At 70.8% G+C, this 57,261-nt stretch carries 47 protein-coding genes and 1 tRNA gene (2 of these 48 only partly in view); 30 read left to right on the top strand and 18 right to left on the bottom strand.

Annotated features, from left to right (window positions below):
- Positions 1–694 carry the start of a bifunctional [glutamate--ammonia ligase]-adenylyl-L-tyrosine phosphorylase/[glutamate--ammonia-ligase] adenylyltransferase gene (gene glnE / locus M0L44_RS16370; RefSeq protein WP_252770879.1) on the bottom strand. Its footprint begins 2,045 nt before the window's first position, so only the first 694 of its 2,739 coding nucleotides appear in the window; its start codon is at positions 692–694; the stop codon falls past the left edge of the window.
- Positions 695–803: 109 nt separating this feature from the next.
- Here glnE and M0L44_RS16365 point away from each other — a divergent pair, with 109 nt between their 5' ends.
- Complete coding sequence (locus tag M0L44_RS16365; RefSeq protein WP_354004136.1) at positions 804–4,916, top strand: YhdP family protein; 4,113 nt, start codon at positions 804–806, stop codon at positions 4,914–4,916.
- A 47-nt stretch (positions 4,917–4,963) separates the two neighbouring features.
- On the top strand, positions 4,964–5,770 hold the full coding sequence (locus M0L44_RS16360; RefSeq protein ID WP_252770877.1) for a carbon-nitrogen hydrolase family protein: 807 nt from the start codon (positions 4,964–4,966) through the stop codon (positions 5,768–5,770).
- Positions 5,771–5,804: 34 nt separating this feature from the next.
- Here the strand turns inward: M0L44_RS16360 and ocd are convergent, their stop codons facing one another.
- Positions 5,805–6,878, bottom strand: coding sequence for an ornithine cyclodeaminase (ocd, locus tag M0L44_RS16355; RefSeq protein WP_252770876.1), 1,074 nt, complete (start codon positions 6,876–6,878; stop codon positions 5,805–5,807).
- A gap of 132 nt (positions 6,879–7,010) precedes the next feature.
- Between ocd and M0L44_RS16350 the strand changes: the two genes are divergently transcribed.
- Positions 7,011–7,433, top strand: coding sequence for an Lrp/AsnC family transcriptional regulator (locus M0L44_RS16350; RefSeq protein WP_022978770.1), 423 nt, complete (start codon positions 7,011–7,013; stop codon positions 7,431–7,433).
- A gap of 66 nt (positions 7,434–7,499) precedes the next feature.
- Positions 7,500–9,083: an amidase gene (locus tag M0L44_RS16345; RefSeq protein ID WP_252770875.1), complete on the top strand. Its 1,584-nt coding sequence runs from the start codon at positions 7,500–7,502 to the stop codon at positions 9,081–9,083.
- Here M0L44_RS16345 and M0L44_RS16340 read toward each other — a convergent pair.
- The 5 genes from M0L44_RS16340 to M0L44_RS16320 all read right to left on the bottom strand — a co-directional run bounded on the left by M0L44_RS16340 (position 9,058) and on the right by M0L44_RS16320 (position 13,910).
- Positions 9,058–10,071, bottom strand: coding sequence for an AEC family transporter (locus tag M0L44_RS16340; protein WP_252770874.1), 1,014 nt, complete (start codon positions 10,069–10,071; stop codon positions 9,058–9,060). The genes M0L44_RS16345 and M0L44_RS16340 overlap by 26 nt on opposite strands.
- A gap of 76 nt (positions 10,072–10,147) precedes the next feature.
- Entirely contained in the window at positions 10,148–11,566 is a 1,419-nt protein-coding gene (locus tag M0L44_RS16335; protein ID WP_252770873.1) for a sensor histidine kinase, read from the bottom strand.
- Positions 11,563–12,234: a response regulator gene (locus M0L44_RS16330; RefSeq protein ID WP_252770872.1), complete on the bottom strand. Its 672-nt coding sequence runs from the start codon at positions 12,232–12,234 to the stop codon at positions 11,563–11,565. The genes M0L44_RS16335 and M0L44_RS16330 overlap by 4 nt, the downstream gene beginning before the upstream one ends.
- 75 nt (positions 12,235–12,309) lie before the next feature.
- Positions 12,310–13,137 carry an HDOD domain-containing protein gene (locus M0L44_RS16325; RefSeq protein ID WP_252770871.1) on the bottom strand — a complete coding sequence of 276 codons (828 nt, stop codon included), beginning with the start codon at positions 13,135–13,137 and terminating at the stop codon, positions 12,310–12,312.
- A 152-nt stretch (positions 13,138–13,289) separates the two neighbouring features.
- The gene (locus M0L44_RS16320; RefSeq protein ID WP_252770870.1) at positions 13,290–13,910 is read right to left on the bottom strand and encodes a chalcone isomerase family protein; all 621 of its coding nucleotides are present in this window, start codon (positions 13,908–13,910) and stop codon (positions 13,290–13,292) included.
- Between the two features lie 136 nt (positions 13,911–14,046).
- On the opposite strand from M0L44_RS16320, the gene M0L44_RS16315 reads away from it, so the two are divergent.
- Complete coding sequence (locus M0L44_RS16315) at positions 14,047–15,054, top strand: SphA family protein (RefSeq protein ID WP_252770869.1); 1,008 nt, start codon at positions 14,047–14,049, stop codon at positions 15,052–15,054.
- 142 nt (positions 15,055–15,196) lie between these two features.
- Positions 15,197–16,456: an SMI1/KNR4 family protein gene (locus M0L44_RS16310; protein ID WP_252770868.1), complete on the top strand. Its 1,260-nt coding sequence runs from the start codon at positions 15,197–15,199 to the stop codon at positions 16,454–16,456.
- 27 nt (positions 16,457–16,483) lie between these two features.
- Here M0L44_RS16310 and M0L44_RS16305 read toward each other — a convergent pair whose 3' ends face one another.
- Positions 16,484–17,719, bottom strand: coding sequence for an FAD-dependent monooxygenase (locus M0L44_RS16305; protein WP_252770867.1), 1,236 nt, complete (start codon positions 17,717–17,719; stop codon positions 16,484–16,486).
- 96 nt (positions 17,720–17,815) lie between these two features.
- Between M0L44_RS16305 and M0L44_RS16300 the strand changes: the two genes are divergently transcribed.
- The 8 genes from M0L44_RS16300 to M0L44_RS16265 all read left to right on the top strand — a co-directional run bounded on the left by M0L44_RS16300 (position 17,816) and on the right by M0L44_RS16265 (position 27,714).
- Entirely contained in the window at positions 17,816–18,844 is a 1,029-nt protein-coding gene (locus M0L44_RS16300; protein WP_252770866.1) for an SPFH domain-containing protein, read from the top strand.
- A gap of 19 nt (positions 18,845–18,863) precedes the next feature.
- Positions 18,864–20,483: a DUF4178 domain-containing protein gene (locus M0L44_RS16295; protein ID WP_252770865.1), complete on the top strand. Its 1,620-nt coding sequence runs from the start codon at positions 18,864–18,866 to the stop codon at positions 20,481–20,483.
- 34 nt (positions 20,484–20,517) lie between these two features.
- On the top strand, positions 20,518–20,745 hold the full coding sequence (locus M0L44_RS16290) for a DUF350 domain-containing protein (protein ID WP_435526433.1): 228 nt from the start codon (positions 20,518–20,520) through the stop codon (positions 20,743–20,745).
- Positions 20,742–22,349 carry a polyamine aminopropyltransferase gene (locus M0L44_RS16285; RefSeq protein ID WP_252770864.1) on the top strand — a complete coding sequence of 536 codons (1,608 nt, stop codon included), beginning with the start codon at positions 20,742–20,744 and terminating at the stop codon, positions 22,347–22,349. Before M0L44_RS16290 ends, M0L44_RS16285 begins: the two co-directional genes overlap by 4 nt.
- Before the next feature lie 13 nt (positions 22,350–22,362).
- Positions 22,363–23,991 carry an NAD(P)-binding protein gene (locus M0L44_RS16280; protein ID WP_252770863.1) on the top strand — a complete coding sequence of 543 codons (1,629 nt, stop codon included), beginning with the start codon at positions 22,363–22,365 and terminating at the stop codon, positions 23,989–23,991.
- A 107-nt stretch (positions 23,992–24,098) separates the two neighbouring features.
- Positions 24,099–25,202, top strand: a complete 1,104-nt coding sequence (locus M0L44_RS16275) for an ABC transporter substrate-binding protein (protein WP_252770862.1) — start codon at positions 24,099–24,101, stop codon at positions 25,200–25,202.
- Positions 25,199–26,947: a diguanylate cyclase domain-containing protein gene (locus M0L44_RS16270; protein ID WP_252770861.1), complete on the top strand. Its 1,749-nt coding sequence runs from the start codon at positions 25,199–25,201 to the stop codon at positions 26,945–26,947. The genes M0L44_RS16275 and M0L44_RS16270 overlap by 4 nt, the downstream gene beginning before the upstream one ends.
- 44 nt (positions 26,948–26,991) lie before the next feature.
- Positions 26,992–27,714: a hypothetical protein gene (locus tag M0L44_RS16265; RefSeq protein WP_252770860.1), complete on the top strand. Its 723-nt coding sequence runs from the start codon at positions 26,992–26,994 to the stop codon at positions 27,712–27,714.
- 27 nt (positions 27,715–27,741) lie between these two features.
- Here M0L44_RS16265 and murU read toward each other — a convergent pair whose 3' ends face one another.
- Entirely contained in the window at positions 27,742–28,461 is a 720-nt protein-coding gene (gene murU / locus M0L44_RS16260; RefSeq protein WP_252770859.1) for an N-acetylmuramate alpha-1-phosphate uridylyltransferase MurU, read from the bottom strand.
- Positions 28,458–28,847: an adenosylmethionine decarboxylase gene (speD, locus tag M0L44_RS16255; protein ID WP_252770858.1), complete on the bottom strand. Its 390-nt coding sequence runs from the start codon at positions 28,845–28,847 to the stop codon at positions 28,458–28,460. The genes murU and speD overlap by 4 nt, the downstream gene beginning before the upstream one ends.
- 113 nt (positions 28,848–28,960) lie before the next feature.
- Here speD and tkt point away from each other — a divergent pair, with 113 nt between their 5' ends.
- From tkt to M0L44_RS16235, 4 genes are all read left to right on the top strand, one after another.
- The gene (gene tkt, locus M0L44_RS16250) at positions 28,961–31,018 is read left to right on the top strand and encodes a transketolase (RefSeq protein ID WP_252770857.1); all 2,058 of its coding nucleotides are present in this window, start codon (positions 28,961–28,963) and stop codon (positions 31,016–31,018) included.
- 55 nt (positions 31,019–31,073) lie between these two features.
- Positions 31,074–32,075 carry a type I glyceraldehyde-3-phosphate dehydrogenase gene (gap, locus tag M0L44_RS16245; protein WP_252770856.1) on the top strand — a complete coding sequence of 334 codons (1,002 nt, stop codon included), beginning with the start codon at positions 31,074–31,076 and terminating at the stop codon, positions 32,073–32,075.
- A gap of 193 nt (positions 32,076–32,268) precedes the next feature.
- The gene (locus M0L44_RS16240) at positions 32,269–34,218 is read left to right on the top strand and encodes a S8 family peptidase (RefSeq protein ID WP_252770855.1); all 1,950 of its coding nucleotides are present in this window, start codon (positions 32,269–32,271) and stop codon (positions 34,216–34,218) included.
- A 117-nt stretch (positions 34,219–34,335) separates the two neighbouring features.
- Positions 34,336–36,258 (top strand): S8 family serine peptidase, encoded by a 1,923-nt coding sequence (locus M0L44_RS16235; protein WP_252770854.1) that lies wholly within the window; start codon positions 34,336–34,338, stop codon positions 36,256–36,258.
- Here the strand turns inward: M0L44_RS16235 and M0L44_RS16230 are convergent.
- Genes M0L44_RS16230 through M0L44_RS16220 form a run of 3 tightly spaced genes read right to left on the bottom strand, consistent with a single transcriptional unit; the run spans position 36,182 to position 38,255 of the window.
- Complete coding sequence (locus M0L44_RS16230; RefSeq protein WP_252770853.1) at positions 36,182–36,865, bottom strand: hypothetical protein; 684 nt, start codon at positions 36,863–36,865, stop codon at positions 36,182–36,184. The two genes, M0L44_RS16235 and M0L44_RS16230, sit on opposite strands and share 77 nt — an antisense overlap.
- Position 36,866: 1 nt before the next feature.
- The gene (locus tag M0L44_RS16225) at positions 36,867–37,730 is read right to left on the bottom strand and encodes a biotin--[acetyl-CoA-carboxylase] ligase (protein ID WP_252770852.1); all 864 of its coding nucleotides are present in this window, start codon (positions 37,728–37,730) and stop codon (positions 36,867–36,869) included.
- Between the two features lie 9 nt (positions 37,731–37,739).
- The gene (locus tag M0L44_RS16220; RefSeq protein WP_252770851.1) at positions 37,740–38,255 is read right to left on the bottom strand and encodes an SET domain-containing protein; all 516 of its coding nucleotides are present in this window, start codon (positions 38,253–38,255) and stop codon (positions 37,740–37,742) included.
- A 99-nt stretch (positions 38,256–38,354) separates the two neighbouring features.
- Between M0L44_RS16220 and M0L44_RS16215 the strand changes: the two genes are divergently transcribed.
- Positions 38,355–40,949: a DNA topoisomerase III gene (locus tag M0L44_RS16215; protein ID WP_252770850.1), complete on the top strand. Its 2,595-nt coding sequence runs from the start codon at positions 38,355–38,357 to the stop codon at positions 40,947–40,949.
- A gap of 104 nt (positions 40,950–41,053) precedes the next feature.
- Here the strand turns inward: M0L44_RS16215 and M0L44_RS16210 are convergent, their stop codons facing one another.
- A complete protein-coding gene (locus M0L44_RS16210; protein ID WP_252770849.1) occupies positions 41,054–43,012 on the bottom strand; it encodes a PhoX family protein in 1,959 nt (652 codons plus the stop codon).
- Positions 43,013–43,238: 226 nt separating this feature from the next.
- Between M0L44_RS16210 and M0L44_RS16205 the strand changes: the two genes are divergently transcribed.
- The 3 genes from M0L44_RS16205 to M0L44_RS16195 are packed head-to-tail and all read left to right on the top strand — an operon-like array spanning position 43,239 to position 46,170.
- Positions 43,239–44,246 carry an AEC family transporter gene (locus M0L44_RS16205; protein WP_252770848.1) on the top strand — a complete coding sequence of 336 codons (1,008 nt, stop codon included), beginning with the start codon at positions 43,239–43,241 and terminating at the stop codon, positions 44,244–44,246.
- A gap of 35 nt (positions 44,247–44,281) precedes the next feature.
- On the top strand, positions 44,282–45,535 hold the full coding sequence (locus tag M0L44_RS16200) for a glutamate-5-semialdehyde dehydrogenase (RefSeq protein WP_435526437.1): 1,254 nt from the start codon (positions 44,282–44,284) through the stop codon (positions 45,533–45,535).
- 17 nt (positions 45,536–45,552) lie between these two features.
- The gene (locus tag M0L44_RS16195; RefSeq protein ID WP_252770846.1) at positions 45,553–46,170 is read left to right on the top strand and encodes a GNAT family N-acetyltransferase; all 618 of its coding nucleotides are present in this window, start codon (positions 45,553–45,555) and stop codon (positions 46,168–46,170) included.
- Between the two features lie 11 nt (positions 46,171–46,181).
- On the opposite strand, the gene M0L44_RS16190 is transcribed toward M0L44_RS16195, so the two are convergent.
- On the bottom strand, positions 46,182–47,114 hold the full coding sequence (locus M0L44_RS16190) for a LysR family transcriptional regulator (protein WP_252770845.1): 933 nt from the start codon (positions 47,112–47,114) through the stop codon (positions 46,182–46,184).
- A 112-nt stretch (positions 47,115–47,226) separates the two neighbouring features.
- Between M0L44_RS16190 and M0L44_RS16185 the strand changes: the two genes are divergently transcribed.
- From M0L44_RS16185 to M0L44_RS16175, 3 genes are read left to right on the top strand one after another with little or no spacing between them, the layout of a single operon-like run.
- Positions 47,227–48,246 carry a Rieske 2Fe-2S domain-containing protein gene (locus M0L44_RS16185; RefSeq protein ID WP_252770844.1) on the top strand — a complete coding sequence of 340 codons (1,020 nt, stop codon included), beginning with the start codon at positions 47,227–47,229 and terminating at the stop codon, positions 48,244–48,246.
- A 34-nt stretch (positions 48,247–48,280) separates the two neighbouring features.
- Complete coding sequence (gene queC / locus M0L44_RS16180; protein ID WP_252770843.1) at positions 48,281–49,033, top strand: 7-cyano-7-deazaguanine synthase QueC; 753 nt, start codon at positions 48,281–48,283, stop codon at positions 49,031–49,033.
- Positions 49,033–49,689, top strand: coding sequence for a LemA family protein (locus M0L44_RS16175; RefSeq protein WP_252770842.1), 657 nt, complete (start codon positions 49,033–49,035; stop codon positions 49,687–49,689). Before queC ends, M0L44_RS16175 begins: the two co-directional genes overlap by 1 nt.
- Before the next feature lie 27 nt (positions 49,690–49,716).
- Here M0L44_RS16175 and M0L44_RS16170 read toward each other — a convergent pair whose 3' ends face one another.
- Positions 49,717–50,142: a BLUF domain-containing protein gene (locus M0L44_RS16170; protein WP_252770841.1), complete on the bottom strand. Its 426-nt coding sequence runs from the start codon at positions 50,140–50,142 to the stop codon at positions 49,717–49,719.
- Positions 50,143–50,145: 3 nt separating this feature from the next.
- Positions 50,146–50,874: a GTP cyclohydrolase I gene (gene folE / locus M0L44_RS16165; protein WP_252770840.1), complete on the bottom strand. Its 729-nt coding sequence runs from the start codon at positions 50,872–50,874 to the stop codon at positions 50,146–50,148.
- Positions 50,875–50,979: 105 nt separating this feature from the next.
- On the opposite strand from folE, the gene rsmB reads away from it, so the two are divergent.
- From rsmB to M0L44_RS16140, 5 genes are all read left to right on the top strand, one after another.
- Positions 50,980–52,344: a 16S rRNA (cytosine(967)-C(5))-methyltransferase RsmB gene (gene rsmB / locus M0L44_RS16160; protein ID WP_252770839.1), complete on the top strand. Its 1,365-nt coding sequence runs from the start codon at positions 50,980–50,982 to the stop codon at positions 52,342–52,344.
- Positions 52,345–52,354: 10 nt separating this feature from the next.
- Entirely contained in the window at positions 52,355–52,957 is a 603-nt protein-coding gene (locus M0L44_RS16155; RefSeq protein ID WP_252770976.1) for a DUF4390 domain-containing protein, read from the top strand.
- Between the two features lie 22 nt (positions 52,958–52,979).
- Complete coding sequence (locus M0L44_RS16150) at positions 52,980–55,250, top strand: sensor histidine kinase (protein ID WP_252770838.1); 2,271 nt, start codon at positions 52,980–52,982, stop codon at positions 55,248–55,250.
- Positions 55,251–55,260: 10 nt separating this feature from the next.
- Positions 55,261–55,974: a response regulator gene (locus tag M0L44_RS16145; protein ID WP_252770837.1), complete on the top strand. Its 714-nt coding sequence runs from the start codon at positions 55,261–55,263 to the stop codon at positions 55,972–55,974.
- A gap of 33 nt (positions 55,975–56,007) precedes the next feature.
- Positions 56,008–56,083, top strand: a tRNA-Phe gene (locus M0L44_RS16140).
- A gap of 96 nt (positions 56,084–56,179) precedes the next feature.
- Here the strand turns inward: M0L44_RS16140 and M0L44_RS16135 are convergent.
- On the bottom strand, positions 56,180–57,261 hold the 3' portion of the coding sequence (locus tag M0L44_RS16135; RefSeq protein WP_252770836.1) for an Acg family FMN-binding oxidoreductase. The gene runs 19 nt beyond the window's last position; the window shows 1,082 of its 1,101 coding nt (coding positions 20–1,101); its start codon lies off the right edge, out of view; the stop codon is at positions 56,180–56,182.

Here is a 57,261-nt window from a genome sequence, read left to right as displayed (position 1 = left end):
TCAGCCAGGCGAAGCGCTCCCATTCCCGGCCCTGGACGAAGAAGTACTCCTCCAGCATGGCCAGGCTGACGACCGAGGGCCCGGAGTTGCCATTCGGCCGCAGGGCCAGGTCCACCCGGAAGACGAAACCGTCGTCGGTGACGTCGCCGATCAGGGTGTAGAGCTTCTTGGCCACCAGGGCGAAGTACTCGTGGGCCGAGATGGGCACGGCGCCGTCGGTCTCGCCGTCGTCCTCGTAGACGTAGATCAGGTCGATGTCCGACGAGACATTGAGCTCGCGGGCGCCGAGCTTGCCCATGCCCACGATCCAGAAGTCGATGACCTCGCCCGCTTCGTTGCGCGGCAGGCCGTGGCGTTCGTCCGCCTCGCTGCGGGCGGCGGTCAGGGCGCGCTCCAGCGTGGCCTCGGCCAGGGCGGTCATGGTCCCGGTGACGTGCTCCAGCGGCGCGCGCTGTTCCACGTCCAGCACCACCAGGCGTTCCACCACCAGTTGCCGGGTCACCCGCAGCGCGCTGGGCAGGGGCCGGCCCAGCGCCAGCAACTGATCAATCAGCGCCAGGATGGTGGCGCGGTCCGGCACGCCCGTGGGCAGCAGCGGCAGTTCACAGGCATAGCGGCGGCGGATGCGCTGCACGAACCGGCTGTGGGCCGCTTCGGCGCGGCAAGGGGGCGTCACAGGTTGTAAGGCACTCATCAGACCGCCAGGATCGGTGTGCTAGATTGCTGTTGCGACTGGTGTGCGACCTTGTTGCGGAGCACCTTGTCCAGCAGGATCGGTGCGGCGCACGCCAGACCGTCGATCCATGCCTTTGATGTCCCCCGAAACCGGGCGAGTGCCCCAGCCTCGCCGTCCTGTGCTCGTATCCCTCTCACGCGGTGCCTTCCGTGCGGTGTCGCTGCTGCTGATCAGCGCATGGAGCTTATTGCTTTTGGGATGGCTGACCCTGCACTGGGGGATTCTGCCGCACCTGTCCGACTGGCGCCCCGACATCGAGCAGCGGCTCTCGCGCTCGCTGGGGCTGACCGTGCGGCTGGGCCAACTGCGTGCCGGCTCCTCTCGCTGGGTGCCCACCGTGCAGGCGCGCGACGTGGTGCTGCTGGACCCCCAAGGCCGCGAAGCCCTGCGCCTGCCCCAGGTTGATGCCGCCCTGTCCCTGCGCTCGCTGCTCAGCTGGTCGCTGCGCCTGTCCCAGGTCTATGTCGAGGGCGCACGCCTGGACATCCGGCGCGATGTCCGGGGCCATGTCTTTGTCGGCGGGCTGGATCTCAGCCAGCCGGGCGGGGCCGATGACCACCGGGCGGCCGACTGGTTCTTTGCGCAGCCTGAGTTCGTGATCCGTGGCGGCCAGCTGCGCTGGCTGGACGAGCAGCGTGGGGCCCCCGCGCTGACCCTGGACGGTGTGGACCTGGTGCTGCGCAACAGCCTGCGCCACCACGACCTGCGGCTGGATGCCACGCCGCCGGCCGAATGGGGCGAGCGCTTCAGCCTGCGCGGGCGCTTCACCCAGCCGCTGCTGGCCCGCGCGGGCGACTGGCCGCGCTGGTCGGGCATGCTTTACGCCGACCTGCCGCATGCCGATGTGGACACGCTGCAGCGCTACGCCAACCTGCCTTTCGACCTGAAGACCGGCCGCGGCGCCCTGCGGGCCTGGCTGGATGTGGAGCGCGGAGATTGGCGCGGTGGCGCGGTGGACCTGGCGCTGGACGCCGTGCAGCTGCGGCTGGACCGCACGCTCGAGCCGCTTGCGCTCAGCCGGCTGGAGGGGCGGCTGCAGGTGCAGCGCCAGCGCGACGGCGTGCGCATCAGCGCCCAGGGGCTGGGCTTCGTGACTGAAGACGGCCAGCGCTGGCCGGCCAGCCAGTTCACGTTGGGCTGGCAGCAGGCGCAGGTGATTGGCGCGGCCGGTGGTCCGTCTGCGCCCGAGGCCCCGGTGACGGGGGGCGAATTCCGCGCCGATCGGCTGGACCTGGCCCTGATGGCCCACATCGCCGAGCGACTGCCCCTGCCGGACGGGCTGCGCCAGGGCCTGGCCCACACCCGGCCGGAAGGCCAGGTCCAGGGCCTGGTGGCCAGCTGGAGCGGGCCGCTGGCCCGGCCCGAGCACTACCGCGTGCAGGCCAAGGCCACCGGCCTGTCTCTGCAGCCCGGCGAGGTGGATCCGGCCCATCCGGACGAGCCAGCCCGGCCGGGCTGGCGCGGCGCCGAGCTCACGCTGGATGCCAACGAATCCGGCGGCGAGGGGCAGCTCTCGGTGCGCGATGGCGCGCTGAGCTTCCCCGGCGTCTTCGAGCAGCCCGAGGTGCCGATGGACCGGCTCTCGGCCAAACTGGTCTGGCAGGTCCGACCCCGTTCGGGGCAGGCTCCCGACGTCGAGTTGCTGGTGCGCGAGGCCCGCTACACCAACACCGACCTCCAGGGCGAGCTGCAGGCCCGCTGGCACACCGGGGCCCAGCCCGGGCAGGGCAGTGGCCGGCGCTTTCCGGGCTGGCTGGAGATGACGGGCCGCATCAGCCAAGTGGCCGCACCCCAGGTGGTGCGCTACCTGCCGCTGGGCATCGGCCACGAGGCGCGCGATTACGTGCGCCAGGCGGTGCTGGCCGGCGAGGTCCGCCAGCTGCAATTCCGCACCCGGGGCGACCTCTGGGACTTCCCCTATCCGCAGGCCGGGACCGGCGAGTTCCGCATCGGCGCCCAGCTGCAGGGGGTGACCCTGGCCTATGTGCCGCCCGCGCAGGCCGGGTCCGCGCCCGAGTGGCCGGCCTTCGAGCAGCTGCACGGCGAGCTGCTGTTCGACCGCGCCCGCATGCGCATCCGCAATGCCCAGGCGCGGCTCTACGGGCTCACGCTGCAGGGCGTCAACGGCGAGATCGCCGACCTCATCGCCCATCCCGTGCTGACCATCGCCGGCAATGTGCGCGGCCCCCTGGCCGACGGGCTGCGCTACGTGGCCAGCTCGCCGGTGGACCGCCTGATCGACGGCGCCCTGCACCAGGCCAGCGGCACCGGCGCCATGGACCTGAAGCTGGCCCTCAACATCCCGCTCGAAGACACCGACAAGACCACCGTCAAGGGCCAGCTGGCCCTGAGCGGCAACGATGTGCGCGTGGCCCCCGACATGCCGCTGCTGGCCGGCACGCGGGCCCAGATCCAGTTCAGCGACAGCAGCTTCAGCCTGGCCAGCGGCAGCGCCCGCGTGCTGGGCGGCGAGGCCAGTCTCACCGGCAGCCTGCAGCCGGACGGCAGCCTGCGCTTCCAGAGCCAGGGCGTGGCCACGGCCGAGGGCCTGCGCCAGGCCCCCGAGTTCGGGCCGGTATCCCGCCTGGCCCAGCGCCTGAGCGGGCAGGCGTCCTACAAGCTGGACCTGACGGTGCGCCGGGGCCAGACCGAGATGCTGCTGACCAGCCCGCTCACCGGCCTGGCCAGCGAGCTGCCGGCGCCACTGGGCAAGAGCGCCGATGCTGCCCTGCCGCTGCGCTACCAGACGCGGCTGGCCGAGCCGGTGGCCGGCCAGCCCGAGCGCGACACCCTGCGCGTGGAGCTGGGCAACCTGGCGGTGGCCGAATACCAGCGCGATCTCTCGGGCACGCAGGCCCAGGTGCTCAAGGGGGCGCTGGCCATCGGGGCGCCGCTGCCCGCGGCCCCCGCGGGCACGGTGCAGGCCGCGCTGCAGCTGGGCGATGTGGACGTGGATGCCTGGCACGCCCTGGGGGCGGGCCTGGGCCTGGCAGGGGCGGGCGCGGGCTCTGGCAACCGGCAGGGCTACCTGCCCACCGACCTGAGCCTCAAGGCCCATTCCCTGAGCCTGGACGGGCGTCGGCTGGACGCGGTGCAGGCCCAGGTCCAGCGCCGCGTCCAGGGCGATGGCGCGCACTGGGTGGCTGAACTGAACGCGCGCCAGATCCAGGGCAAGATCGACTACCGCCCCGCTGCGGCCGGTGACCCGGCTTCCGGCCGCCTGATGGCCCGGCTGGGCCGGCTGGTGGTGCCCGAGGCCGAGGTCGACCAGGTCGACAGCCTGCTCGACCAGGCCAGCGACGGGGTGCCCGCGCTGGACATCGTGGTGGACAACTTCGAGTTGAAGGGCCGCCAGCTGGGCAAGCTGGAGGTGCAGGCCAGCTACCGCGGCGAGGGCGGTCAGGACTGGCGCCTGTCGCGCCTGGCCATGACGGGGCCGGACGCCCGGCTCACAGGCAGCGGGCAGTGGGCGCCCGGCCCGCGCCGGCGCATGGCGCTGAACTTCAAGCTGGACGTGCAGGACGGCGGCAACCTGCTGGAGCACCTGGGCATGGGCCGGGTGGTCAAGGGGGCCAAGGGCCAGGTGACCGGCGAGCTGGCCTGGAACGGCTCGCCGCTTTCGCCCGACTGGGCCGGCATGACCGGCCACATGCAGCTGGCGCTGGAGTCCGGGCAGTTCCTCAAGGTCAACCCGGGCGCGGGCCGCCTGCTGGGCGTGCTGAGTCTGCAGGCCCTGCCGCGCCGCTTCCTGCTGGACTTCCGCGACGTGTTCGACGCCGGCTTCGCCTTTGACAACGTCAGCGCCGACGTGCTGCTGTCCGATGGCATCGCCAGCACCAACAACCTGCGCATCCGGGGTGTGCAGGCGGTGGTGCTGATGGACGGCGAGACCGACCTGCGCCACGAGACCCAGGACCTGCGCATGGTGGTGGTGCCCGAGATCAGCGCCGGCACCGCCTCGCTGGCCTATGCCGCGATCAACCCGGTCATCGGCCTGGGCGCCTTCCTCGCCCAGTACGTGCTGAGCAAGCCGCTGGCCGAGGCCGGCACGCGCGAGTTCCGCGTGGGCGGCAGCTGGGACGAGCCCACGGTGGTGCCGGTGCCGCGCCAGGCCGATGCGGCCCCCGTGCCGGCATCGCCGGCGTCCAGCGCCTCCTCGCCCCGCACGCGCGGGGGCTGACGCACCCGGCGGATGCGCGGGCGCCGCCCGCCGGCTATGCTCTGCGCATGAAGATCGCTGCCCTGCAAATGGTCTCCACGCCCGACGTGGAGCGCAACCTGGCCACCGCCGCCCGCCTGGTGGGCGAGGCTGCCCATGCCGGCGCCCGTCTGGTGGCCCTGCCCGAGTATTTCTGCCTGATGGGCCGGCGTGACGAGGACAAGCTCGCGATCGCCGAGGCCGATGGCCAGGGGCCGATCCAGGACGCCCTGTCCGCCCTGGCACGCCGGCACGGCCTGTGGCTGATCGGCGGCACCCTGCCCATCCGCGCGGCCACCCCGGGGCGGGTGCGCAACGCCTGCTGCGTCTGGGGGCCGGACGGCGTCCGCGTGGCCCGCTACGACAAGATCCACCTGTTCTCCTTCGACAACGGCCGCGAGGCCTATGACGAGGCGCGGGTGCTGGAGGCCGGCGACACGCCGGTGGCCTTCGAGGCCGAGGGCCATCGGGTGGGCCTGTCGGTCTGCTACGACCTGCGTTTTCCGGAGCTGTACCGGGCGCTGATGGCGCCGCCCTGCGACCTGCTGGTGGTGCCCGCGGCCTTCACCTACACCACCGGCCAGGCCCACTGGGAGCTGCTGCTGCGCGCCCGCGCGGTGGAGAACCAGTGTCATGTGCTGGCCATCGGCCAGGGCGGGCTGCACGAGAACGGCCGCCGCACCTGGGGCCACAGCATGGTCATCGACCCCTGGGGCGAGGTGATGGCCATGCAGGCCGAGGGCGAAGGGGTGGTGCCGGGCGAGCTCTCGGCCACCCGGCGCGACGCGGTGCGCACCCAGCTGCCGGCCTTGCGCCACCGCACGCTGGATTGCTGAGCCCCGGCGCCGGCGTCGGCGTCGGCGTTGGCGCTCAGGCCACCCGGCGCAGCCGCGTCGGGCCCGCCGCGGTGCGGCCCAGCGTGCCGCCGAACAGGTCCTTGGGGTCGTCCAGCGTCGGCACCAGGTCGATCTGGCGCACGCCGTTGCGCTGGGCCTGCAGCAGCGCGTGCAGCAGGCGCAGGGCGGAGAAGTCCTCCAGCGCAAAGCCCACCGAGTCGAACAGCGTGACCTGGTCGGGCCGCTCGCGGCCGGTGGCGCGGTGGCGCACCACGTCGGCGAAGGCGGTCACCGGATGGTCGGCCGGCAACTGCTGGATCTCGCCCTCCAGCCGGGTCTGCGGCTCGTACTCGACGACGATCTTCAGGTCCGGCCGCAGCAGGATGTCGCGCGCCAGCTCGGTCTTGCCCGGGCAGTCGCCGCCCACCGCGTTCAGGTGCATGCCCGGGCGGATCATCTCTGGCGTCAGCACCACGGCCTGGCGCTTGTCGGCCGTCACCGTGGTCACGATGTCGGCATCCTGCACCGCCTCCGCCGTGCTGCCGCAGACCTGCAGCTGCAGGTCGGCCAGGCCGGGCAAGGCGCGCAGGTTCTGCACCAGCTTGGCGGTGGCGCGCGGGTCGGTGTCATAAAGGCGCAGCACGCGCACGCCGGTCAGGTGGTGGAAGGCCAGGGCCTGGAATTCGCTCTGCGCGCCGTTGCCGATCAGGGCCATCACCCGGCTGTCCGGCCGCGCCAGGTGGCGGGCGGCCAGGGCCGACATGGCCGCGGTGCGCAGCGCGGTGGTCACCGTCAGCTCCGACAGCAGCAGCGGGTAGCCGGTGGACACCTCGGCCAGCACGCCGAAGGCGGTCACCGTCAGCAGGCCGGCGGCCGTGTTCTTGGGGTGGCCGTTGACGTACTTGAAGCCGTACAGCGCGCCGTCGCTGGCGGGCATCAGCTCGATCACGCCCTGGGCCGAGTGGCTGGCCACGCGGGCCGACTTCTCGAACTGGTCCCAGCGCCGGTAGTCGTCCTCGATGGTGTCGGCCAGCCGGGCCAGGAAGTCGGCAGCGCCGATCTCGCGGACCAGTTGCTGGATGTCCGATACGCCGATGTAGTTCACCATGTGTTTGTCTCCTGTCGTCGATTCTGCGGAGGGCCGGCGCCAGAGTGAAGCCAGCACACTGGCGGATTGCCTCATGGTTTTGAACACATTGCCAGGCTAGATTGGCGATGTGTTCAATCGGCGGGGGCCACCATGGACGACATCGACCGGGAACTGATCGCGCTGCTGCGGGCCAACGCCCGCACGCCGGTGGCGGCGCTGGCCAAGGCCCTGGGCGTGGCGCGCGGCACGGTGCAGAACCGCCTGGCCCGGCTGGAGGCGGCCGGCACCATCACCGGCTACACGGTGCGCCTGAAGCCCCAGACCGACAGCCAGCGCATCGCCGCCTGGATGACCATCGCGGTGGAGGGCAACCGGGCCGACGCGGTGCTGCGCGCGCTGCGCGGCGACCCGGCGGTGGCCACGCTGCACACCACCAACGGCCGCTGGGACATGGTGGCCGAGCTGCGCGCCGACAGCCTGGAGGCCTTCGACCGGGTGCTGGGCCGCATCCGCCAGATCGAGGGCATCGCCCACACGGAAACCAGCCTGCTGCTGTCCACCCACAAGCTGTGATGAGGCCGGCGGGCAGGTATAAGAACGGCCACGCCCGTATCCCGTCTCCCCCGTTCGGAACCGACCATGCAACGTCGCACCCTGCTGCTGTCTTCTGCCTCCACCCTCGGTCTGGCCGCGGCCGGCGCCGCCGCTCAGGCCGCTGCGCCGACGCCGGAGGGTCAGGCCCCGGCCACCACCCTGGCGGCCCAGCTGGTGGCCGGGCGGCTGCGCAGCGAGGACCTGGTCCAGGACTGCCTGCAGCGCATCGAGGCCCTCGACCGCCAGGGCCCGCACCTCAACAGCATCATCGAGCTCAACCCCGAGGCCCTGGACATCGCCCGCGCGCTGGACGCCGAGCGGGCCCGCAACACCCTGCACGGCCCGCTGCACGGGCTGCCGGTGCTGCTCAAGGACAACATCGCCACCGGCGACCGCATGAGCACCAGCGCCGGCTCGCTGGCGTTGGACGGTGTGCGGGCCGCGCGCGACGCCCACCTGGTCAAGCGCCTGCGCGAGGCCGGCGCCGTCATCCTGGGCAAGACCAACCTCAGCGAGTGGGCCAACATCCGCTCCACCCGTTCCACCAGCGGCTGGAGCGGCCGCGGTGGCCTCACCCGCAACCCCTATGCGCTGGACCGCAGCACCAGCGGCTCCAGCGCGGGCACCGGCGCGGCCATCGCGGCGGGCCTGGCCCCGCTGGGCGTGGGCACCGAGACGGACGGCTCCATCGTCTCGCCGGCCTCGATCTGCGGCCTGGTGGGGCTCAAGCCCACGGTGGGCCGCATCAGCCGCGACGGCATCATCCCCATCGCCCACAGCCAGGACACCGCCGGGCCGATGACCCGCAGCGTGGCCGATGCGGCCCTGCTCTACCTGGCGCTGTCCGGCCCCGACGCGCAGGACGCCGCCACCGCCCAGGTCCCCCCGCCCCGGCCGGGGGACGGCATGTTCCAGCGCCAGGCCCTGCGTGGCGCCCGCCTGGGCGTGGCCCGGTCCTTCTTCACCGGCTTCGACGAGGCCGACGCGCTGGTGGACAAGATGATCGCCCTGCTCAAGGCCCAGGGGGCCGAGGTCATCGACCCGGTGGACCTGCCGCAGCCCTCGCCGGCCTTCAACGACGCCGAGCTGGACGTGATGCTCTACGAGCTCAAACACGACCTGGCCCAGTGGCTGGCCACCTTTGCGCCGCAGGCGCCGGTGAAGAACCTGGCCGACGTGATTGCCTTCAACGAGGCCCACCGTGAGCGCGAGATGGCCTGGTTCGGCCAGGAGCTCTTCACCAAGGCCCAGGCCCTGGGCGGGCTGGACACGTCGGCCTATCGCGAGGCCCTGGCCCTGTGCCGCCGCCAGTCGCGCGACGAAGGGCTGGACAAGGTGTTCCAGGCCCACCGGCTGGACGCCCTGGTGGCGCCCACCGGCGGCCTGGCCTGGCTGATCGACCCGATCGCCAGCGACCACTATGGGTCCAGCTTTTCGACCCTGCCGGCGGTGGCGGGCTACCCGCACCTGACGGTGCCGGCCGGCCTGGTGCGCGGCCTGCCGCTGGGCCTGTCCTTCGTCGGGCCGGCCTGGAGCGAATGGAAGCTGCTCAGCCTGGGCCTGCACTTCGAGCAGGTGAGCCGGGCCCGTCAGGCGCCAGCCTTCACGCCCCGGACGGTGCCGCTGTGACCAGCCAGCGGGCCAGGCCGCTGAAGCTGGCAAAGGCCAGCAGCGTGCTGGCCAGGATGATGCGGGCCACGCGGGCGGTGTCGGCGCCGTAGCGCTCGGTCAGCAGGGCCACGTTGCTGGCGCTGGGCAGGGCGGCGGTCAGGGTCAGGGCCAGCAGGGCGGGGTCGCCCAGCGGCAGGCCGGCGGCCTGCAGGGCCCGGCCGCCGGCCCAGACCCCGGCCGGGTGCAGCACGAGCTTGAGCAGCACCTCCGGCAGCACCCGGCGGAAGGGCGCCACCACCCGGGCCAGCCGGTGCGGCCCCAGGGCTTCGCCATGGGCGCCGGTGTGCGGCGTGGCCCGCCACAGCACCGCGCCGATGGTGAACAGGGCCACCGGGCTGGCGGCGTCGGCCAGCAGGTTGACGATGCCGGTCACTAGCGCGGGCAACTGCAGCTTCAAGCCACCCATCAGGGCGCCCAGGCCGATGGCCCAGGGCAGGGGGTTGGACAGGGCGCCACGCAGCGAGCGCAGCACGGCCGCGCCGGCGTGGTCGCCATGGCCGCCCAGGGCCTGGGACAGGGCCACGCAGACCGAGCTGGTGACGATCATGTCAGCCAGCACGGTGCAGATCACCGGGCCGGCGGCGGCCGGCCCCAGCAGGGCCACCAGCAGGGGCACGCCCATGAAGCCGCTGTTGGGAAAGGCGGCCACCAGGGCGCCGAAGGCGGCGTCCGCGCCGGGCACGTCGCGCGCCCGGGCCCAGGCCACGCTCAGGCCGACCACCGTCAGGCCCACCACCAGGTACAGGCCCAGCAGCAGCGGGTCGAACAGCGTGGCCACCGGGGTGCGCCAGCCAAAGCGCAGCAGCAGGGCCGGCAGGGCAAAGTACAGCACGAAGCTGTTGAGCCCCGGCACCGCCTGGGCCGGCAGCAGCTGGCGGCGGGCGGCCCACCAGCCCAGCAGGATCAGGGCGAAGAAGGGCGTGGTGACGGAGAGGATGGCGCTCACGGTGGGGCGGGGGGGGCGGGCCGGCGCCCCAGTATCTCCCGCGGTGCCCGGCCCAGTGACCCACAGGGCTGGGGGCTTACCCCAGGGTCTGGGGTGGTGCGAGCCCGTCCATCCGGGGCAGGGTCACGCGCACCCGCAGGCCTGGGCCCTGGCGCGCATCCAGCAGGGTGAGCTGGCCTCCGTGGCGGCGGGCGATGTCGTGGGCGATGGCCAAGCCCAGGCCGCTGCCGGTGCCGCGAGCCCCGGTGCCACGCTGGAAGCGCTGCAGGGCGGTCTCCCGTTCAGCGGGGGGGATGCCCGGCCCGTTGTCCTCCACCTCCAGCCACGCCACGGCGCCCTCGCAGCCGGTGCGCACGGTGACCTGGGGGTGCTCGCCCGCATAGCAGGCGCAGTTGTGCAGCAGGTTCTCCAGCAGCTCGCGCAGCAGAAAGGCCTGGCCGCGCACCGGTGCCGGCTGCAGCTCGAAATCCAGCTCGGGCTCCGACGGGCCGCCGGGCAGACGGGTCACCCAGTCCTGGGCCACCTGGGTGACCACGGCGCGCAGGTCCAGGGGCTGGGGGGACTGGGGGGTTTCGGCCTCGGCGCGGGCCAGGGCCAGCATCTGGTGGGCCAGCCGGGCGCTGCGGTCCACCGCCCGTTGCAGGCGTTGCAGCAGTGGCGTGAGCTGGGGATCGTGCGGTTCCAGCAGGGCCAGGTCGATCTCGGTGCGCAGGGCCGTCAGCGGGGTGCGCAGCTGGTGGGCGGCGTTGGCCAGGAATTCCCGCTGGGTGGCCGCCGCCTGGCTCAGGCGGGTGAACAGGCGGTTGAAGGCCGCGATCAGCGGGCTGAGCTCGCTGGGCACGGTCGCGTCCAGCGGGTCCAGCCGGTCCAGGTCGCGGCGCTCCACCTCCTGGCCCAGGCGCTGGACGGGGCGCAGGCCCTGCCAGATGACGCCCCAGCCGGCCAGCATCAGCAGGGCGCAGAGCATCAGCATGACCAGCCCCGTGGCCATGAGCAGCTGGCGCTGCAGGCCGTCGCGTTTGTGCAGGGTCTCGGCCACGAAGACCTGGCAGACCGCGGTGCCCGGGCCGCAGCGGGCACCCAGCTGGGCCAGTCGCACCGGCTCGCCTTCGAGGGTCCGGGTCGAGAAGCGCCAGTGGCCGGCTTCCAGCGGTGGATCGGCCTGGGCCAGGGCCTGCAGCGAGGCGTCGCCCTGCAGTGGCTGATGGCTCGGGGCCAGGGCCAGGTAGAACACGCGGTCCTGGCGGTCGAAGCGCAGGGCCTGGTCGGTGGCCGGGGAGACCTCCATGGCCAGCTGGCCGTCCTGGCTGTGGACCAGGGGCACCAACGACAGGGCGGTGTCCCCCAGCGATTCGTCCAGCCAGTCCATGGCCGTGCCGTGCAGCAGGCGGTACAGACCCAGACCCAGCAGCGGGGTGATGGCCAGCACAGGCACCACCAACCACAGCGCCAGGCGCCATTTGAGGCTGCGCGGCGGCTGGGCCGCCGACCTCACGGGTGCGCCTCTTCCAGCAGGTAGCCCAGGCCGCGCAGCGTGCGCAGGCGCAGCCCGGCGGGTTCGATCTTGGCCCGCAGGCGCGAAATGCAGACCTCGATGGCGTTGTCCGACACGCCCTGTTCCCAACCGACGCTGGCCTGGGCCAGCTGGTCCTTGGCCACCACCTTGTCGGCACGCGCCAGCAGAAAGCCCAGCACCTCCCATTCGCGGGCGGACAGGGCCAGCGGCGCGTCGCCGATGTAGGCGCGGCGGGCCTCCAGGTCCATGCGCAGGGTGCCCAGTTGCAGGCCGTTGCCCAGGCGGGTGCGGCTGCGCCGCACCAGGGCCCGGGCGCGGGCGATCAATTCGTTGAGCGAGAAGGGCTTGACCAGGTAGTCGTCGCCACCGCCTTCCAGGCCGCGCACCCGGTCTTCAATGGCATCGCGTGCGGTCAGGAACAGCACCGGCAGCTGGCTGCCCTGGGCCCGCACCCGGCGCAGGGTCTCGAAGCCGTCGATGCCCGCCAGGCCGATGTCCAGGATCAGCAGGTCGTACGGGTCCTGGGCGATGGACAAGGGCACCGGTTCACCGCGGGCGGAGCAATCGACCTCCCAGCCTTGCGTGCGCAGGGCCCGGGCGGTGGACTCGGCCAGCCATTCGTCGTCTTCGACCAGGAGAATTCGCATGGGCGCCAGCATAGCGGGAGCGTCGCTCAAGCCCAGGGGGTTAGCTTGCGGCAAGCTGTCCTTTCCCGCGAGGCCTCAGTGCATCAGCGCGTCGGCACCGGCCATGGCCAGCCGGTGGTCCGGCAGGTCGGCGGCCAGGGCGTCCGGATCCAGGTCCAGGTGGGTGACAAGGGCCTCCTGGGTCTGGCGCAGACCTTCGGCCGGGTCGGCGCCCATGTCCTGGTGGTCGGCGATCACGCTGGCCAGGCGCAGCACCGCGCCCAGGCGCGAGAACGGCCGCGAGCCCAGCGGGTCCACCGCGGCACCGAAGGCGGTGATCAGCACGGTGGGGAAGCGCCAGTGGCGCGCCAGTTCGGCAGTGATCTCGGGGTGGGCGCAGCCCAGGATGCCCGACTCGAAATCGATGCGGCTGTCGGGGGCCAGCGCGTGGCGGCTGACCTCGGCCGCGCCGGCCGGGTCCACCATGGCCATCAGGATCTCGCCGGTGCGCAGCATCAGGCCGCCCAGGTAGGCCACCGCCGGGTCCACGCCCAAGCGCGGGGCGATGGCCTGGGCATAGCTGGCCACGGCCAGCGTGCCGCGCCAGAAGGCCAGGCGATCAAAGCCCTCCAAATGGGGAAAGGCGCCCATCACGCTGACCGACAGGGTCAGCTCGCGCAGGGCGCGCAGGCCCAGCAGGGCGGCGGCATCGTGCAGGTTGTCCACCTCGCGCCGCGGCGCGGCGTGGGCCGAGTTGGCGTAGCGCAGCACCCGTGCGGCCAGGGCCTGGTCGCGGCCGATCAGGCCGGACAACTCGCCCAGGGAGAGATCCTCCCGGCCGAAGGTGTCCATCAGCTGGCAGGCCACTTCGGGCATCGCCGGCAGGGAGGCGGCCTTCTTGACGTAGGGATCGGTGAGCGACACGGGAACTCCGGCGGAATGGGCGGGCGATGACGCATCATCGTCCGCACCCACCCAACCGTGAGCGTCGAAAACCGCGCCCATCGCCCCTGTTTTCTGCGGCGACGCCGCGGGTGTGACATCTGACGCACCGCCGCCTGTCGGGCGGCCGTGCGTCAGCCGGCCGCCTGGCCGACCAGGCCTTCCCGGGTGGATTCGCGCACCCGCGCACCCATCCAGATCTTCATCAGCATGCGGAAGAAGGGCTCGCCCGTCATCGTCTCGCCGATGTGCTGGCCGTTGAGCGTCATGTCGGTGTGGTTGGTCGCCGGGGTGTAGTCCAGGGTCACGAAATCGCCCTTCATCAGCTTGCTGCGGTTGCTGAAGGCCGAGCCGAACTGGGCAATCTGGATGAAATTGCCGGCGATCTCGTCCGAGGTGGCGTTCTTGCGCAACCGGTCGATGAAGGTGTTGGAGAGGTCCTTGGCCGAGATGTCGCGCAGGCTGTAGAAGCACAGGCGCTTGGGGCCGGGCTCGGCCAACGCACCTTCGACCGTGGTGTGCTTGCGCTGCAGGTACAGGGCCACCACCGTGGTGCGCACCGAGAGAATGAAGGACACGGCCGCGCCATTGAGCAGCAGCGGCTTGCCCCCCAGCGCAAAGGTGGGATCGAACTTGAACCCTTCGACTTCCAGGGGCGTGCCTGCGTTGGCCGGCGTCTGGCTCTGGGCCCAGGCGGAGGCTGCCGCCGGGGCGGACAACATCAGGAGCAGGGCGTCACGACGGGAAGAGGGCATGGCGATGGGGGGCGATGAGAGAGCAGGAAACAATTCTGTGGCAAGTTACCGACAAAACAGGGCTTTTCTCGAAGACATGCCGGCTTCGCTCACGGTAATGTAAGCAACTTACCGTGAACTGTACAAAAACGCCCACATGTCGTTGTCCCTGTTTTCCCGTGTCTGTGGTCTGGCGCTGACTGTCGTCGCTGCCGGTGCCGCCCATGCCACCGAAGGTCAGCAGCTGCGAGCCCTGCTGGGGGCCCCCGGCCAGGAGATGACGGTGCCCCAGAACCCTGGCCTGTATGGCCAGCTCTGGTACCAGCACTACGAGGCCACCCGCTTCCAGGACGGCAAGGGCCACGCCCAGGCCATCGACGTCGGCAATGGGGTCGAGGCGGTGCGCGGCGGGGCCATCGAGGCCAATGTGGTGGTGCCCCGGCTGACCTACATCAGCGAGACCTACTGGGGCGAAGGGCGCCTGGGCGTGTCGGCGACGCTGCCCCTGATCGACCTGTCGGCCCACACCACGCTGACGGGGCGTTTCCCCACCGGCTTCCCGGACGCGATGAAGCCCGCCGTGCAGGCCCAGCTCAATGCCGCTGCCGCGGCTGCTTCGGACCAAACGACGGCCCAGGGCGACATGGAGATCGCGCCCTTCGTCGACTTTCAGGACGACGCCTCCCGCGTGGTGCTGATGGCCGCCTTCGTGGTGCCCACCGGCGACTACAACGCCAACAACGTGGTCAATGCCGGCGCGGGCCACTTCTGGACCTGGCGCCCGGGTTTCGTCTACGGACGTGCCTGGGACAACGGCCTGGAGTTCGGCACCCGCATGACCTACTCCTTCAACGGTGTGAACACGGCCACCCATGTGCGCTCGGGCCAGTACCTGCACGCCGACTACTCGCTGCTGTACCGCTACAACGACCTGTGGCGCTTCGGCCTGCAGGGCTATGCGGTCAAGCAGTTCACCAAGGACACCGGCCCCGACGTGGCCGCCGACGGCAACAAGGCGCAGACCTTCGCCCTGGGGCCCTCGGTGGGCTACCAGTCCGAGGACGGCGAGTTCGCCGCCGAACTCAAGGTGCTGCCGGAATTCCATGTGCGCAACCGGCCCGAAGGCACGACGAGCTGGCTGCGGCTGATGTTCCGGCTGGATTGACCCTCGACCAGAGCGGGCGGGCTGAGGGCGCTCCCTCCACCTTGCTGAGGATGGTGCGGCGCGGGCGCGGGCGTGGCGTGTGCCGTCCCGCCCTACAGTCGCGGGCTTCCCCACAGCATCGCCCCGCACCGAGGGGCCCCTGATGAACAAGCGTGATCGCCAGCGGCTGGGCCAGCGCCTGCAGAAGATGGCCCTGGCCCTGGCCCCCGACCTGCCCAACGGGGGCCTGAACCCACCGGCCACCGAGGCCGAGATGGCCGCCGCCGAGGAGGCCCTGGGCCTGCCGCTGCCGGCCGGCGTGCGCCAGCTCTACGGCATGGCCAACGGCATGCAGCATGGCACCGAGCTGCTGGCCGGCTACCGCTGGTTGCCGCTGCTGGATCCGGAGATGCTGTCGCTCTGGCGTGTGGCCCAGCAGGCCGCTGCCGACCCGACGATGCGCGAGATCGTCCGCGAGCAGCGCAAGAACATCAACGAAGCCGGTGGTGCCGTCTTCAACACCTTCGCGTTGCCCCGGCGGGTGCCGGTGGCCACCCTGGGCGGCGACGAATGCCTGGTGCTGGACCTGAACCCGGCCAAGGCCGGCAAGCGCGGGCAGGTGGTGGCCTTCGACGTCTCCGACGACGGCACGCCGGCCATCCTGGCGGGCGATCTGCCGGGGCTGTTCCTGTCAGTGCTGAAGAACTGGGAGTCCGGGGCGCTGCAGCGCGATGCTGAGGGCGTGTGGGGCAGCACCTTGCCGGGCTTGAGCGTGGCGCAGTTGCTGGCCGGCGCCTCGCCCTCGCGCCGCTTGTCAGACGATGAGCTGTGGGCGCGCATCGAGGCGCTGTGGTGCCGGCTGTGCCCGGAATTGCCGAACGGCGGGTTCCGGCCAGGGCTGACGCATGAGCAGATCATTGCCCACAGATATACAGGGCCGATCTACTCAAGAACCATGACGCCCTTCTTGTCGTGGTGTCAGGAGCCGCTCTACTACCGGCACGATGGCATGGAGCGCGAAGCGCCGCCGCTGTTCGCGGGCATGGGGCGTTGGATGCCCTACGAGGAGCAGCGTGCGTTCTGGGTAGTTCAGCGGACTCGCTGCCCGCTCAATGGCATTGCCAACCCCATCGGCATCCACGAGGACGGTCGGCGCTTTGTCGAATCCATTCCCCTGGTGCGCTACACCGTCACACCGGACTGGAAGACCCGCCAGGAGGTGGCGCCGAGCGTGGAGCACTATTTGGAGCGGGTGTACTTCGCGGTCACTGAAGGGCGCATCCATTGGGACGGGGGCACCCGGCAATGGCGGTTCACGGCAGATGGATCCGTGCTCGACGGTCCCCTGGATGGCGGCAGGACGTATGAGTCCCACATGCCTGAACCCACATTCGATGTGAACGGACGGGTGATCTCTGGGTAGCTGCGCCGAAACGCGGGCGGCGACCTTTTACCTCCGCCCGTACATCATCTGCCGCGCCAGCGCGTGGCGCGCAGGCGGCAGGGCCTGCAGGGCGGCCAGGCCCAGGCCGCGCAGGGCGCCCAGGCCGGGCCACTGCCAGGTGAAGCTGCGGGCCAGGAAGTCGGTCGCGGCGATCATGCTCCAGCGGTCCGGCGCGCGCTGCCATTCGATGCGGCGCAGCGCGGCGTCCACGTCCTGCGCGTGGCGCAGGGCCTGCACCAGCGCGAAGGCGTCGCGCAGACCCAGGTTCAGGCCCTGGCCGGCCACCGGGTGCAGGGTCTGGGCCGCGTTGCCGATGCGCACCTGGCGGCCCTGCACCAGCGTGCGCTCGGCATTCAGGCCCAGGGCGAAGCACTTGAGCGGGCCCACCCCCGTCAGCCGGCCCACCGCGCTGGGCAGCAGGCTGTTGATGACGGTCAGGCGCTGGGTCTCGTCCAGGGTGGCCACCGGGTCGTCCTGGCTGGGCACGCACCACACCAGCGAGGCGCGGCGCGTGCCATCGGCCGCGGGCTTGAGCGGCAGCAGGGCCAGCGGCCCATGGCGGGTGAAGCGCTCCATGGCCAGGCCCGGCGGCATGTCGTGGTCCAGCGTCACCGGGCCCACCCAGGCGTTCTGGTGGTAGTCGCGCACCACGGCCTTGCGGGCCTGTTCGGCGAAGACGCCGCCCTCGGCCACCACCGCCAGGTCGAAGGTCTCGACGATGCCGGCGTCCACCTCGACCCCGCCATGCTCGGGCAGGTTCTTCAGGCCCGCCACCGGCGTGCCGAAGCGCATCGCACAACGGCCCGGCTGGGCGGCGCAGGCCGCCACCCAGGCGGCCTGCAGCGGCGCCACCACCTGGCCATAGGACAGCACCGCGCCCAGCATGGGCACGGCCTGCTCCTGCGCGCTGATGCGCACCTCGGCCTGCGGCAACTGGCGACCGAAGACCCCGTTGAAGGTGGGCGGCACCTGCGAAACATGCACCTGGGTGATGGGCTGGGCCACGCCCTCGGGCCAGGCCTTCAGGCGCTGCAGCAACTGCACGCTGCCCAGCGACAGGGCCAGGGTGCGCGGGTCGCCCGACACATCCTTTTCGGCCGGGCGGGCATCGAAGACGGTGACGGCGGCCTCGGGCCATTCGCGCGCGGCCAGCAGGGCCAGGGCCAGGCCGGCCGGGCCGGCGCCGATGACGGCCAGGCGCAGCGGGCGCAGGGCCGGGGGAGCGGAGGTGGGGGTGTCCATGGGCAGGCTCGTCAGAACAGGGGGCTGGACGCTCCGGCCCCGACGCGTATTATTCGCCGCGCCGGCGAGGGGCCGGCGGATGCCTGGGAGCCGAGCATGGGCCTGATGGATTTCATCAAGAAACAGTTCATCGACGTCATCGAGTGGACCGAGGAGGGCGATGGCACCCTGGCCTGGCGCTACCCCATGGCCGACCATGAAATCCAGTACGGCGGCTCGCTGACGGTGCGCGAGAGCCAGATGGCCGTGTTTGTCAACGAAGGCCAGGTGGCCGATGTGTTCGGCCCGGGCCGCCACACGCTGACCACCCAGACCCTGCCGCTGCTGACCAACCTGAAGAACTGGGACAAGCTGTTCCAGTCGCCCTTCAAGAGCGACGTCTACTTTTTCAGCACCCGCCAGCAGATCGACCAGCGCTGGGGCACCAGCCAGCCGGTCACCTTGCGCGACAAGGACTTCGGCGCGGTGCGGCTGCGCGCCTTCGGCAACTACAGCTACCGCATCACCGACCCCAAGCGCTTCCACACCGAGATCTCCGGCACGCGCGAGCGATACACCGCGGCCGACCTGGACGGCCAGCTGCGCGGTCTGATGCTGCAGCACATCAGCGACGCGGTGGCGCAGAGCGGCGTGCCCTTCCTGGACCTGGCGGCCAACCAGGTCGAGTTCGCCCAGCAGCTGCAGCAGGCCACCGCGCCGTCCTTCGAGGCCCTGGGCCTGAAGCTCGAGGGCGTGACCGTGCAGAACGTCTCGCTGCCCGAGGAACTGCAGAAGATCCTGGACCAGAAGATCGGCATGGGCATGGTGGGCCAGAACATGGGCCAGTTCATGCAGTACCAGACGGCCCAGGCCATCCCCAAGCTGGCCGAGGGCGTGGGCCAGGGCGGCAGCGTGGCGGGCGACGCCATGGGCCTGGGGGCCGGCGTGGCGCTGGGCCAGGTGCTGGCGCAACAGCTCGGGCAGGGCCTGGGCGGCGCGGCGGCCGCCGCTGCGGGGGCCGTTGGGATCCAGCCCGACGAGATCATGGCCACGCTGGAGAAGCTGGGCGAGCTCAAGGCCAAGGGCATCCTCACCGACGAGGAATTCGCGGCCAAGAAGGCCGAGCTGCTGAAGAAGCTGGTCTGAGCACGCCGCTGTTGTTCGCGTGACCGAGCCGTCTTCCACGCCGCGGCCCCAGCGGGCCTGGCGCGCGCTGTGCCCCAACTGCGGGGCGCCGGTCGAGTTCGCTTCGGCGGCCTCGGCCAGCGCCGTCTGCAGCTTCTGCCGCAGCACCCTGGTGCGCGAGGGCGAGGCCCTGCGCCGCATCGGCGTCAGCGCCGAACTGTTCGATGACCACAGCCCGCTGCAGCTGGGCGCCACCGGCCGCCACCAGGGCGTGGGCTTCACGCTGGTGGGCCGGCTGCAGTACCGCTACCCCGAGGGCACCTGGAACGAATGGCACCTGCTGTTCGACGCCGGGGCCGACGCGCCACCCCGCCCGGCCTGGCTGAGCGAGGACAACGGCGCCTATGTGCTGAGCTTCGACCAGCCGCCGCTGGCCGAGCCCCCGGCGCTGGATGGCTGGTTCGCCGGCCAGCGGGTGCTGGTGGATGGCCGGGCCTGGAGCGTGGCCTCGGTGCAGACGGCCTCGCTGATCGCCGCCCAGGGCGAGCTGCCTCGGCCGCCGAAGCTGCAGGGCAGCTTCACCGTGGTGGACCTGCGCAACGAGCGCGGCGAGGTGGGCACGCTGGACGACGCCGACGGCACGCCGCTGCAATGGGCCATCGGCCGCAGCGTGGCGCTGGCCGAGCTGGCGCTGCAGGGCTTGAAGGAGAGCAGCGAGAAGACGGTGGCCGGCCGCAGCTTCGCCTGCCCCAGCTGCGGTGCCGCCATGGCGCCCACGCTGGCCAGCACGCAAAGCCTCACTTGCGCGCAGTGCCATGCGGTGGTGGACATCTCCCTGGGCCTGGGGGCCGACCTGGCCTGCTACGCCCAGGCCAACAGCGGCGCGGGCGGGCTGGAGCCGCAGATCCCGCTGGGCCGCACCGGCCGGCTGGCGCTGGGCGCGGAGGGGCCGCTGGACTGGCAGGTGGTGGGCTACCAGGAGCGCTGCGACCTGCCCGCGCCGGGCAGCGACGACGAGCAGACCTTCTGGCGCGAGTACCTGCTCTACCACCGCACCGCGGGCTTCGCCTTCCTGGTGGATGCCGAGGACGGCTGGAGCTGGGTGCGGCCGCTGACGGGCGTGCCGACGGTGCGCGGCGAGCAGGCCATGCTGGAGGGACGGGTGTTCCGCCAGCGCTGGCGCTACGACGCCAAGGTCACCTGGGTGCAGGGCGAGTTCTACTGGCGGGTGCAGCGCGACGAGCGCGCCACAGTCACCGATTACGACGGCCCGGCCGGCGCGGTGCTCTCGCGCGAGGAGACCGGGCGCGAGGTGGTCTGGTCGCTGGGCCGCACGCTGGAGGCGGGCGCGGTGCAGACCGCCTTCGGCCTGAGCGGCCCGGCTGCCGCGGCGCTGCGGCGCGACGCCACCCCGTTGACCGGCAAGGGCGGCGGGCTCAGCCAGGGGCTGATCATCCTGATCGTGGTGGTCGTGGTGATGCTGCTGATGAGCCGCTGCGGCAGCGAGGACGCCTGCAGTGACGAACGCGCCACCTTCGGCCCGGCCAGCACCGAATACCAGCAGTGCCTGGCCCGGCAGCAGCGCTCGGGCGGCTTCAGCACCGGCACGGGCGGCGGCTCGTTCGGCGGCTTTTCAACCGGCGGGGGCGGGCACAAGTGAGTGCCGCGCCCCGGCCTTCGCGGAGGATGGAACGATGATCATGAGCTGGGACTGGCTGCACCCCGACGTGGTGCTGGGCTCGGTGCTGTACGCGCTCCTGGGCGTGGCGCTGCTGTGGGTGAGCTTCGCGGTGATCGACAAGATCACCCCCTACAAGCTGTGGGAGGAGATCGTCGAGCACAAGAACGTGGCGCTGGGCATCGTGGTGGCCGGCATGTTCATCGCCATCGGCCAGATCGTGGCCGCCGCCATCCACGGATGACCGTTTCTGTTCCACCGGACGTGCCCGGCGCCCCCGCGCGCGACGAGGCGCCGAGCACCGTCTCGGCCGCCGAGGTGCTGCTGCTGGCCTCGGTCTTCGTCATCGCGGCCTGCGGCCTGGTCTATGAGCTGAGCGCCGGCGCGCTGGCCAGCTACCTGCTGGGCGACTCTGTGCTGCAGTTCTCCACCATCATCGGCGCCTACCTGGCGGCCATGGGGGTGGGTTCCTGGCTCTCGCGCTTCATCGACCGCCAGCTGGTGGCGCAGTTCCTGCGCATCGAGCTGCTGGTGGGCGTGGTGGGCGGCACGCTGCCGGCGGCTCTGTTCATCGCCCACTCCAGCCTGCCGGTGGCGGCACAGGCGCCCTTCCTGGTGCTGCTCTACGCGCTGGTGGTCCTGGTGGGCGTGCTGGTGGGGCTGGAGATCCCGCTGGTCATGCGCATCCTCAAGCGCCACTTCCAGGCCCGCTACGGGCTGAAGGACCTGGTCTCGCAGGTGCTCACCTTCGACTACCTGGGCGCGCTGGTGGTGGCTCTGGCCTTCCCGCTGCTGCTGGTGCCGCACCTGGGGCTGATCCGCACCGGCTTCTTCTTCGGCCTGCTCAACGCGGGCGTGGCGGTCTGGGCGCTGTGGCTGTTCCGCCGCAGCCTGCGCCACTGGCGGGCCCATGCGCTGGCCTGCGCCGCGGTGGTCGTGACGCTGCTGGCCGGCCTGGCCGGGGCCGAGCGCCTGACCACCTGGGCCGAGGACCGCTTCTACGGCGAGACCATCCTGCTGCGCGAGACCAGCGCCTACCAGCGCGTGGTCGTCACCCGCAGCCGGGCGGGCATCCGCCTGTTCCTCAACGGCAATCTGCAGTTCCATTCGCGCGACGAGTACCGCTACCACGAGGCCCTGGTGCACCCCGCCATGGCGGCCCAGGGCGCGCCCAGGAAGGTGCTGGTGCTGGGCGGGGGCGACGGCATGGCCGCGCGCGAGATCCTCAAGTACCCCTCGGTGCAGCAGGTCACCCTGGTGGAGCTGGACCCGCAGATGACGCGGCTCTTCGCCACCCAGCCGCTGCTGACGGCGCTCAACCACGGCTCGCTGACCGACCCGCGCTTGAAGGTCGTCAACGAAGATGCCTTCGGCTGGCTGGCCGCCCACGACCGGCCCGAGGATGTCTACGACGTCATCGTGATCGACTTTCCCGACCCGACCAACTTCGCGCTGGGCAAGCTCTACACCACCACCTTCTACACCCTGGTGGACCAGCACCTGGCGGCCGACGGCTATGCGGTGGTGCAGACCACCTCGCCGCTGGTGGCGCGCAAGAGCTTCTGGACGGTGGCGGCCACGCTGGAGGCGGTGGGCCTCACCACCACCCCGTACCACGCCGATGTGCCCAGCTTCGGCGAATGGGGCTTCATCCTGGCCAGCCACCGGCCCTGGCACCCGCCGGCCGCGCTGCCGCCGGGCCTGCGCTTCCTGACCCTGTCGGGCCTGCCGGCGCTGTTCGACTTCCCGCCCGACATGGCCCGGGTGCCGGCCGAGCCCAACCGCCTGTCCACCCAGGGCCTGGTCCACACCTTCGAAGAGGAGTGGGGCCAGGTGCACCAGCCGTGAGGGCCGCGCCGCGATGAACGGCCCGACCCGCCGCCGCTGGCTGGGCGGCAGCCTGGCGCTGGCCGCCGGCGGGGCCCTGCCGGGCTGCACGCCGCAGACCTCGGCCGGCCTGCCCGCCGACCTTCCGGTGCGCTGGGTCGGCGCCTGGCTGGAGCGCGGCCACCGCCTGCGCGAGCGCAAGGCCGGCGGCTGGCCGGCGCCGGCCGTCACCCGCCGGGCCGGCGCCCTGGTGCTGGGCGGCGGGGTGGCGGGCCTGTCGGCCCTGCGGACCCTGGTGCGCGCCGGGGTGGACGATGCCCAGCTGCTGGAGCTGGAGGACACCGTGGGCGGCAACGCCCGCGGCCATGTGCTGGCCGGGCAGGGCTGCCCGCTGGGCGCCCACTACCTGCCGGTGCCCGGCCCCACCGCCCACGAGGTGGGCGAGTGGCTGCACGAGATCGGCCTGCTGCAATGGGACGGGCTGCGCGGCGCCAGCCGGCCCGACGAGCGCTTCCTCTGCCATGCGCCGCAGGAGCGCCTGTTCATCGACGGCGCCTGGCAGGAAGGGCAGCTGCCCTCGGCGGCCGGCCGGCCGGCCACGCTGGACCAGTACCGCCGCTTTGCCCGGCGGGTGACCGAGGCCCGCCGCCTGGGCTTTGCCCTGCCCACCTGGCGCGCGCCCTGGACGCCGGCCCATGCCGCGCTGGACGGCCAGACCTTCGCCGCCTGGCTGGCCGCCGAGGGCCTGGACGACGCCCGCCTGCGGGCCTACCTGGACTACGCCTGCCGCGACGACTACGGCGCCGGGCTGGACACGGTCTCGGCCTGGGCCGGGCTGCATTACTTCGCCAGCCGGCACGGCTTCGACGCCCCGGGCGAGCCGGCCGAGGCCGATCCGGGCCTGTTCACCTGGCCCGAGGGCAATGGCTGGCTCACGCAACGCCTGGCTCAGCCGCTGAGTGAGCGCCTGCACACTGGCCAGACCGTGCTGGCGGTGGAAGCGCACCGGCAGGGTGTCAGCGTCACCGTCTGGAACGAGGCGGCCGGCCGGGTCGAGGCCTGGCAGGCCCCGCAGGCGGTGCTGGCGCTGCCGCTGTTCATCGCCGCCCGGGTGCTGGTCAACCCGCCGCCGGCCCTGGTGGCCGCGGCGGCCGGGGCCCGCTACGCGCCCTGGCTGGTCAGCAACCTGGCACTGGATGAGCCGCCGCTGGCGCGCCCGGGCTTTCCGCCGGCCTGGGACAACGTCGGCTTTGCCCCCGCCGGCAGCACCCGCTGCCTGGGCTATGTGGACGCCACCCACCAACGCCTGGACCCGCGGCCGGTGCCGCCGGTGTGGACGGTCTACCACGCGCTGGCCGAGGCCGATCGCCCGGCCCTGCGCGACCAGCCCGCGGCCTTCTGGCTGCAGCGGGTGCTGGCCGACCTGGCGCCCCTCCACCCGGACCTGCCGCGGCGCCTGCGGGCCGCCGACCTGATGCGCCACGGCCACGCCATGCGCATTCCCGTGCCGGGCACCCGGGGCTCGGCCGCCTTGGCCGCCCTGCGCGCCATGCGCGGCCGGCTGCGCTTCGCCCACGCGGAATTGGCCGGTTACTCGGTGTTCGAAGAGGCTTTTACCCTGGGTCGGCAGGCCGGACAATCGAGTCTCTCAGGTGGCGACTGAGCCACAGAGTCGGGGAACAATTCACACGACGGCTGGCTGGAGTCTGCCGTTACGATGCGACACCCGGCGCCAGTCCAGGCCGGGGAGACAACGCGCGACGGGATGAGATGTCGGATTCGACCGTGGTTCGTGACGAGCGGGAGGCTGCGTTGGCAGGGGGGTGGCGTCGGCGCCATCTGGGCCGCGTCGTGCTGTCCTGCCTCAGCCTGAGCGCCGGGCCCGCCTGCGCCGCCGAAAGCCGCACGCTGCGGGTGCTCGCCTGGCCGGGCTACGCCGATCCGGACCTGGTGCACCGCTTCGAGCAGAACCTGGCCGCGCGCGTCGAACTCACCATCGTCGACACCGACCAGGCCCTGTGGCACCACATGCAGCCCGGCCCCGGGGCCAACTTCGACGTCGTGGCCGTCAACACGGCCGAGCTGCAGCGCTACATCCAACTGAACGCCGTGCAGCCGCTGCAGCTCAAGAACCTGCCGGGCCGGCAGCGGCAGCTGCCCCGCTTCCAGGCCCTGGAAGGCATTCCCGGGCTGGTGCACGGCGGCCGCAGCTATGCCATTCCCTACGCCTGGAGCGAGATGGGGCTGATCTACCACCCGGACCATTTCGCCACGCCGCCGGCCTCCATCGCGGCGCTGTGGGATCCGCGTCTGCAGGGGCGGGTGCTGGCCTACGACGGCGGCACCCACGCCTTCTCGCTGGCGGCGCAGAAGCTGGGCCTGCCCTCGCCCTTCCGCATCCCCGCCGCCAAGTGGCCGATGCTGGTGGAAAGCCTGGTGGCGCTGCGCCGCAACGTCAGCGGCTTCTACACCCTGCCGGAAGAATCGCTGGACCTGTTCCGGCGCCGTGGCGTCTGGCTGATGTTGGCCAATTACGGCCGGCAGCAGTTCCAGCTGCTGCGCCAGGCCGGCCTGGATGTGCGCTACGCCCTGCCCCGCGAAGGGGCCCTGGCCTGGCTGGACTGCTGGGCCGTGACCCGCCAGGCCCGGGATCCCGACCTGGCCCATGCCTGGATCAACCACATGCTGTCGCCGGCGGCCTCGGAAGCCCTGCGCCAGCGCCAGGGCCTGGGCGCCACCACCAACGACGGCGATGCCCCGGCGCTCACCGCCCCCCTGGTGTGGCTGGAGCCGGTGGAGGACGACGACCGCCGCAACCGCCTGTGGCGGCGCATCGTCTCGGGTGATTCGGTGGCCAAGGTGCTGCGCTCATGAAGCTGGGCATCGCCACCCGTCTGACCCTGTGGATGGCCGTGCTGGGTTGCGGCGCCGCCGGCCTGACCGGCTATTACGCCTGGGATGCCAGCTGCCGGCTGGAGCGCCAGTCGGCCCACAGCGAGCTGCTGACCTCGACCCAGGTGCTGGCGCGCCGGATCACCCTCAACCTGGAGTCCATCGAGCGCAATCTGCAGGTCATCGCCCGTCTGCCGGTCACCCGGCAGCTGCTGGAACACGACCGTCCCGACGATGCCGACCGGCTGGCCGTGCTGTTCGCCGGCGTGCTGGACGCCAACCCGTCCTACCTGCAGCTGCGGGTCATCGCCGCCGACCGCCATGGCCTGGAGCGGGTGCGGGTGGACCGGGTGGGCAGCGTGCCGCAGCGGGTCAGCGGCGACGATCTGGAGGAGAAGGGCCACTTCCCCTACGTGGCCGATGCCCTGCCGCTGCAGGACGGGGCCTTCTACCTCTCGCGCATCTCCATCAACCATGAGACCAGCGCCGGGACCGGGCCGGGCCTGCCGATGCTGCAGATGGCCATTCCGGTGCGCGAGCATGTGGGGCCGGCCCTGGGCGTGGTGGTGGTCAATGTGGACCTCAACGGCCTGTTCCGCCTGCTGGCGGCCGATCTGCCGGAGGACTACCAGCTCTACCTGGCCAACGGCGCCGGCGACATCCTCATCCATCCCGACGCCAGCCGGGCCTTTGCCTTCGACCGCGGCCAGCGGGCCCTGCTGCAGGACGAATTCGCCCAGGTCGCACCGCTGCTCAGCGGAGACCGGACGAGTGCCGTGATCGATGCGCCCGAAGCCGAGCGACCGGCGCAGATCGCGGCCTTCGTGGCGCAGAACATCGATTCCCCGGCCAATGGCGACCGCCTGGTGCTGGGCCTGTCCGAGGTGGAATCGGTGGCCCTGGCGCAATCGACCGCCATGGGCTGGGCGCTGCTGCGCATCGTCGGCGGCACCAGCCTGGTGGCCCTGCTGGGCGCCCTGCTGCTCGGGCGTGCGCTGACCCGTCCGCTCAATGCGATGGCAGCCTCTGCCCGCGGCTTTGCCGACGGGCACGAGATGAAGGATCTGCCGCTGCGCCGGGCCGACGAGCTGGGCTCGCTGGCCCGCAGCCTGTACGAGCTGCAGGCGCAGGTGCGGCGACAACTGGGCGAGCTGCGCCACAAGCAGGACGAGCTGGCCCACCTGTCCCAGCATGACAGCCTGACGGGCCTGGCCAACCGCCGCCTGTTCATGGACCGGCTGGAACAGGCGCTGGCGCAGGCCCGCCGCCATGGGCATCGCGTCTTCCTGCTGTTCATCGACCTGGACGATTTCAAGATCATCAACGACCGGCATGGACACTCGGCCGGCGACGAGGTGCTGCGCGTTCTGGCCCAGCGCCTGCAGGCCCAGGTGCGTGAACTGGACACCGTGGCCCGCCTGGGCGGCGACGAGTTCGTGGTGCTGCTGGGCGATGCGGTGGACAGCGCGCAGGCCAGCGTGGTGGCGCACAAGCTGCTGAACGCCCTGCGCGAGCCGGTGCCGGTGGCCGGGATGGCCCTGGTCATCGACGCCAGCATCGGCGTGAGCAACTTCCCCGAGGACGGGCAGAGCGCCAGCGAGCTGTTGGCCCATGCCGACCGGGCGATGTACGCGATCAAGGCGCTGGGCGCCGGTGGCGTGGGCTTCATCGGCCAGGTGATGCCGGGCGACGCCTCCGGCGACGTCCGCTCCGTGCCGGCCGGCTGAGCGCGGGCTGGCCCCGACGCCCCGACGTTCTCCTGCCCCGTGCGATGAACAACGACTACATTTTCTGGACCTTCAGCGCGGCGGCCCAAAGCGTTTCGGCCTTCGTGGCCCTGCTGCTCACGGGCTATGCCCTGGTGCTCTCGCTGATGGATGCGGTGCGCGAGAAGGACGACTCGCTGGAGGACATCCATGCCTCGCTGCGCAGCCACTACCACCGCAGGCTGACCTGGCTGGCCTGGCTCACCGGCGTGGCCATCGTGTTGAGCCTGGTCATCGTCTACCTGAACCGGTCCGAGCATGCGGTGTCAGGCTGGCTGCAGTCGGTGGGGGCGGGGGTGGACCTGGCCGCCGTCGGCTCCGGGCTGGCCTTCGTGGTCACCATCATCGACCCCAAGAAGTACCAGAAGGCGGCGGCCGAGGTGCTGGACCAGGAGGATGCCGGGGGCACGGGCGGGACCGACCTCACCCGGCCGGCCGGGGAGTTCCTGGATGCCTTCCTGCACCTGGAGCGCCTGATCCGCGATTTCCTGAAGACCCACGACCTCTACGTGCCGCAGCGGGCCAACAGCACCCGGGTGAGCTACTCGTACCGGCAGATGATCGACGCGCTGCTGCAGAACGAGAAGGTCGAGCGCCCCCTCTTCAACGAGTTGCTGGAGATCGGCAAGTACCGCAACCTGGTGTTCCACGGCCATGTGGCCCAGGTGCGGGCCGGCATGCTCAAGCGGGTGCGCGCCGCCGCGGGGCGCATCGAGGCGCTGGGCTGAGGCCGGGGGGCCCGGATCACGCGGGGCTCAGGCCCCGAGGTTGAGCCCGTTCAGGCGCTCCACCGTGCCCACGTCGGTCCAGGGGCCGTCCCAGCGGCTGGCGGCCAGACGGTCGGCGTCCAGGGCCGCCTCCAGCTGGGGCCGCAGGGCCAGCCGGGTGCCGGGCACGATGTCCGCGAACAGCCCCGGCTTGAACAGGCCCACGCTGGCCCAGGTGAGCTTGTCAGCCCCGGACCGCGTGGCCAGGCCCCGGGCATCGATGCCGAAATCGCCGCCCGGGTGGTGCGGGGCATTGGGCACCAGCCACAGCCGGGCCCAGTACGGGCTGGCGGCGAAGGCCGCGGCCTCGGCGGCCGCGAAGGGGAAGCCGGGCAGGAACACATCGCCGGACACCACCCAGAAGGCCTCCTCGCCCTGCGGCGCCAGCCAGGGCAGGGCCTTGGCGATGCCGCCGGCCGTCTCCAGCGCGCCGCCGTGGTCACGGCCTTCCATGGAGTAGTGGATCTTCAGGCCCCAGCGTGACCCGTCGCCCAGGGCGGCCGGAAATTGCTCTTCCAGCCAGGCGGTGTTGATCACCACCTCGCGCACGCCAGCGGCGGCCAGCGCCAGCAGGTGGTGGACGATCAGCGGCTGGCCGCGCACGGGCAGCAGAGGCTTGGGCGTGGCGTCGGTCAGCGGGCGCATGCGCTCGCCGCGGCCGGCCGCCAGGATGAGGGCGCGGGGCGGCGCCGGGGGCTGCTGGGTCATGGTTCGGTCTCGACACCCCGTTGCAGGCGCTGCACGGCCTGCCGGGTCGGTTGAAAGGCGTCCAGCAGGGCCTGCAGCAGAGCCTCGGCTCGGACCGAGTTGTCCTCGCCCAGGTTGCAGACATAGACGTCCAGCGTCACGCCGCTGCGTTCGGGCCAGGTGTGCACCGCCAGGTGGGATTCGGCCAGCAGCACCACACCGGTGACACCCGCGGGGCCGGCCACCGCCGGGTGCGGCGCGAAGCGGTGGAACAGCTCGCCGACCGGCTGCAGCCCCGCCGCGCGCACGGCGTCCAGGCAGGTTCGGCGCAGGGCCGCGGCGTCGGTCATCTGCGGCAATTGAATGGGGCATCCGACCAGGTCGGCGGTGAGGTGCAGGCCCTGCATGGCCGCGCATTATCGGCCGGTCGCTAAAATAGCGAGTTCCCCGCCAGGCCGGCTCGTCCGCGGCATTTGCGCTGCCCACGGGCTTCCCGAAACAGAAGATCCGAAGTCCACCCATGCCTTTCGACACCCCCAGCAGCACCGCCCTGACTTCCTCCGCCCTGGCCAACGCGATCCGCGCCCTGGCCATGGACGCCGTTCAGAAGGCCAATTCCGGTCACCCGGGCGCGCCCATGGGCATGGCCGAGATGGCCCAGGCCCTGTGGACCCGCCACCTCAAGCACAACCCCGCCGCGCCGCACTGGGCCGACCGTGACCGCTTCGTGCTGTCCAACGGCCATGCGTCGATGCTGATCTACGCCCTGCTGCACCTGACCGGCTACGACCTGCCGATGGACCAGCTCCAGGCCTTCCGCCAACTGCACAGCCTGACCCCGGGCCACCCCGAAGTGGACGTGACCCCGGGCGTGGAAACCACCACCGGCCCGCTGGGCCAGGGCGTGACCAACGCCGTGGGCATGGCGCTGGCCGAGAAGCTGCTGGCCGCCGAGTTCAACCGCGACGGCCACACCATCGTCGACCACCACACCTACGTCTTCCTGGGTGACGGCTGCATGATGGAAGGCATCAGCCACGAGGCCTGCGCCCTGGCTGGGGCCTGGAAGCTCAACAAGCTGGTTGCGCTGTACGACGACAACGGCATCTCGATCGACGGCAAGGTGGCCCCTTGGTTCGTCGACAACACTGCCCAGCGCTTCCAGGCCTACGGCTGGAACGTCATCGGCCCGGTGGACGGCCATGACGTCGACGCGGTGGACGCCGCCATCGCCCAGGCCAAGCAGAGTGCCGACAAGCCCACGCTGATCGTCTGCAAGACCGCCATCGGCCACGGCTCGCCCAACCGCGCCGGCACCGCCAAGGCCCACGGCGAACCCCTGGGTGCCGAGGAAATCGGCCTGACCCGCGCCGCCCTGGGATGGTCGGCCGAGCCCTTCACCATCCCGGCGGAGGTGAAGGCCGGCTGGGACGCCAGCGCCGCCGGCGCCGCCGTGCAGGCCGCCTGGGACGAGCGCTTCGCCGCCTACGAGACCGCCTTCCCGGAACTGGCTGCCGAGTTCGTGCGTCGCATGGCGGGCGAACTGCCGGCCGACTTCGCCGAGATCGCCGTCGATGCCGTGGGCGACGCCCACGACAAGGCCGAGACCGTGGCCAGCCGCAAGGCCAGCCAGATCGCCCTGGGCCACTTCACCGCCCGCCTGCCCGAGCTGCTGGGCGGCTCGGCCGACCTGACCGGTTCCAACCTGACCAACACCCCCAGCACCCCCGCCTTCCGCGTGGACGAGGCCGGCGCCGTGGTCAAGACCGAGGCCGGCCAGATCGGCCGCCACATCAACTACGGCGTGCGCGAGTTCGGCATGGCCGCCATCATGAACGGCGTGGCCCTGCACGGTGGCTACATCCCCTACGGCGGCACCTTCCTGACCTTCAGCGACTACAGCCGCAACGCCATCCGCATGGCCTCGCTGATGAAGAAGCGCGTCATCCACGTCTTCACCCACGACTCCATCGGTCTGGGCGAGGACGGGCCGACCCACCAGTCGGTGGAACATGCCGCCAGCCTGCGCCTGATCCCCGGCCTGGACGTCTGGCGCCCGGCCGACACCACAGAGACCGCGGTGGCCTGGACGATCGCCCTGGCCAACAAGCACCGCCCCAGCGCGCTGCTGCTCTCGCGCCAGAACCTGCCCTACCTGCCCAAGACCGACGCCGACGTGATCACCCGCGGCGCCTACGTGCTGGCCGAGCCGAGCGAAGTGGGTCTGAACAAGGCGCCCAAGGCGGTCATCATCGCCACCGGCTCCGAGGTGCATCTGGCGCTGCGCGCCCAGGAAGAGCTGGCCAAGAAGAAGATCCCGGTGCGCGTGGTGTCCATGCCCTCGACCACCGTGTTCGACCGCCAGGACCTGGACTACAAGAAGGCCGTGCTGCCGCCCAAGCTGCCGCGCATCGCCGTCGAGGCCGGCGTGACCGACTTCTGGTGGAAGTACGGCTGCGCCGCTGTGGTGGGCCTGGACCGCTTCGGCGAATCCGCCCCGGCCGGCGAGCTGTTCAAGCTCTTCGGCTTCACCGCCGAGAACGTCGCGCTGACCGTGCGCAAGGTGCTGGCCAAGTAAGCCATCGCCGATCGATTCCGCTGTTATTCCAACCTTACTGACTCGGAGAGATCCCATGACCATCAAGATCGGTATCAACGGCTTCGGCCGCATCGGCCGCATGGTGTTCCGCGCTGCGGTGCAGAACTTCGCCCACGACATCGAGATCGTCGGCATCAACGACCTGCTGGAGCCCGACTACCTGGCCTACATGCTGACCTACGACAGCGTGCACGGCCGCTTCAAGGGCGAGGTTTCGGTCGAGGGCTCGAACCTGATCGTCAACGGCAAGAAGATCCGCCTGTCGGCCGTCAAGGACCCGGCCGAGCTGAAGTGGGACGAAGTCGGCGCCGACGTGGTGATCGAATCCACCGGCCTGTTCCTGACGAAGGAAACCGCCGAGAAGCACCTGAAGGCCGGCGCCAAGAAGGTCATCATGTCGGCCCCGTCCAAGGACGACACCCCGATGTTCGTCTACGGCGTGAACGACAAGACCTACGCCGGTCAGGCCATCATCTCCAACGCCAGCTGCACCACCAACTGCCTGGCCCCGGTGGCCAAGGTGCTCAACGACACCTTCGGCATCAAGCGCGGCCTGATGACCACCGTGCACGCCGCCACTGCCACCCAGAAGACCGTGGACGGCCCGTCCAACAAGGACTGGCGCGGTGGCCGCGGCATCCTGGAAAACATCATCCCCAGCAGCACCGGTGCCGCCAAGGCCGTGGGCGTGGTGATCCCCGATCTCAACAAGAAGCTCACTGGCATGTCCTTCCGGGTGCCCACTTCCGACGTGTCGGTGGTGGACCTGACCGTCGAGCTGAACAAGGAAGCCAGCTACGCAGACATCTGCGCGGCGATGAAGGCCGCCAGCCAGGGCGCGATGAAGGGCGTGCTGGGCTACACCGAGGACAAGGTGGTCTCCACCGACTTCCGCGGCGAATCCATGACCTCGGTCTTCGATGCCGAGGCTGGCATCGCGCTGGACAAGACCTTCGTCAAGGTCGTCGCCTGGTACGACAACGAGTGGGGTTACTCGAACAAGTGCCTGGAAATGGCCCGCGTGATCGCCAAGTGATCCTGGCGGACGGCCTGACCGTCTGAGATCGCGCCCCGGTGCCGTCAGGTCCCGGGGCGTTCTTTTTCAACGCAAAGCGGGCATATCCGGGCGTTGACCGGGTCTGTTGGACACGCCGCAGCAATCTATCCAGGTCTAGACTGGCGAAGGCTGATGTGACTGGCCGGGACCGAACCCTTCCATTGAGGAACCCATGTTGAAGAGAAACATGCTGCTGGCGGCGCTGTCGCTGATCGCGGGCCTGGCGGTCGTGCCAGCCGGTGCCACCGAAGCGCCACAGATCCACAGGCAACCCGCTGGCGCGGCCGCGGCCGACTCCGGCCGGGTCATCGTCAAGTTCCGCAGCAACGCCAGCGTGCTGTCGACCGGCCGGGCCTCGGCGCAGTCCGCCTCCACCGGCACGGCCGGTGTGCAGGCCGCAGGCCGGATGAGCGCCCGCCTGGGCATCACGCTGACCGACGGACGGGCGCTGGGCGTGCGCACCCAGGTCCTCAAGTCCAGTAGCCTGGGCAGCGCGGCCCTGGCCAAGCGCCTGGCCCAGGACAGCGAGGTGGAATGGGCGGTGGTCGATGGCCGTCGCTTCATCTCCTCCGCCACCGCGCCCAGCGACCCGCTCTTTCCGGACAACCTGAGCGCTTCGCTCAGCAATCTGACCGCCGGCCAGTGGTACCTGCGGGCGCCCACGTCCACCTACGTGTCGGCCATCAATGGCCCTGGCGCCTGGGCCCAGGCCACCGGCAGCAATGTGGTGGTGGCGGTGCTGGACACCGGCATCCGGCCAGAGCACCCCGACCTGGCGGGCAAGATCGTCGCGGGCTACGACTTTGTTTCCGACACGGCCGTGGCCAACGATGGCGATGGGCGTGACAGTGACCCGACCGATCCGGGGGACTGGATCACCGACGCCGATGCCGCCACCAGCGCCTTCTCGGGCTGCACGGTGGAAGGCAGCAGCTGGCACGGCACCCAGGTGGCCGGCATCATCGGCGCGGCCAGCGACAACGGTCTGGGCATGGCCAGCGTGGCGCCGGGCGTGTCCATTCTGCCGGTGCGGGTGCTGGGCAAATGCGGGGGCTATGACTCCGACATCATCGACGGCATGCGTTGGGCCGCGGGCCTGAGCGTGCCGGGCGTGGCCACCAACGCCCACCCGGCCAAGGTGCTCAACATGAGCTTGGGGGCCACCGGCACCTGCTCCACCGCCTACCAGGAAGCGGTGAGCGAGGTGACCGCCGCTGGCGCGGTCGTCGTGGCTGCGGCGGGCAATGAGAGTGTGGCCGCCGGTGCGCCCGCCAACTGCCCGGGCGTCATCGCCGTGGGGGCGGTGCGTCACGTGGGCTCCAAGGCGGGCTACTCCAGCCTGGGCTCGGCGGTGTCGATCAGCGCGCCGGGCGGCAACTGCGGCAGCGGCGCGCTGTGCGCCTACTCCATCCTCAGCACCACGAACGACGGAACGACCACCGCCGGCAACGACACCTATTCGGACGGCACGAACGACGCCATCGGCACCAGTTTCGCCTCGCCCATGGTGGCTGGCACGGCGGCGCTGATGCTCTCGCTCGATGGCAGCCTCACGCCGGCCTCGGTCAAGAGCCTGCTGCAGAGCAGCGCGCGGGCCTTCCCGACCACGGGGGGCAGCAGCGGCATCGCCACCTGCCAGGCGCCCTCGGGCAGCACCCTGCAGGATGAGTGCTACTGCACCACCTCGACCTGCGGTGCCGGCATGCTGGACGCCTCGGCGGCCCTCACCGCCGTGGCTGCGCTCACGCCGCCCACAGCCAGCTTCACGCTGTCTGCCGCCAGCGTGGCACCTGGTACCAGTGTGACGCTGGATGGCTCGGGCTCCAGCGGCCAGAACGGCGCCTCCGTCGTCAGCTACAGCTGGGCCCTCACCTCGGGCAGCAGCCTGGCCAGCTTCTCGGGCAGCACCACCGACAGCACGGCCACGCTGGTGGCCAATGCCGCTGGCAGCGTGACCGTCACGCTCACCGTCACCGACAGCCGGGGGATCTCCTCCAGCGTGTCCCAGACGCTCACCGTGACCGGGGGCCAGTCCTCCGGCGGCGGCGGCGGTCCCCTGGGCCTGTGGTGGCAGGGCGGTCTGCTGGCCCTGGGCTTGCTGCTGCGTCGCCGGTCGGCTTGAGCCAGGCGCGAAGGACCGCACGAAACAGGGGGCTTCGGCCCCCTTTTTCACGTCCGGGGCTTGGCTTGAAACCTGGCGTGCCGATAACCGTGTCAGGATCAGACCGGTGACATGGGCATGAACACATGGCGACACCGCACAGCTTGGCTGTGCATCTCGGGGATGGCGGGCACGCTGGGGGCGACGGCTGCGGTGGCCGCGCCTCAGGGGCCGGTGCGCGGCTTCATCGTTCAGCTGCGGGATGCGCCGGCGCATCGGCCGCCTGGCGCCAGTGCCCTGTCTGCCCAGGCGCGGGCCCAGCGCAGCCGGGCCCTGGTGCTGGACCAGCAACGCTGGCAGCAGGTCACCCAGGGGGTGGGGCTGGACCGCGCACCGGGCTGGCGCCTGCAGGCCGTGGGCGCCTCGGCGCAGCGCCTGACCTGGACCCATGCCCTGACCCTGCAGGAGCAGCGCATCTGGCGCGACCGGCTGGCCGCCCGCGCCGAGGTGGCCTGGGTGGTGCCGGACACGGTGGAGCCCTCGTTGCAGCAGATCACGCCGGATGACCCCCTGTTCGCGGGGGCTGGCGGCCAATGGTGGCTGCATCCCGTCAGTGGCAGCGACAGCCTGCCGCTGGAGAGCCGGCTGCGCGGTGTCCCGGGCCTGCAGACCGCCTGGTCGCGCAGCACCGGGGATGCCGCGCCCGTGCTGGCGGTGCTGGACACGGGCGTCACCGCCCACCCCGATCTGGCTGGCAGCCGGTTGCTACCGGGTTTCGACATGGTGGCCGACTGGGATGCGGGTGCCGGCCGGGGCTATGCCAACGACGGCGATGGCCGGGATGCCGACCCCAGCGACCCGGGTGACTGGGTCAGCAGCGGGGACCAGACGGCGGACGCCGGCCGCTATGGCGACTGCAGCGTGCAGTCCAGCAGTTGGCATGGCACCACGGTCACCGGCATCATCGCCGCCACGGCTGGCAATGCACAGGGCGTGGCGGGCGCCAACTGGGGCGTGCGCATCCTGCCGGTGCGGGTGGCGGGCAAGTGCGGCGCCTCGGTCAGCGACATCGTGGACGGCATGCGCTGGGCGGCGGGCCTGGCGGTCTGCCAGACTTGGACCAACAGCCAGGACCCCAGCGGGTCCTGCACCCGGTGGGCGCCCACCAACCCCACGCCGGCACGGGTGGTGAACATCAGCTTCGGCGGGGCGGCCAGCTGCAATGCGGCCTACCAGAGCGCCATCGACGAGCTCTGGGCCAAGGGCATCCTGGTGGTGGCGGCGGGTGGCAATGACCACGGCGCCCCCAGCCGACCGGCCAACTGCAACCATGTGCTGGGCGTGGCCGCGCTCAACCGGGACGGGTTCAAGGCCAACTATTCCAACTTTGGCACGGCCCTGGGCCTGGCCACGGTGGGGGGCGACGACAGTGGCGGCCGATGGGGCGGCCTGCTGGCCGATGGCGGCCTGCTGACCCTGGGCAACGATGGCGAAACCGGGGTGGGCCAGGGGGTCTACAACCGCCACGCCGGCACCAGCTTCGCCGCGCCGGTGGTCAGCGCGGTGGCGGCCCAGATGCTCTCGCTGGACCCGGCCCTGGGGCCGGCCGAGCTGGTGCGGGGTTTGCAGGCCAGCGCGCGGCCGCATGTGCGGTCGGCCCTGATGGCCGCCTGCAGCAGCGACAACCCGGGGCGCTGCCTGTGCACCACCAGCACCTGCGGGGCCGGCATCCTGGACGCGGACGAGGCCCTGCACTGGGCCCAGGCGACGGCGGCTGGCCAGACCTACCAGGCACCCAGCTGGTCGCAGGTGATGATCGACAACAGCGAGTTGCGGGCTGCCGTGGCCCTGGGGCCGGACCGCGAGGCGGCTGCGGGCAACACCAGCGGTGGCAGCAGCACGGGCACCGACAGCGCCTCGGGGGGCGGTGGCTTCGGCCTGGTCGAACTCGCTGGCCTGCTCGGGCTGGCGATGGGGCTGGGCGTCAGGGGGCGGCGTCGCAGGCCTGCCAGCGCGGCCCATCGCTCGCCGTGCTCAGCCGGGTCACCTGCTCGGCGCTGAGCGGCGTGGTCCGCAGCAGGTGTTCCACGCGCGGGGGCACCAGCACCTCCACCCGGGCGCTGTGCGCGCCCTGGCGGCTGACCTGGGCCAGGCGGGACTCGGCTTCCGCCGGGCTGCCGAACTGACCCAGCGACAGGCCCGGGCTCAGGCGGGGGTGGTTGACCAGCTCGTCGGCCTGGATCCTGAGGCCCTTGAGTTCCTGCAACTTCTTCTGCAGCAGATCGGGCGCCTTGTAGGGGCCCATCACCACCGCCCAGCGTCCGCCATTTTCCTGCCGCTGGTCCTGCCACTGTCCGCTTTGCAGACCGAGGGCCTGGAGTTGGGCCAGGGCCGGCGCCAGGGCGGCTTCAGACAGGGGGCCGGCTTGCAGGCAGGCCCCGTCAGCCGGGCGTGAGGCCGCGCTCGTCATGCTGGCCGCAGCCGCGGGCGTCGACGGGGCGCCGCGCACCACCCGCACCGCCTGGGGGTTGATCTGGCGGCTCAGACGATCGGGGTCGCGTTGGCTGTCTGGGCCTGGCAGGCCCAGCGCGTGGGCCACGGTGGGCTGGCGCCAGGCCCAGACCGCCAGGTTGGCCAGCACCAGGGCGATCAACAACGCTCGCAGCATCTCAGGGATGGGTGGGCAGGGGGCGCACGCTCACTTCGCCGCTGACGATGCGGTGCAGTTGCCCGTCTCGCCGCACCAGCAGGGCACCGTCCTCGGCCACGCCTTCGGCTTCACCCTGCGGGCAGGCGGGGTCGGTGGTCGTCACCGTGTGTCCGCGCAGCAGATCGCGCGCGGCATAGGCTGCCGCCAACCCGCCGAAGCCTTCACGCTCGAAGCGCGTCAGCACCCGGGCCAGTTCCGGCATCACGCGGGCCAGCACCTGCGGGGCATCCAGCTGGGGCAGAAATTCGCGCAACGACGCCACCTGCTCGGGCATGCTCAGCGGCAGGATGTTCAGGCCGATGCCGATCACCGCCATGCGCCGGTCGGCCACCTGCATACCCTCGATCAGGATGCCGCCCAGCTTGCGGCCCTGGCCCGGCGCGTCCAGGCGCCAGAGGTCGTTGGGCCATTTCAGGCCCAGCTGGGTGCCCGCCGGGTCCAGCGCGGTGGCCACCGCCAGTCCCACGGCCAGCGACAGGCCGGACCAGTCCGGGCGTTCGATCGACAGGCTCAGCGAGAAAGTGAGCGAGGCGCCGGGCAGGGATTCCCAGCTGCGGCCCAGGCGACCGCGGCCATGGGTCTGCTGCACGGCCACCAGCAGCGAGGGCGCCAGGTCACTGGTCCGCAGCGGGCGGCCCTGGGCAGCCTGGGTCAGCAGGCGCAGCCGGTCCATCAGCGCGCCGTTGGTCGAGTCCAGGCGGTCCACCACCTCGATCGACAGGTCCGGCAGATCGCCCTGCAGCTCTTCCCACAGGGCGTGGATGCCCCAGATGCTGTGCCGGTCGGGCGGGGCACTGCCGTGGTTTGTCGGGGAGGAAGCCATCGGAGAACCTCACTGCCCGCGCGGCGCGCGGCGCTTGGGGCTGAGCATGGTGTGCCGGCACTCCGGCGCACCACAGCGGCATTCGTAGCGCTTCTTCAGCGCCGGGGTGTAGCGCTCGTCGATGGTCAGGCCGTAGTCGTAGGACAGCTCCTCGCCCGGAGCGATCGGACGCAGCGCCTTGATGAAGACCCGGCCGCCCTTGGTTTCCTCGGCCTCGCAGTTCGGGTCGCAGGAGTGGTTGATCCAGCGCGAGGCATTGCCGCCGTACAGCGCGTCGATCACCTCACCGGTGCGCAGCTGGAAGTAGAAGGTGTGCTCGGGGTTGGAGGGATCGTGCGGGTGGCGGCGCAGGGCCTCGTCCCAGTCGATGCGGTCCCCGGTGTACTCGACCAGCACCTCGCCCGGCTCGATGGCCTGCAGCGCGAAGACACCCTTGCCATGCACCCCGCTGCGGCGGACCTGGATGCGCCGCCCGGAGGTGGCGGAGGCGGGGCGCGGGGCTTTCGCTTGCGTGGCAGGCTTCATTGGGTACATTGAAATCATGAGCGCGCGTGCGCGTGCACGCGTGGGACGGGCTGATTGTAGGCATGGCCCGAGGCCGACCCGACAGATACGACAACACCGATGAGCAAGTCACTGATCATTGCGGAAAAGCCCAGCGTGGCGCAGGACATCGTCCGGGCGCTGACGCCGGTGGCCGGCAAGTTCGAAAAACTGGCCGACCATTTCGAGAACGACCGCTACGTGGTCACTTCGGCGGTGGGCCACCTGGTGGAGATCAAGGCGCCGGACGACTACGACGTCAAGCGCGGCAAATGGAGCTTCGCCAACCTGCCGGTGGTGCCGCCGCATTTCGACCTGGCGCCCATCGACAAGGCCAAGGCGCGACTCGGCGCGGTGGTCAAGTTGGTCAAGCGCAAGGATGTGACCGAGCTGATCAACGCCTGTGACGCGGGGCGCGAGGGGGAACTGATCTTTCGCCTGATCGTCCAGTACGCCGGTGGGGCCAAAGGCCCGATCGACAAGCCGGTGCGGCGCCTGTGGCTGCAGAGCATGACGCCCCAGGCCATCCGTGACGGTTTCGAGAAACTGCGCAGCAACGAGCAGATGCTGGGCCTGGCCGACGCCGCGCGCAGCCGCTCCGAGGCCGACTGGCTGGTGGGCATCAATGGCACGCGGGCGATGACGGCCTTCAACTCGCGCGACGGCGGCTTCTTCCTGACCACCGTCGGCCGGGTGCAGACGCCCACGCTGTCCATCGTCGTCGAGCGCGAGGAAAAAATCCGCAAGCACGTGCCGCGCGACTACTGGGAGATCAAGGCCGAGTTCGGCGCCCAGGCCGGCCTGTACGAGGGCAAGTGGTTCGACCCGGCCTTCAAGAAGGACCCGGGCGACGCCGACAAGCGCGCCGACCGGTTCTGGGTCGAGGCCCAGGGCAAGGCCATCGTCGAAGCCGTGCGCGGCCGCAGCGGCACCGTCACTGAGGAGGCCAAGCCCAGCAGCCAGGCCTGCCCGGGTCTGTACGACCTGACCACGCTGCAGCGCGAGGCCAACAGCCGCTTCGGCTTCTCGGCCAAGACCACGCTGTCGCTGGCCCAGGCCCTGTATGAGAAGCACAAGGTGCTGACCTACCCGCGGACCGATTCACGCCACCTGCCCGAGGATTACCTCAGCGTGGTCCAGCAGACCTTCGGCATGCTGGCCGAGGAGGACCTGCCCGGCCCGCTGCAGCATCTGGCCGCGCATGCCCGCAAGGGCCTCAAGCAGGGCTACATCAAGCCCAGCAAGCGTGTCTTCGACAACACCAAGATCTCGGATCACTTCGCCATCATCCCGACGCTGCAGGCACCCAAGAGCCTCACCGAGGCCGAGGCCAAGCTCTACGACCTGGTGGTCAAGCGCTTCATCGGCATCTTCTACCCCTCGGCCGAATACATGGTCACCACCCGCATCACCAAGGTGCCGGTGGCCGGTGGCGTGACGCACCAGTTCCAGACCAACGGCAAGGTGCTGGTCAACCCGGGCTGGCTGGCCGTCTACGGCAAGGAGGCCCAGGACGAGGATGCCAATCTGGTGCCGGTGCAGCCGGGCGAGGGCGTGGTGACCGAAGAGGTGACCCTGGCCGCGCTGCGCACCAAGCCGCCGGCGCGCTACACCGAAGCCACGCTGCTGTCGGCCATGGAAGGCGCGGGCAAGCTGATCGACGACGACGAGCTGCGCGAGGCCATGGCCGAGAAGGGCCTGGGCACGCCAGCCACCCGCGCGGCCATCATCGAAGGCCTGATCACCGAGAAGTACATGCTGCGCGAGGGCCGCGAATTGCTGCCCACGGCCAAGGCCTTCCAGCTCATGACCCTGTTGCGCGGCCTGGGCGTGGAGGACCTGACCAAGCCCGAGCTGACCGGCAACTGGGAGTACCAGCTCGCCGAGATGGAGCAGGGCAAGCTCTCGCGCGAGCGCTTCATGCAGGACATCGCGGCGATGGCCGAGCGCATCGTCAAGAAGGCCAAGGAGTACGACCGCGACACCATCCCGGGCGACTACGCGACGCTGCAGACTCCTTGCCCGAACTGTGGCGGGGTGGTCAAGGAGAACTACCGCCGCTTCACCTGCACGGGGGCTTCAGGGGATGCCGAGGGCTGCGGCTTCTCGATGACCAAGATCCCGGCCGGGCGCAGCTTCGAACTGCCCGAGGTGGAGCAGTTCCTGCGCGACAAGCACATCGGCCCGCTGGAGGGCTTCCGCTCCAAGGCGGGCTGGCCCTTCACCGCAGAGCTGCGTCTGGTGCACGACGACGAGCAGAAGAACTGGAAGCTGGAGTTCGACTTCGGCGAGGACACCCAGCAGGGCGAGGAGGGCGAGCCGGTGGACTTCTCCGGCCAGGAGAGCCTGGGCGTCTGCCCCAAGTGCCAGGGCCATGTCTACGAGCATGGCGCCAATTACCTCTGCGAGCATGCGGTGGGCGCGCACGTGACCTGCGACTTCAAGAGCGGCAAGGTCATCCTGACCCAGCCGGTCGACCGGGCCCAGTTCACCAAGCTGCTCGCCACCGGCAAGACCGACCTGCTGGAGAACTTCGTCTCCAACAAGACGCGCCGCAAGTTCAAGGCCTTCCTGGCCTATGACAAGAAGGAAGGCAAGGTGGGCTTCGAGTTCGAGCCGCGGGCCCCCAAGGCGCCGGCGAAGAAGGCCGCGCGCAAGACCACCACCGCCGAGTGAGGCCGCGGCCATGAAAAAAGGCCACGCGCCGGATGGCGGGTGGCCCAAGACGGAGAACTCCCATGCACGGGCCGGTCGAAAGACCGGCCCGTGATCCTTCCGGCTTACTTCGACAGTTGGATCTGCGAGCTGGTCGCGGTCAGGTAGCCCACGGCGGCGCCGAAGCGGTCGTCGTAGTTGGTGCGGATGATCGGATCCAGCACCGGCTTGACGATGTCGTGCAGCGGCGACTCCCAGTCGCCCGGGTGCTGGAAGTTGCTCATCACGTAGGTCCAGCCGTTGATCTTGTCCACGGCGTGCAGGCCGGTGGATTCGGCACCCGACGGGGTGGACAGCACACGGCTGAGTTCCTGGGTGTCCACGTTGTAGGCCCACAGGAAGTTGTTGACGTGCATGCCGCTGTCCTCGCCGATGAACAGGGTGCGCATCTCTTCCGAGAACTTCAGGTTGTCGGGGTTGGCGATCTTGTCGGCGTTGGCCAGGTTGCCCAGGGCGTCGGCAGTGGTCAGATCCTCACCCAGCAGCACCGGGATGAACTGCGAGCTGGCGGGCACCCATTCGCTGTTGATGGCAGCGCCGCTGCTGTCCTTCACACCGGAGGTCATGGTGTGTTCCAGCACGCCGCCCGAATTGATGGCGGCCGGGAAGTTCACGTTCAGCGCCGGCACGTTGCTGGACTTGCCGGTGACCATCGAGTCCTTGATGGCCGAGATGGCGGAGTAGGCCTTCTTGTCCTTCAGGTTGACGGTGGTGCCTTCCATCTTGGTGAAGGACAGGCTGCCCCCCATCATCGCGGCGTAGCGGTGGGTTTCCAGGAAGGCGGCGGCCTTCTCCATGCCCGGCTTGACCTTCACCCACAGGGTCTTCTTGCTGATGACGATCTTCGTGTAGCTGTCGTCCGACGGATCGGCGGTCAGCGACTCCATGATGTCGCTGGCCTGGATACCGCCGCGCACCAGGGTCTCGATCTCGGCGCTGGTGGCCGAACCCAGCTTGATCCAGCTGATGCTGGCGCTGGAGGTGGCGTTCAGTTCGGTGGTGTACTTGGCCACATACAGGGTGCCGGCCGAGAGGTCCTTCTCCTTGTCGGCCACGAACATGAACAGGCCGCCGTTGGTGGCGTCGTCGCCCATCAGCACGGTGCGGTTGTCGCCCATGACCTGGACCAGCTCGTGGGAGATGCGGCCCATGCAGTAGTGCTTGGCGATGCTGGCCGTGCCGTCCTTGTTGACGGTGACTTCCGGCAGATGGCCGTAGTCGTAGGGGCTGGCGGTGGTGGTGTCGCCGAACAGGTTCTGGCTGAAGGCCTGCAGGGTGGCCAGGGTGCTGCCGTTGGCGCCCTGGTCGAAGGCGTCCGGCTCATACTCTTCCGAAGACAGGTGGGTGCCCCAGGGCGACAGGCTGGCGCCGCAGGTGATCCACAGGCCCTGCACGCCCGAGGTGTCCACGTTGTGGTACTTCACCAGGCTCAGCTTGCCGGTGTCCTTGTCCTGGTCCAGCGACAGCACCGCGATGGGCGAGGGCAGCTGGCCGTACATGGACACCAGGGCCTGGTTGCGGGTGGCGTACTCGAACTGCACCACGGCGAACACCGGGTTGCCCTTGACGCCCGAGACGCTGGCGCCGTCCACGGTCAGCAGCGAGCTGCCGTCCGGGCAGTCCGAGAAGAACTGGCGCTCCGAGCCGCTCACCGAGCTGTCGACGATCGGCTGGTTGTGGATGTCGTAGTAACCGCCGGCGATCACGGTGCCGCCCTTGCCGTCGGACACCTCGGTGCCGGTGATGAAGAAGGGTTGGTAGGCCAGCTGGAAGCTGCGGGTGCTCTTGTCGTCGAAGGTGGCGACCAGCGAGGAAGCCACATAGGTGGTGGCCATGTTCTCCGGCGCATCCAGGTTCGGAGCGGCCATGCTGGTGAAGGAGGCGCTCACGAAGTTCGGGCCGTTGCTGCTGTCATTGCAGGCGGTCAGCAGTCCGGCCGAAGCCAGCGAGGAGGCCAGGGGCAGCAGCGGGGCGCCGGCCATGGCTTGAATCAGGCGGCGGCGGGAGATCTGGGGGGTGTTCATGTCAATGCTTGTCCGTGCTTGTGGCGGGACCACGGTGCGATCACCGTGGGACAGCCCGGCAATCTAGAAGCCGCTCATGTCGGCAGCGTGACGGCTTCGCATCCCGGGAAGCTGTGTGTTGTGTGACAGCCCCACCCCGTGTCCCCCGGAGAAACCCAAAATTACCCTTTGGCGACAAATCCGGTGCCGGCCGGGTATGGTCCGGCGCCTTCTTCCGGTTTTCCCCATGACCTGGGCCATCTTCTACAAGCTGCTCGCCATCGTTCTGGTCGCCGCCCTGGGCTGGGTGGTGGGCCGCACCCGCTGGCTGGGTGACACACAGGTGGACCCGGCGCGGGTGCTGGCCAACACCGCCTTCTACCTGTTCGCGCCGGCCCTGTTCTTCCGCACCACCGCGCGGGTGGATCTGGCGCACCTGCCCTGGGCCATGCTGGCCGCCTTCTTCGCCCCGGTGCTGGCGGTGATGCTGGGGGTCTATGGCGTGCAGCGCGCGCGGCGTGGCCGGCTGGGCCTGCCGGCGGCCGCGCCGGCGGTGCGGGCCATCACCGCCACCTTCGGCAACTCGGTGCAGATCGGCATCCCGGTGGTGGCCGGCGTGCTGGGCGAGACCGGCCTGGGCCTGCACCTGACCCTGGTCAGCGTGCACGCCCTGACCCTGCTGACCGTGTGCACCACGCTGGTGGAGCTGGACCTGGCGCGCGAGCATGCGGGGGAGGAGGCCCACCTGGGCCGCGTGCTGCTGGGCACCCTGCGCAACACGGTCATCCACCCGGTCGTGCTGCCGGTGCTGGCCGGCCTGGCCTGGAACCTGACCGGCTGGGGCCTGCCCGCGCCGGTGGACGACACCCTGCAGATGCTGGGTTCGGCCGTGGTGCCGCTGTGCCTGACGCTGATCGGCATGTCGCTGGCCTACCTGGGCCTGCCCGAGCGCCTGGACGGCGCCATCGCGCTCAGCCTGATCAAGCTGCTGCTGCAGCCCGCCCTGGTGCTGGGCGTGGCGCACTGGGGCTTCGGCCTGGCCGGCGTGCCACTGGCCGTGCTGGTGCTGCTGGCCTGCCTGCCGGCGGGCAGCAACTCGATGATGTTCTCGCAGCGCTACCGCACGCTGGAGGCCGAGACCACTGCCGTCAACGTGCTGTCCACCCTGGCCTGCATCGCGGTCATCCCGCTGTGGCTGATCGTGCTCGCCTGGATCGACCCCACGCTGGCCGTCGCCACCGGTGCGGCGGGATAATCGGCGCCATGAGCACGCACGACATCCCCGCCTACATGGCCCAGCTGGGGCAGGCCGCCCGCGCGGCCGCCACCGCCATGGCCCGCGCCGGCACGCGCGCCAAGAATGACACCCTGCTGGCGCTGGCGCGCCTGTTGCGCGAGCAGACCCAGGCCCTGCAGGCGGACAACGCCCGCGACATCGCCGCCGCCGAGGCCGCCGGCCTGGCCGCACCGATGGTGGACCGCCTGCGCCTGACGCCCAAGGTGCTGGCCACGGTGGCCGAGGGCTGCGAGCAGCTGGCCGCCATGCCCGACCCGATCGGCGAGATCACCGGCGTCAAGCGCCGCCCCACCGGCATCAGCGTGGGCCAGATGCGGGTGCCGCTGGGCGTGTTCGGCATGATCTACGAGAGCCGGCCCAACGTGACGATCGAGGCCGCGTCACTGGCCATCAAGAGCGGCAATGCCTGCATCCTGCGCGGCGGCTCCGAGGCCATCCACTCCAACCTGGCGCTGTGGAAGCTGGTGCAGCAGGCCCTGACCGAGGCCGGCCTGCCGGCCACCGCGGTGCAGCTGGTGGAAACCACCGACCGTGCCGCCGTCGGCCACCTGATCGCCATGCCCGAGTTCGTGGACGTGATCATCCCGCGCGGCGGCAAGGGCCTGATCGAACGCATCAGCGCCGAGGCCAAGGTGCCGGTCATCAAGCACCTGGATGGCAACTGCCACACCTATGTCGACGCCGAGGTCGACATCGCCCAGGCCCTGGTGGTGACCGACAACGCCAAGACCCAGAAGTACAGCCCCTGCAACGCCACCGAGTCGCTGCTGGTCCATGAGAAGAGCGCCGCGACCTTCCTGCCGCAGATCGGCGCCATCTTCGCCGCCAAGGGCGTGGAGATGCGCTGCGACCCGGCGGCCCGCGCCATCCTGTCGGACGTGCCGGGCGCGAAGCTGGCCGAGGCCAGCGAAGAAGACTGGGCCACCGAGTACCTGGCACCCATCATCAGCGTCAAGGTGGTGGCCAGCCTGGACGAGGCCATCGACCACATCAACCGCTACGGCAGCCACCACACCGACGCGATCCTGACCACCAACCACCCGAACGCGATGCGCTTCCTGCGCGAGGTGGATTCGGCCAGCGTGATGGTCAACGCCAGCACCCGTTTCGCCGACGGCTTCGAGTACGGGCTGGGCGCCGAGATCGGCATCAGCACCGACAAGTTCCACGCCCGCGGGCCGGTGGGGCTGGAGGGCCTGACCTCGATGAAGTGGATCGTGCTGGGCCAGGGCGAGACCCGGGCCTGAGCCCCCGGGCGTCAGACATGCCTGGCTTCCTGCGCCCCGCCACCGCAGCCGACGCCGCGGCGCTGGCTGCGATCTACCGTCCCTATGTGCTGGAGACGCCCGTCTCCTTCGAGCAGGTGCCTCCTGACGATGACGAGATGGCCTCACGCATCGCCAAGGCCCAGTCCCGCTGGGCGTGGCTGGTGCATGAAGGGGCCGACGGCCGCGTGCTGGGCTATGCCTATGCCGGCGCCTACGCCGAGCGGCCCAGCTACCGCTGGTCGGTCATGACCAGCGTCTACAGCCTGCCCGAGCGCCGCCGCCGCGGCGACGGCCGGGCGCTCTACACCGCCTTGCTGGGCCTGCTGCGCCTGCAGGGCTTCGAGCAGGCCATGGCCGGCATCACGCTGCCCAACCCGGGCAGCGAAGGCTTGCACGCGGCCATGGGCTTCGAGCCCGTGGGCGTGTACCGGCGCGCCGGCTTCAAGCTTGGGCGCTGGCACGACATCGGTCACTTCCAGCGGCCGCTGCAGAACGTGTCCGGCGAGGACCCGACCTGGCCGGTCCCGGCCGAGACCCGCACGTTGGCCGAGGTGCTGGCCAGCGCCGAGGGGCAAGCCGTGCTGGCGGCCGGCCAGTCCCTGCTGAAGGCCTGAAGCCGACCGACTCAGGCGCCGCGGCCGGCGTAGACCTGCAGTGTGTCGATGCGGGCAAAACAGTCGGCCATCACCTCCAGCAGCGCGGCCAGCTTCTTGCCCACCGCCCGCTGCTTGGGATAGACGCCATAGACGGGCATCGGCCGCGGCCGCCAGTCCGGCAGCACTGGCGCCAGTGCCCCCGTCTCCAGCTCGGGCCGGCAGAAGTAGTCCGGCAACAGGGCGATGCCGAAGCCGTCCAGCGCGAAGGTCTTCTGCACCCAGGGGTCGTTGGTGGTGGTGGGCTGCGTCAGCGGCACCTCGCAGGCGCCGTCACGCGACATCAGTGACCAGACCGCCGGGGTGCCGGGGCTGTCCAGCCAGACGCTGCGGTGGCGATGCAGCTCGTCGGGCTGGGTGGGCAGCCCATGCTGGCGCAGGTAGCGCGGGCTGGCGAACAGGCCGTAGGCCAGCCGGCCCAGGCGCTTGGCCACCAGGTGCGGGTGGCGCGGCAGGTGGGTGCAGACATAGCAGTCCACGCCCTCGGGCAGGTCCTGCAGGCCATCGCCGGCCAGGTCCAGGTGGCAGCTCACCTGCGGGTGGCGTTCGGCAAAGGCCTTCAGCACCTGGCAGACAAAGGAGGTGCTGAAGTAGTTGCTGGTCAGCACCCGCAGGTCGCCCGACAGGCCTTCGGCCAGGTTCTGCACCGCCACCCGGGCCTGGTCGAGTCCGGCGCCCAGGTCGGCCAGCACCTGGCGGCAGTGCAGCAGGTAGGTCTGCGCCGCCTCGGTGGGCACCATGCGCCGCGGAGTGCGCACGAACAGCGGCATGCCCAGCTCTGCCTCCAGCCGGGCGATTTGCCGGCTCAGCGTGGCCTTGGGCACGCCGCTCTCGGCCTCGGCCCGGGTCAGGCTGCCATGGGTCATCAGCAGCACGAAGTGCTCGACCAGCCGGATGTCGATCATGGCCGTCAGTGTTCCACAGATGGAACAGGCCATTGCGCCCGGCCCCTTACATCGGCCACGCCGGCCCGGTACAAAGCGGGCTTTGCTGTTGCCTTTGCCCCAAGGAAATCCGATGACTGCCCCGCTGCGTGACCCTGTGCTGATCAACGACTGGCATCCGGTGGCCATTGCGGCCGAGCTGGCGCCGGGCCAGCAGACCGCCACCCTGCTGCTGGACACCCATGTGCTGGTCTGGCGCAGCCAGGACGGCCGCCTGCATGCCTGGGAAGACCGCTGCCCCCACCGCGGCATGAAGCTCTCGATGGGCACGCTGCAGTCCGACGGCGTGACCTGCCCGTACCACGGCTGGATCTTCGGCGAGGACGGCCAGTGCAAGCACATCCCCGCCATGCCGGAACTGACGCCCGAGCGCATGACCGGCCGCGTCACCACCTACGCGGTGCAGGAGCGCTACGGCCTGGTCTGGGTCTGCCTGGGCACCCCGGCGCAGGACGTGCTGCCCTTCCCGGAGTTCGATGACGAACGCCTGCGCAAGGTCTGGTGCGGCCCTTACGAGGTGGGCGCCAGCGGGCCCCGTCTGGTCGAGAACTTCCTGGACATGTCGCACTTCGCCTGGGTGCACACCGACATCCTGGGCGAGAAGACCCGCCCCGAGATCCCGGACTACGAGGTCCAGAGCTTCGACGACCCGGTCTACGGCAGCGGCGTGCGGGCGGTGCAGTGCCAGGCCTGGCAGCCGCAGTCGAACAAGCTGTCGGACAGCGGCAGCATGGTCGAGTACACCTACCGGGTGGTGCGGCCGCTCACCGCCATCCTGACCAAGGTGCCGGTGGTGATGGCCGGCTTCCATGAGGCCATCAGCCTGCACCTGCAGCCCATGACCGAGACCCGCACCCGGGCCTGGATCATCCTCGCGATGACCAACTTCGAGAGCAGCGACGCCGAGCTGCGCCAGTTCCAGGACACCATCTTCCTGCAGGACCAGCCCATCGTGGAGAACCAGATCCCGCTGCGCCTGCCGCTGGTGCCGGGCATGGAGATGTCGATCCCCGTGGACCGCATGTCGCTGGCCTACCGCCGCTACCTCAAGCAGCTGGGCCTGCGCTACGGCGTGGTGACCGAGGGGGATTGAGCGGCGCCCAGCCCGGCGCGGCACAATTCGCCGCATGACTTTGCATGATCCCTTGCCGGTCGTCGATCCGCGCACGGCCCTGGTGCTGTTCTCCGGCGGCCAGGACTCCACCGTCTGCCTGGCCTGGGCCCTGGCCCGCTTTGCGCGTGTCGAGACTCTGGGCTTCGATTACGGCCAGCGCCACAAGATCGAGCTGGACTGCCGCCAGACCGTGCGGCGCGAGCTGGCCGCGCAGTTCCCGGCCTGGACCGAGCGCCTGGGCGAGGACCATCTGCTGGACCTGTCGCTGCTGGGCCAGATCTCCGACACCGCGCTGACCAGCGAGCGGGCCATCGAGCTGCAGGCCAACGGCCTGCCCAACACCTTTGTGCCGGGGCGCAACCTGCTGTTCCTGACCTTTGCCGCCACGCTGGCCTACCGGCGCGGCGCCAGCGTGCTGGTGGGCGGCATGTGCGAGACCGACTATTCCGGCTACCCCGACTGCCGCGACAACACCCTCAAGGCCCTGCAGGTGGCGCTCAGCCTGGGGCTGGACAGCCCGATGACGGTGGACACGCCGCTGATGTTCCTGACCAAGGCCCAGACCTGGGCGCTGTCGGACCAGCTGGGTGGCGAGCGCCTGAATGCACTGATCGTCGAGCACACCCACACCTGCTACCTGGGCGACCGCGGCCACCGTCATGCCTGGGGCTATGGCTGCGGCGAATGCCCGTCCTGCCAGCTGCGGGCCCAGGGCCACGCCGCCTGGGTGGCGGCGCAAGACCAGGGCCAAGGGCAGGGCGCCTGATGGACGGCGACGCCGCCTCCGCCCCGGCCCAGGGGCTGCCGCCGGATCTGGCCGCCTCGCTGGCCTGGCCGCCGCTGGACGCGCCGGTGGCCACCGAGGGCTTCTGGACCCACTGGGGCACCTCGCTGCTGGAATTGGCGCTGCTGCTGATGCTGCTGTTCTGGATGGTGGGCGCCTGGGGGCGGCTGTCCCGGCTGCGCACCGGCGTGGCCCAGGCCTGGGGCCAGCTGGACGATGTGCTGATGCGCCGCGCGGCGGCGCTGGACATGCTGATTGCCGCGGTGCGCGACATCCTGCTGCACGAGGCCGGCAGCCTGCAGGCGCTGGAGCAGGCTCAGTCCCGCCAGCGCGAGGCGGCGCTGGCGGTGCGCATCCGGCCCCATGCGGCCGAGGCGGTGCAGGCCTGGGCGGCGGCCGAGCGCGAGATGGCTTCGCCCCTGGCCCGGCTGCAGGCCCTGCTGGAGCAGCACCCCGAGGCCGAGGACCGCGAGGACGCCATGCGCGCCCGCCTGCAGCTGGAAGACTTCAACGGCCAGGTGGGCTTCGGCCGCCAGACCTTCAACCAGGCCGTGCAGGCCTACAACGACGCACTCACCGAGTTCCCGACCCGGTTGCTGGTGCCGCTGTTCCGCCTGAGCCCAGGGGCCACCGTCTGAAGCGGTGACCGGGCCGGGCGCCCAGACTCAGCTCTGACCCATGATGGCCGCGGTGGCCACCATCTCGTCGAACAGGGCGGCCATGGCGGCGCCGGGCAGGCTGTAGGGGTCCAGTGTTGCGGTTTCCGAATACTTCAGCACCAGGGCCGGGTTCAGGCGGGACAGGTTGACCTGGCCCATGGACCAGCCGGCGAAGCGCCGCTCGTCCACCTCGGCATAGCTCAGCAGCACCACATCGGTGTGGCGCGGGTCGGCGGCAATGCGCTGGTACAGGCGGTTGACGGCCATGCGGCCGCCCTCGAGCACCTGCACGAAGATGTCGTTGGCATGGCACAGCGCCCCGGTAATGCCCTGCGCGGGGTTGGCCGCGCGCGACTTCTGCAGGATGGCGTTGAGGGCCTCGGCAGACTGCGGATCGACCGCGCGGCTGGCGTACATCAGACGGACAAGCATGGGTCACCCCTTCTTGGGCAGCAGGGACAGGAATTCGCGGCGCAGGTTCGGGTCCTTCAGGAAGGCCCCGCGCATCACGCTGTTGGTCATGGCCGAGTCGTTGTCCTTCACGCCGCGCCAGTGCATGCAGAAGTGGTCGGCCTCCATCACGATGGCCAGGCCGTCGGGTTTGACCCGGTCCTGCAGCGTGTCGGCCAGCATGATGACGGCCTCTTCCTGGATCTGGGGCCGGCTCATGATCCAGTCGGCGATGCGGGCGTACTTGGACAGGCCGATCAGATTGGAGTGCTCGTTGGGCAGCACCCCGATCCACAGCTTGCCCACGATGGGGCAGAGGTGGTGCGAGCAGGCGCTGCGCACCGTGATCGGGCCGACGATCATCAGCTCGTTCAGGCGCGAGACGTTGGGGAATTCGGTCACGTCCGGCATCGGGCGGAACCGGCCCCGGAAGACCTCGTCCACGTACATCTTGGCCACCCGCTTGGCGGTCTCGTTCGTGTTGTGATCGCTCTCGGTGTCGATCACCAGGGCCCGCAGCACCTCGGCCATCTTGCCGGCCACCTCGGCCTTGAGCTCCTCCAGCTCGCCGGGCTGCACGAAGTCGGCGATGTTGTCGTTGGCATGGTGGCGCCGCCGGGCGCTCACCAGGCGGTAGCGGATGCGTTCGGACGCAGGCAGGGCGGCCAGTTCGTCGGGCGACAGGGGGGCCGGAGCCGAAGAGGGATGGGACATGCCGGATTCCAGGCCTTGGAAGAAGGCTGTTGGGGAACGGTGGAGGCACCATTGTCGTGCAGGGGCAAAGCACCTGGCCCGCCTGGGGTGGTTAGACTGCCGGACGTGACCGACGCCGCTGTACCTGCCCCGGCCGGGCCCACCCTGGCCCGACTCCTGACCCTCACCGCCCGCGCCGTCCAGGCCGTGCGAAGTGGACGCTCCCTGACCGACGTGCTGGCTGGCGTGCCCGGGCCGGTGCGTCCGGGGGTGCAGGCCCTGTCCTTTGCCGTGCTGCGGCGCCTGGGCGCCGCCGAGGCACTGCGGGCCCAGCTGGCCCCGCGCCGCCCGCCGCCCGCGGTGGAGGGCCTGCTGCTGTGCGCGCTGGCCCTGCTCTGGCCCGAGGAAGCCCCGGCCTATCCGGACCACACGCTGGTGGACCAGGCCGTGACGGCGGTGCGCAAGGCCGCGCCGGCCTCGGCCGGCTTCGTCAACGCGGTGTTGCGTCGCTTTCTGCGCGAGCGGGCCGCCCAGGTGGCCCAGGCCGAGCGCCGGCCCGAGGCGGTCTGGAACCACCCGGCTTGGTGGGTGGAACGGGTCCAGGCCGACTGGCCGGACCACTGGCAGACGATCCTCGGCCAGGCCCGGCTGCGTCCGCCGATGGCGCTGCGGGTCAATGCCCGGCGTGGCTCGGTGGCGGACTACCTGGCGCGGCTGCATGCGGCCGGCCTGTCCGGCCAGGCGGTGGGCGGCCCGGGCTGGGCGCAGGCCATCGTGCTGGACGCCCCGGTGCCGGTGGAGCGCCTGCCCGGTTTTGCCGAGGGCTGGGTGTCGGTGCAGGACCTGGCGGCCCAGCGCGCCGCGCCGCTGCTGATCGGCGAGGGCCTGCCGGCCGGTGCCCGGGTGCTGGATGCCTGCGCCGCGCCCGGCGGCAAGACGGCCCACCTGCTGGAACTGGCCGATCTGGACCTGCTGGCGCTGGACGCCGACCCCAAACGGCTGGCCCGGGTGGGCGAGGGCTTGCAGCGCCTGGGCCTGCGCGCCCGCATCCTGGCGGCCGACGCCCGGGCGGTGGACACCTGGTGGGACGGCCAGCCCTTCGACGCCATCCTGCTGGACGCCCCGTGCTCGGCCTCAGGCATCGTGCGGCGCCACCCCGACATCGCCTGGCTGCGCCGTCCGGAAGACATCCCGGCCCTGGCCGGCATCCAGGCCGAGTTGCTGGACGCGCTGTGGCCGCTGCTGAAACCGGGCGGCCGCCTGCTCTACGCCACCTGTTCGGTTTTCAAGGCCGAGGGGCAGGCGCAGATCGACGCATTTTTGCAACGTCGCGGCCTTCCATCGGACTGCGTCGCCTCAGTCTCTCCCGGCCATTTGCTGCCGCTGCCGGACAATCAGCACGCACCGTCTGCTTCCGCCCCTGTGGCCCGCGCGGATGGTTTCTTCTACGCCCTGCTGGGCAAACCCGCCACCTCCGGCTCCGCATCCTGACCCCCTCGTGATGGCCCTGTTCCGGCTTTCGCTGTCCACCTGTCGCTGTGCGGCCACTGGCCTGCTGCGCGCATGGTGCAGTGTCGTTGCCGGGCTGCTGCTGTGGGGCCTGCTGTCCACCCAGGCGGTCCAGGCCCAGGGCATCGAACTGCCCGCGCTGGCCGTCAGCCGTGGCGAGGGGGGGCTCAACCTGGACTTCGAGGTGCGCCTGGCGCCGGGGCGCACCGTCGAAGATGCGCTGCGGCGCGGGGTGCCGGTCTACTTCACCGCCGAGGCCAAGGTCTTCCGGCCGCGCTGGTACTGGCGCGACGAGCGCGTGGCCAGCGCGACCCGCACCTGGCGGGTCTCCTACCAGCCGCTCACCTCGTCCTGGCGGGTCAGCCTGGGGGCCTTCAGCCAGTCCTTCCAGTCGCTCGATGGCGCGCTGGGCGCCGTGTCCCGGGCCAGCAACTGGCGCATTGCCGATGCGGAACAGGTCGACGCCACGGACAAGTACTACGTCGAGTTCAGCTACCGGCTGGACAACAGCCAGCTGCCCCGGCCGCTGCAGCTGGATCTGACCGTCCAGTCCGACTGGCGCCTGTCGGTCGATCGCACGCTGCGGCTGGAGTGAGCCGGCCCCGCGGTCCCTGCCCATGAAACGTTCCGCCATGTGGGTGTGGGCCATCGGCCTGCTGGTCATTGCCGGCACCGGGCTGGTGCTGTCCTTCGTGCTCTCGCTCGTAGCCCAGCGGCCGCTGGGCTACGAGCAGCAGTTCGTCTGGCTGTTCTGGGTCAACGTCGGCGTGGCGGCCTTGCTGGTGATGGTGCTGTTGGCTGCCGCCGTGCGCCTGGCCGTGCGCCTGCGCCAGCGCAAGTTCGGCAGCCGCCTGCTGTTCAAGCTGGCTGGCATCTTCGCCCTGGTGGGCGTGCTGCCCGGGGCGCTGATCTACACGGTGAGCTACCAGTTCGTCTCGCGCAGCGTGGAGGCCTGGTTCGACGCCGGGGTGGAACGCGCGCTGGACGCCGGCTTGGCCCTGGGCAAGGGCACACTGCAGGCCCTGTCGACCGACCTGGTCAGCAAAACCCGCAACGCGGCCGACCGGTTGGCCGAGTCGACCGAACCCGAGCTGCTGGGCCTGGAGCGGCTGCGCGAACAGCTGGGCGCCCGCCAGGTGGCCCTGGTGTCGGCCAACGGCCAGGTGCTGTCCAACGCCAGCACCAGCACGGCGCTGGGCCTGGACCGTCCGGCGGCCGGCTTGCTGCGCGAAGCCCGGCTCAACCAGTCGGCCAGCCAGATCGAGGGCCTGGAGGACGACGTCAGCACGGCCGACGCGGCGCCGCAGGCCCAGGTGCGCGCCCTGGCCCGGCTGCCGGACACGCATTTCAGCCTGTACCAGCGCGAGGACCGCTACCTGATGGTGGTGCAGCCCCTGCCGCGGGCCCTGACCAGCAATGCCTTGATCGTGCAGGCCGCCTACCGCGAATACCAGCAGCGCCACATCGCCCGCGATGGTCTGCGCCGCATGTACATCGGCACGCTGACGCTGTCGATGGTGCTCTCGGTGCTGGGCGCGGTGGTGCTGGCCGTGCTGCTGGGCAACCAGCTGGCCCGCCCGCTGCTGCTGCTGGCCGAGGGCATGCGCCAGGTGGCCGCGGGCGACCTGGGGGCCAAGCCGGTCTTCACCTCGCGCGATGAGATCGGCGAGCTCACCCGCACCTTCGCCGACATGACCGAGCAGCTCGGCAGCGCCCGCTCCCAGGCCGAGCGCAGCATGAAGCAGCTCGACGGCGCCCGAGCCCGGCTGCAGACCATCCTGGACAGCCTGACCGCCGGCGTGATCATGTTCGACCGTGCGCAGGCCATCGACACCGTCAACCCCGGGGCCACCCGCATCCTGCGCGCGCCCTTGTCGGCCTATGTCGGCCGGTCGCTGGGCGATGTCCCAGGCCTGGCCGACTTTGCATCGGCCATTTGGCGCCGCTTCGACCTGCTGGAAAGCAGCCCGGGGGCTGGCGAGCGCGACCACTGGCAGGAATCGTTCGAACTGCCGCTGGACGGGGCGGCCATCACCCTGCTGGTGCGTGGCGCGCAACTGCCCGGGCGCGCGCGCCTGGTGGTGTTCGACGACATCACCGAGCTGGTGTCGGCCCAGCGCAGCGAGGCCTGGGGCGAGGTGGCGCGCCGCCTGGCCCACGAGATCAAGAACCCGCTCACCCCCATCCAGCTGTCGGCCGAACGCCTGCAGTTCAAGCTCTCCGCCAAGCTGGAAGGGGCGGACCAGGCGATGCTCGAACGATCGGTGGCCACCATCGTGGCCCAGGTGCAGGCCATGAAGCAGCTGGTCAACGAGTTCCGCGACTACGCGCGGCTGCCCGCCGCCAAGCTGCAGCCCACCGACCTCAATGCCCTGGTGGCCGAGGTGCTGGCCCTGTACGGCGAGCAGCAGGAGAAGGGCCGGCTCATCGCGCGCTGTGCGCCCAGGCTGCCCCTGGTGGCGGGCGATGCCACCCAGCTGCGCCAGGTCATCCACAACCTGGTGCAGAACGCGCTCGATGCCGTAGAGGCCCAGGAGCATGCCCGGGTCTGCCTGGAGACCGAGGTCCTGAATGCCGAAGAGGGGGGGCGGCCGCTGGTGCGCCTGAAAGTGTCGGACAATGGGCCGGGTTTCAGCGAGAAGGTGCTTCATCGCGCCTTCGAACCCTACGTCACCACCAAGAGCAAGGGCACCGGCCTGGGGCTGGCGGTGGTGAAGAAGATCGCTGACGAACATGGGGCCCGTGTGCGCATCGTCAACCTTCCGCCGGATGAAGGCGGCAGTGGTGCGGCAGGTGGGGCCCAGGTTTCGCTATCATTTTCGGGCATCACTGAACAGAAGGATCCTGCAGGACCTCCCGCGGCCAACCCACCCGTGACCGGCGCCTGACGCGACCTCCATGGCAACGATACTTGTAGTTGACGACGAGATGGGCATCCGTGCCCTGCTCTCGGAAATCCTGACCGACGAAGGCCACAGCGTCGAGTTGGCGGAAAACGCTGCCCAGGCCCGTGCGGCCCGAGAGCGCATGCGGCCCGATCTGGTGCTGCTCGACATCTGGATGCCCGATGTCGACGGCATCACCCTGCTCAAGGAGTGGGGGGCCACCGGCCTGCTCAACATGCCGGTGGTGATGATGAGTGGCCACGGCACGATCGACACCGCGGTCGAGGCCACCAAATTTGGCGCCATGGCCTTCCTGGAAAAGCCGATCACGCTGCAGAAGCTGCTGCGCGCGGTGGAGCAGGCCCTGGCCCGCGCCGTGCCCAAGGCCCCACCGGCGCCCGGCATGTCGCCCGTGGCCGGCAATGGCATCTTCCGCGCCGAGCCCGGGCTGACCGTGGAGGCTGCCATGACTGGCGGCATGGGCCTGCCCATGCCGATGCCGGTGGAACTGGGCCCGCAGTCGGAGCAGAGCTTCGACCTGGACCGTCCGCTGCGCGAGGCCCGCGATGCGTTCGAGAAGAGCTACTTCGAGTTCCACCTCGCCCGCGAAAACGGCAGCATGACCCGCGTGGCCGAGAAGACCGGGCTGGAGCGCACCCACCTCTACCGCAAGCTCAAGCAACTGGGCGTCGATCTTTCGCGCAACAAGCGCGGGACGCTTGCGTGATCCTGCAGAACTGCTATACTGATTAGCTTTCCTGGCCTGGTAGCTCAGTTGGTAGAGCAGCGGATTGAAAATCCGCGTGTCGGTGGTTCGATTCCGCCCCAGGCCACCAAACACCTGTCTTGCGCCTTCTGCGCGAGGCCCCTCAAAAGCCCGGCCCGTCCGGGCTTTTTTGCGTCTGGAAGGGGCTCAGCGGCCCTCCTTCTTGTCAGACCAGCACCGCCGATACCGGCCGGCGCAGCGAGCGGGGCAGGGCCGGGCCGCGGCCGAAGCGCACCACCAGATCGGGCCTGAGCGGGCCCAGGCCCAGGGCCGCGGCAAACCGGGGGCGCAGCGCGGCCACTTCCACGGGCTGGTTGAGCATGGCGTTGCGCACGCCCAGGGCGGTGGCCTGCAGGGCGAAGCGCTGGTAGGCGCGGCCCACGGCCACCCAATGGGCGGCATCGGCCTGTTCGGCCACGAACACGGCCACGCCTGAGGCACTGCGCACCTGTTGGGCATAGCGGTCGGCCTCGACGCCCGGGGTGAAGAACAGGTCGAACAGCAGCCGCCCCAGCCAGGTCGGTGCCGTGGGGTTGCCCGAGGCGGCGGTGTACAGCCCGTCGCCCAGGCGCACGGCGTCGGCCGCGTTGAAGCGCAGCCACTGCTTGAGCTCCCGCACGAAGGCCGGGTCGCGGATCTGCGCGGTGTTGCCCTCGACGACGAAGGACAGGATGCGTTCCAGCGCCGCGCGGTCGGTGAACAGATGGCATTGCACGCCGGGGCCGGCTGCGGCGGCGGTCAGCTGCTTGAGTTCGCCGGCCGTCAGCGGATGTCCATCGAAGTCGCCGCGCGTGCACTGACGGGCCGGGATGGCGACATAGAGCGCAGTGGACTGCGGCGTGCCGGGTGCCAGCGTCACCCGCACGGCCGCCTGCGCGGGCTCGAAGCGGGCCTCGGCCCGCAGGCCTTGCGCGCCAGCCGCCTGCACCAGGTTCTCGGTGGCGCAACCCAGCGAGACGAAGAGGTGGTGGTCGTCCGGGTCCACGGCCGGGCAGCGGCGGCTGAAATCCGGCAGCACGGTGATGGCGTCCGGCGCGATGGCAAAGCGCCAGCACTGGGTGTTGTGGCTGCTGGGCGCCAGGGTGGCGCAACGGACCAGCTCCAGGCCCAGGGCCCGCCCTTCCAGCCCGTGCAAGGGGCCGGTGCGCCAGATTTGCTGCACGGCAGCGTCGTAGTCGTGCTGCCCCGGGTTCCAGGCTGCAGCCGTGCCGGGCCCTGCGGCCAGCCAGGCCAGGGGGGCGGCGTGGG

Origin of the sequence: Ideonella oryzae, from assembly GCF_024055665.1 — a bacterium.
GTDB classification, from domain to species: Bacteria; Pseudomonadota; Gammaproteobacteria; order Burkholderiales; family Burkholderiaceae_C; genus Ideonella; species Ideonella oryzae.
The sequence above is the reverse complement of the archived record's forward strand: the minus strand, read 5'-3'. Positions and strand labels throughout refer to the sequence as shown.

Coding starts and splice junctions, on each gene's coding strand:
- M0L44_RS16320 (WP_252770870.1), bottom strand. CDS start 13,910: ATGCCCTCTTCCCGTCGTGACGCCCTGCTCCTGATGTTGTCCGCCCCG.
- M0L44_RS16205 (WP_252770848.1), top strand. CDS start 43,239: ATGACCTGGGCCATCTTCTACAAGCTGCTCGCCATCGTTCTGGTCGCC.
- M0L44_RS16185 (WP_252770844.1), top strand. CDS start 47,227: ATGACTGCCCCGCTGCGTGACCCTGTGCTGATCAACGACTGGCATCCG.
- M0L44_RS16175 (WP_252770842.1), top strand. CDS start 49,033: ATGGACGGCGACGCCGCCTCCGCCCCGGCCCAGGGGCTGCCGCCGGAT.
- M0L44_RS16300 (WP_252770866.1), top strand. CDS start 17,816: ATGGGCCTGATGGATTTCATCAAGAAACAGTTCATCGACGTCATCGAG.
- M0L44_RS16350 (WP_022978770.1), top strand. CDS start 7,011: ATGGACGACATCGACCGGGAACTGATCGCGCTGCTGCGGGCCAACGCC.
- M0L44_RS16315 (WP_252770869.1), top strand. CDS start 14,047: ATGTCGTTGTCCCTGTTTTCCCGTGTCTGTGGTCTGGCGCTGACTGTC.
- M0L44_RS16150 (WP_252770838.1), top strand. CDS start 52,980: ATGAAACGTTCCGCCATGTGGGTGTGGGCCATCGGCCTGCTGGTCATT.
- M0L44_RS16230 (WP_252770853.1), bottom strand. CDS start 36,865: ATGCTGCGAGCGTTGTTGATCGCCCTGGTGCTGGCCAACCTGGCGGTC.
- M0L44_RS16285 (WP_252770864.1), top strand. CDS start 20,742: ATGACCGTTTCTGTTCCACCGGACGTGCCCGGCGCCCCCGCGCGCGAC.
- M0L44_RS16270 (WP_252770861.1), top strand. CDS start 25,199: ATGAAGCTGGGCATCGCCACCCGTCTGACCCTGTGGATGGCCGTGCTG.
- M0L44_RS16210 (WP_252770849.1), bottom strand. CDS start 43,012: ATGAACACCCCCCAGATCTCCCGCCGCCGCCTGATTCAAGCCATGGCC.
- folE (WP_252770840.1), bottom strand. CDS start 50,874: ATGTCCCATCCCTCTTCGGCTCCGGCCCCCCTGTCGCCCGACGAACTG.
- M0L44_RS16195 (WP_252770846.1), top strand. CDS start 45,553: ATGCCTGGCTTCCTGCGCCCCGCCACCGCAGCCGACGCCGCGGCGCTG.
- M0L44_RS16170 (WP_252770841.1), bottom strand. CDS start 50,142: ATGCTTGTCCGTCTGATGTACGCCAGCCGCGCGGTCGATCCGCAGTCT.
- M0L44_RS16280 (WP_252770863.1), top strand. CDS start 22,363: ATGAACGGCCCGACCCGCCGCCGCTGGCTGGGCGGCAGCCTGGCGCTG.
- murU (WP_252770859.1), bottom strand. CDS start 28,461: ATGACCCAGCAGCCCCCGGCGCCGCCCCGCGCCCTCATCCTGGCGGCC.
- ocd (WP_252770876.1), bottom strand. CDS start 6,878: ATGGTGAACTACATCGGCGTATCGGACATCCAGCAACTGGTCCGCGAG.
- M0L44_RS16310 (WP_252770868.1), top strand. CDS start 15,197: ATGAACAAGCGTGATCGCCAGCGGCTGGGCCAGCGCCTGCAGAAGATG.
- M0L44_RS16145 (WP_252770837.1), top strand. CDS start 55,261: ATGGCAACGATACTTGTAGTTGACGACGAGATGGGCATCCGTGCCCTG.
- gap (WP_252770856.1), top strand. CDS start 31,074: ATGACCATCAAGATCGGTATCAACGGCTTCGGCCGCATCGGCCGCATG.
- M0L44_RS16215 (WP_252770850.1), top strand. CDS start 38,355: ATGAGCAAGTCACTGATCATTGCGGAAAAGCCCAGCGTGGCGCAGGAC.
- M0L44_RS16240 (WP_252770855.1), top strand. CDS start 32,269: ATGTTGAAGAGAAACATGCTGCTGGCGGCGCTGTCGCTGATCGCGGGC.
- M0L44_RS16345 (WP_252770875.1), top strand. CDS start 7,500: ATGCAACGTCGCACCCTGCTGCTGTCTTCTGCCTCCACCCTCGGTCTG.
- M0L44_RS16235 (WP_252770854.1), top strand. CDS start 34,336: ATGAACACATGGCGACACCGCACAGCTTGGCTGTGCATCTCGGGGATG.
- M0L44_RS16290 (WP_435526433.1), top strand. CDS start 20,518: ATGATCATGAGCTGGGACTGGCTGCACCCCGACGTGGTGCTGGGCTCG.
- M0L44_RS16265 (WP_252770860.1), top strand. CDS start 26,992: ATGAACAACGACTACATTTTCTGGACCTTCAGCGCGGCGGCCCAAAGC.
- M0L44_RS16275 (WP_252770862.1), top strand. CDS start 24,099: ATGTCGGATTCGACCGTGGTTCGTGACGAGCGGGAGGCTGCGTTGGCA.
- M0L44_RS16365 (WP_354004136.1), top strand. CDS start 804: ATGCCTTTGATGTCCCCCGAAACCGGGCGAGTGCCCCAGCCTCGCCGT.
- speD (WP_252770858.1), bottom strand. CDS start 28,847: ATGCAGGGCCTGCACCTCACCGCCGACCTGGTCGGATGCCCCATTCAA.
- M0L44_RS16190 (WP_252770845.1), bottom strand. CDS start 47,114: ATGATCGACATCCGGCTGGTCGAGCACTTCGTGCTGCTGATGACCCAT.
- M0L44_RS16360 (WP_252770877.1), top strand. CDS start 4,964: ATGAAGATCGCTGCCCTGCAAATGGTCTCCACGCCCGACGTGGAGCGC.
- queC (WP_252770843.1), top strand. CDS start 48,281: ATGACTTTGCATGATCCCTTGCCGGTCGTCGATCCGCGCACGGCCCTG.
- M0L44_RS16200 (WP_435526437.1), top strand. CDS start 44,282: ATGGCCCAGCTGGGGCAGGCCGCCCGCGCGGCCGCCACCGCCATGGCC.
- M0L44_RS16330 (WP_252770872.1), bottom strand. CDS start 12,234: ATGCGAATTCTCCTGGTCGAAGACGACGAATGGCTGGCCGAGTCCACC.
- tkt (WP_252770857.1), top strand. CDS start 28,961: ATGCCTTTCGACACCCCCAGCAGCACCGCCCTGACTTCCTCCGCCCTG.
- M0L44_RS16155 (WP_252770976.1), top strand. CDS start 52,355: ATGGCCCTGTTCCGGCTTTCGCTGTCCACCTGTCGCTGTGCGGCCACT.
- M0L44_RS16305 (WP_252770867.1), bottom strand. CDS start 17,719: ATGGACACCCCCACCTCCGCTCCCCCGGCCCTGCGCCCGCTGCGCCTG.
- M0L44_RS16220 (WP_252770851.1), bottom strand. CDS start 38,255: ATGAAGCCTGCCACGCAAGCGAAAGCCCCGCGCCCCGCCTCCGCCACC.
- M0L44_RS16225 (WP_252770852.1), bottom strand. CDS start 37,730: ATGGCTTCCTCCCCGACAAACCACGGCAGTGCCCCGCCCGACCGGCAC.